The following is a 48,983-nucleotide window of genomic DNA, read 5'->3' on the forward strand; positions in this document are numbered from 1 at the left end:
GCAAAGAGGTCGATAACCACCGCCAGATACAACCATCCCTGCCAGGTCCGGATATAAGTGATGTCGGTGACCCAGACCTGATTGGCCCGAACAACGGTAAACTGCCGCTGTACGCGATTAGGAGCTACCACTGAAGGTCGGCCGGCGATACGGCGTGGCGCTTTATAGCCGCGTACAGCTTTGATCCGGTTCAGTTGCATAATACGACCCACCCGGTTTTTACCGCAGGTTTCCCCGATTTCGTTCAGATCGCCATGAACTCGCCGGTAACCGTATACGCCTCCGCTCAGTGAATATGAGTCGCGGATAAGTATCAGCAGACGCAGGTTATCTTTATCACGCGCCGAGACCGGGTTGTGCAGCCACGCATAGAACCCGGTCCGGGCGACATTCAGTACCCGGCACATAGTCATCACACCCCATACAGTGCGGTGCTCATTGATAAAGCGGTACTTCAGTCGGGCTCCCTTGCAAAGTACCGCGCGGCCTTTTTCAGGATATCCCGTTCTTCTTCGGTACGTTTTAGCTGTGCCCGTAGTTTCAGGATCTCGCTTTTGGCTTCCAGTAAATCCCGGGCATGCTGTTCGCGGTTATCAGGCTTGATAGCCCATAGCCACTTGTAGAGACTGTGCGCAGAAACGCCCAGACGGTCAGATACTTCGGCAACGGAATAACCGCGTTCCGTTATCTGACGGACGGCTTCTTCCTTAAATTCAGGTGTAAATCGTGGTGTGTCCATATGCTCCCCCTTGTATCTTGAAAGTGGATTACTATGTTCTGACTTAGATTTGGCAAAGCCCGTGTAGCCCGATTCCTCCTGGGGTTATTCAAGCCCGCAGCATAGCGACTGACGCACAGGCTGAGCCGTTCATCTGAAGCCCGAACAGTTGTCTGAACTTCACATCGTATTTGCAAGGAGGGGTATAGATGAGCGTGTCAAATCAACATTGCGCAGGCATTGATGTTTCGAAAAGCACTCTGGATATTGCAATCAGCAGTATTGCCCAGCCCTTCACTATGCCAAATGAAGATGCCGGTTTTAATCAGATACTCAAAGAGTTAAAAACTCAACTGATCCTGATGGAAGCCACCGGGGGACTTGAGTCTGGTGTGGCTGGCTATCTTCAGTCTGAAGGTTTCGATGTGGTTGTTATCAATCCCCGACAGGCGCGAGATTTTGCTCGCGCAATGGGCTATCTGGCTAAGACCGACCAAATAGATGCCAGAGTCCTGCTACAAATGGCAAAAGTTATTAACCAGCATCCTGAGCGGGAAAAATATATTCGCCCCTTACCTGATGTTCACAGGCAGTTGCTGGCAGCAATGGTGGTCAGACGCCGACAATTAACGATCATGCTTACCGCTGAGCGGAACAGATTGCATCCATCGCATCATCAGAATCATGAAAGTATCAGATTTATTATTTCGGTATTGAAAAGTGAAATAGCGCGTATAGAAGCTGAAATGTCAGCCTATATTTCGAAAAATTTCAGTGAATTATCTGCATTATTGAGCGCCGTTAAAGGTGTGGGTGCAGCGACTGTTGCCGTGCTGCTGGCTGAAGTTCCGGAACTTGGAACGTTGTCACGACGTGAAATTAGTGCGCTTATTGGAGTTGCTCCAGTAAACAGGGATTCCGGCACGATGCGCGGTCGCCGAACGGTATTCGGAGGGCGAGCCTCCGTCCGAACAGCTCTCTATATGTCAGCCCTGGTCGGGACGAGGCACACCCCAGTAATTAAAGAGTTCTATACACGCCTCGTTGCCGCAGGGAAACCCAAAAAGGTTGCACTGACCGCCTGCATCAGAAAACTACTGACCATCCTGAACGCAATGCTGAAAAATAATGAAGCATGGGATCCGTTGTATCACCAACATGCTTCGTAATCGGACTCGAAAGACAGTTGCTATGCTCAAACTATAGGGCAGGATCGTCTACCGGGGTGGGGTCAGTCCAATGCTTGCATACTTCTACAACTTGTTAGAACCGTTAAGACAACGCTATCAGAAACGTTTTTATTTTTGGAACCGAAGCCGCTTCTCATAATCATCACGACAATCGACATCACAAAAATGAGCTTCAGCTAATGGGTCAAGACAGTTGTGGCACATTCCTATGAACGAAAGTGACTCTCTGGTTCTATTCGCCAGCAAGCGATTCATTCGCTCTGTTTCGAGCTCTTGGGCAAGATCGACTTCATCAACCATAAAATTATCCTTATTTCATAAACACATTTTAATGTGAAATTAATCTTATGAATGGATGATTAATCAGTACAAGACCATTATGTGTTACAAAATGCAACATGCTAGCGGTAATCACTACCGTCTGATAAATATATCGCTGGGTATGTAAGCATCCCTACAAAACGGCTAATTCATTTTTAGAGAGCTTCCGGCACACTGATGATCCCCCCTGAGGAGAGCGCTATGCGTAAAGCTCGATTCACCGAACATCACATTATCATCGCCGTTCTGAAGTCTGTTGAAGCCAAGCCGGAAGATCGGAAGCTTCGTACTACAACTGACAAGCAAAGTATGAAAGCCTCTGATATCAAAAATATCAAAGATCTAGAAGACAAAAACCGGCGACTCAAACAGATGTTTGTCGATCCCAGCCTGAAATGTTGCACGTTAAAAGACGTCATCGAAAAAACGTTAAAACCAGCGATGATAAAGTGTGAACTCGTAGGCTCTTTGACCCCGTAATTTGCCATGAGTTTACGCCAGGCCTGCAGGACGTTATCGCTGGGCTGGGCTGGGCTGGGCTGGGCTGGGCTGGGCTGGGCTGGGCAGTGTACTGATACCGGGCGTGATAAACCAGTGATCCTGGCACTGACTAAGCTGGTATAACGTTCTCCGCGAGACGGTTTTAAGAAGCTGTTTCGGTGATCCGCAGTCAGGGACATAACTGGAATTATAAGCGAGTACACCGGATTTACTGTCTGTTGAAACTGAATTTTCGTCGCAAGGGAAAGCAGCGTTTGCCTGTCCGTAACCCGGTGCCATTAGCTACATCTGAAGCCGCTTAATCAGAGCTGGCCCAGAGATTTTATGCACGATGCCCTGCTCTGTAGCAGAGGCTTCCGGACTTTCAATGTGGTGAATAACTTTAACCGCGAAGCGCTGGCGATAAGTATCGCAGCGCATGCTACGGGTTCTGGACAGAATAGTGGCAAACCGAGGTTATCCGCTAAAGATGCGAATGGGCAACGTTCCAGAACTTATCTCACTGACACAATGGGCTGAAGAACATGGTGCCATGCTGAAGTTTATTAAGCCCGGTAAGCCGAAACAGAATGCCTTTATCGACCGCTTTAACCGGACATACCGGACGAAGATACTGAATTTTTATCTGTTCAGAACCCTGAATGGAGCTCGGAAAATTACGGAGCGCTGGCGAACTAAATATAACAGCGAGCGGTCTCATTAATCACTGAACAACCTGACGCCGGAAGAGTACCGGTTGATGGCTGAAAAACCGGAACTATCAAAAAGCGTCTGGAATTAAAACGGATGTGCTTACAACTGCACAAGCATCATCAAGGTAAATGCTTACAAAAACCGACGTTTGTACATAATGGTGGGCATGCAATATTTTTTAATTTCCATAAGGAAAACAAGCCCAAAAACATCACAATCAAAACTGACATCATCAAAATTAATTTTCTCATGTTACCCACGCCTCATAGCAAAGAGGGAAATTAGTAACAACGAGTCCCTAAACAAGCATTAAATGAAAAACGTAATATCATGCAACACTCCATCTCAAGGTCGCCCGTAGGTTAAGATCTTCAACTCCCTTGCGGGAATGCTGTTATTAGCAGCACCACGTCTCCGCCTCAAATATTCGGTTCATTCATCCACGATCTTAAGTTACCAGCCAAACTGGCACAGTCGTATAACTCAAATTCAGAGCGGGTTACAAAACTGATACTCGTTGCAGTGCCCTATCTGCTCATTAACCTGCCCTGGCGATCACTGCTGCCTGCAGATACGATGATACCGGAATATACCGGCTGAGTATTACCGGGATTGCTGTTCCTGGTCATGGTGTTCAGCGGGCGGATAGTTTTTTCCCGTCCGCCGTTGCTGCTGTCTTTCCTTATTTTCTCCCTTCCCTTGCTGTGGATGCCCCCCCGGGAGCGACACCTGGCGTGCAGTAACCCACGTGATCATGATGTGGTGTGGCAGTGTTTTTCTGCTGTGGCTTTCGGCCTGTCGGGTGTCTGAGGAACTGGCTGCATTCTCGGCATATGCCCTGATTGTCACAGGCCTTATGTAAAGAGGGTGCTCTGGCCGGCGGGCTATGCGCACTGGCTCCCCCAGCAAAGTGACATGCGTCCCTCCGACGGCTTTCGCCAGGTGGCCAGTTTCCTGCCGACGATGCTGGCACTAAGCCAGCACCGTTGGCTCTTTTCCGGGCAGAGACGTTTTCTGTCTGCTGTTGCGGTGTTTATTCTGGACCCAGTACGGTCGGGCTGCTGGGTGTGGTGCTGGTGTCCGGCCTGATAACCGTGGCTGGCTGGCGAGTAATACGCAGGCACCTGTATCTGACATATCGTGGTGCTGATGTTGACCTAGACCGCGCTGCGCGATGTCCGTGCTCCTGATGTCCCTGGCCCCATTTCTTGACCACGACAGCAGCAGAGCAGCCCGTCTGCAGATGTGGCACGTTTGCCTGAAACTCATGTGCACACATCCCTTGACTGGCATGAGGTACGGGATGTTTGAGGGGGAAAGATCTGCAGGAACTGCCCATGCCAGTGCACTCGCTTACATTAGCGCTCTTTGGTAATTACCATAGTTTGCGTCGTAAAATCACCTCTCTGCACATTTTCAGCATACCCAACTTTAAATTGTCCATCCGTTCGCATGTCAATAACCCGACCATCGAGAGAGAAGGTCCCCCTCTGATTTAAAAGCGACAGAGTAAATGCACTGGCCGAAGGCATATCAATAGCAACGCTCCCCTTGCTGGATGAAGCGAAATCAATAATCCCTTTAGGATACGCGGCTTCAGCATCACGGCTTTGTAGTGGGTCCCCTCCCACAGAGTACGCCATTATATTAAGTTGAGGGGTCCCATCAAAAATAGAAACTATCCACTGATCCTTTGTAACCATTATATTGTTTGTTGTGATGTTTACCAAGTAATTCAGTCAAACTATCGTAAGGAATAACCCTAGGAGTAAAAATATCTAACTTAGTACTGTCATAAGTGGAAAATCGACCACCCCATTCGAAAATAGAACAAGATAAGCTCAGCATCGATGTATCATACATTTCAACATCCACAGAACCATTCGAGTCTTCGTTTGATGCAGTATTTAACTTACTATCCACTGTTATTTTCATTGAACCATCACGCTGTGATGTCAGTTTGAAAGGCCGCTGCTGCCCCATAAAAACACTCATACCACTCGCGTAAGAAAACATTCCAGAGAAAATACCAAACTCTGTCACCGCATCTGCCAGTTCATTTGGATCAGTGGGGGGAAACTGGCCAAAAAACACCAACACTATCTTTCAACTTCAAAGATTTTCCAACGGCATCCATAATAAAACCAGTGCCGATATTTTTATTAAAATCAGAGTCTATTTCAGTCTTGTCACCACATTGCTGATCATAAATCTGAGTTTCATTCGCATCCCATGTAGTATATATTTTAGTCATTTACCCCTCAAATCATTACCATTAGAAATATAAACATTTACTATCAAACGGGAGTTAGATAATTGCAAATATATTCAGCTAAAACGTGACGAATGTCACAGCGCTATGCATCCCCGAAAGCAATTATAAGTTACATATACTGGGAGTAAAAATTCCGGTGGTTAGCTAGTACTCGTTATGGGACGTACTGGCCGGCGCCGATCTCCGACTTGCTGCACTTTCTCAGGACACTGGTATTGTTCGGTAGCTATCTGTTACATATAAGCCTACGCATGCACCACAGAGCCCCCCTATCCCCCTACCTACCGAGGTGCGCTCACTCGCTGGTTCCGACGTCATGGAATGCTCTGGTACTGTTGTACTTCTCCCTAACAGTACCAGAGCATAAATCAGTGTTGCAGTGCTGGGTGCCTCCCAGTGAGCCGTTGGCCAGCCACCGTGGCTCGAGATCTTTTAAGCAAATTCCCGGTTAGAAATTCTGGATTTGCCCCTGTAACTCTAGAACTCTAGACTCTTCGACTCTCTTATTTAGGTCTACCGGCGTCGCAGATATTCTCGCTGCGAACGGTAGCAGCCTAACGCACTGTGCGGATGCCATTCGTTATAATGTTCGAACGCCATCGCCAGATTCTGCACTGCAGTACGCGCATCCGGACGCGGTATAACGCTGATGTAGTCACGCTTCATCGTCTTCACGAAGCTTTCTGCCATGCTATTACTCTCCGGGCTACGCACCGCTGTTCTTTTCGGCTTCAGCCCCAGCAACCGGGCGAACCGCCGGGTATCATGCGCTCTGTAGGCTGGGCCATTGTCTGTCAGCCACTCGATTGGGTCTGGCGGCAGGTGTTGTCCGAAGCGACGTTCCACCGCACCCAGCATCACGTCCTGAACAGTGTCACTGTCGAAGCCGCCTGTGCCGGCGGCCCAGTGAAGTGCTTCGCGGTCACAACAGTCCAGGGCGAAGGTGACGCGGAGTTTTTCACCGTTATCACAGCGGAACTCGAAGCCGTCAGAACACCACCGCCGGTTACTTTCATTGACTGCCACCTTACCTGTATGCGCTCGACCTGCCGACCGCACTCTGGGTTTTCGTCCCAACAACAGTGAATGCTGGCACATGATCCGGTACACCCGTTTTGCATTGACGACGGCCAGCTCCTGTGTCTCCGATTGGCGGCGCAGTAATGCCCAGACTCGACGGTAACCGTAGGTCGGCACTTCACCGATAACGCCATTGATCCGCTCAAGCACATCGGCGTCATCGGCCTGGCGCTTTTATCTCTCGTCCTGCCAGTTATCGGGACGATGCTTCAGGGTATATAAGTGCGCACGCGAGACCTGAAGACAGCGGCTGACGAAGCTCAGTCGCCATCCCCGGGCAATAAGGGCACGTGCGCTATCCACTTTTTGGGCGACCATACTCGACAGCTTCCTTCAGCAGCTCGTTCTCCATGGTTTTTTACCCAGCAGGCACTGTAGCTCTTTGATTTGTTTCACCGCCGCCGCAAGCTCTGAGGCGGGAACAACATCTTAGCCAGCCATGATTGCGGTGAGGCTACCTTCCTGGTACTGCTTTCGCCAGGCGAAGATCTGGTTTGCATTTAACCATGAAGCCGTGCGACATGGGATACCGTCATGCCAGGCTGAAGCGTTTCCTGGACAATGGATATTTTTTCCTGTGGAGAACGGCGCCTGCGGCGTTCTGGTCCGAGCAACTCTTCGATCATGCTTATCTCCCAACTAGTCTAATGACTAGTTTTAAGACTAGTCATTAATTTAAGGTGGGTCGAAGTGTCTGGAGATTCAGGGGGCCAGTCTAAATTCCGCTGTCCCCCCCCCCCCCCCGACGCATAGTGGGATTCACTGCAACGAAAATACGCTCCGATAGGGAGACTGGAATAATCAAGTTTATTTTTTAACCAGTCACCTCCTCAGCGAAAAACTAAACAACAAATCATTGCCTCCCCCTACCATTACCAAGCATTCTGCAACAACCCAGAGGGAGTTATGAAGTTTTTTTGGGGGGGGTAAAACATATTTACGTAAAAGCTTGTTCAGGCATGACAAAAAGCCAAAACATTATAGCAAAAATGAATCTCAGTTCCGACAAACCAAATTCACTTTGCGGGAATTTTTTTGGTTCATCGCGTCTTAGCATGAACCAATAGAAAACAGCAGTCAGAACGTTTAGGTTTGTATTCGCCCCCCCCTAACTGTCACTATGAATGCTAACCTTTGCTCCTTGTTCCGGGAAGGCTTTGTCGTTAATTCCTTCTCTCATCCTTCTGCTAACACCGTGCTTATTCAGCTCCAGCCTGACTCTGCCATCCCTCCCTGTTATCGTCGCTGTGAACGACAGATTTCTGTTGTGCATGATGTCTCCTTTCGTCGAGTGCGTAAACGCCAGTTGCTCGACTGGAGAGTCTGCCTCAACGTCCCCGTCCGTCGTTTGTGTTGCCCCCACTGCGGTATCACCACCGAAAAAATCAGCTGGTTGCCTGAACGCCAGAGATATACTACGACGCTATCCGTATGGGTTGAATCACTGGCCCGTTTACTGCCGATTAAGCATGTCGCACAACTCACTGAGCTGCACTGGCATACGGTCAAGAATATTGACTACCGGCGTCTGCTGCGGGAACGGACAGAGCCGTAGCGCCATACCCTTCGCCGCCTGGTGATGGATGTTCAAAGGACATCGTTATGCCACCGTGGTGATGGATGCGGATACGCAACAGGTATTGTGGGTGGGAGAGGGGCGTAGCAGAGCGGCCCTGCGCCCCTTCTTCACATGGCTGAGGCCTGAGCTGTGCCGCTATCCAGTCTATCGCCATGGATATGAATACGGCGTTAGATCTTGAAGTCAGGCATCACTGCCCACAGGCGGAAGTGATCTATGACTTGTTCCATGTGCTGGCAAAGTATGGCCGGGAGGTTATCGACCGGGTCCGCGTCGACCAGGCCAATCAGTTTCATGATAACCCAAAATCGCGTCAGGCTGCGCAACCCGGAAAATCTCCCCGAAGGGCATGAGGTAAAACTCACAGAGTTACTGGAAGCGAATCAGCAGTTGTATGTGGTATGGCTGATGAAAACGGCGCTGAAAGAACTGTGATACACCCCGAGCGAGCAAGAGGCACAAAAGCGCTGGGCAAGCTGGTACAGACAGTCCCGGGAAAGCGGAATAAAGGCGTTGCAACACCTCGCCGAGAAGCTGAAAGGATATGCCGGTGGCATCATCGCGAGTGCCAGACACAGGTTGAATACCAGCGTGCTGGAAGGGATGTACAATAAGATAAAGGTGATGAAGCGGATGGCTTATGATACCGAGATAACGCTTACTTCTTCCTGAAAATCAAAGCGGCGTTCCCCGGTAAAGTGCGATGAACCATTTTGCCCCATTCCCCACGACATCACCGCAACGAAACAACTCCCCCTATTGACATAGCCCAACTCCCTTTTCTACTTTCCAGCTGCTTGCATAAACACAGCGCGGGATAAGTTTATGCCGTAGGCGATCTGTGTCACCCAATGGTGGCACATGGACCAAACTCAGTAATTGCGGCGGGTTATTAGCCATAGTTTCTGGTCAAGATTACTTGAGTGCCATGTGTCACCACCCGCTCAGTAGTAATACCCTGCAAATTCGGGCATAGGTGTTACTAGTTAAACTGGCCCCCTAAATTTGACCGGCTCCCCGTTGATTAATACACCCCGATGTTAGTAATGTCTTCATATTGACCCTGACCCCGAACAATCCACTGAGCTAAATGAAACTGCAGCACTTTTCACCGCTCAGCAAGGAAACCCCAAATACATTTTCACAAGCGATATCTTATACCCCTGTGCTAATGCAAATATTGGTAGAGATAATCCTTGTTCAAGTGATGGAAAAGAGGAGACTTATATGGGTGAAAAAAACGGCATTGGGCGATTAGAATTCTGGTTGGGTTTGATCGGAGTTATAGTCTCCATTGTGATTGCTGTCGCTGCCACGTCCTGGACTGTATCCAATAGAATTACTGATGAAATGTCACAAGAACGCCAAGAAATTAATGGAAGTATTCAGACCTCAGAAGACCATTTAAATGGTCGAATAGACAAACTGGATAGCAAGGTCGATACCGGGTTTAAAGATACAACTTCTCAGCTAAATGACATAAAAGTGATGATAGCCACGTCGACAAATCATTCTGGCAACAAAAATCAGTAATCGCGATACCTTGGCTGCTTATGATGAACAGCCTGGCTGCCTTTTTACAAGTTGAAGTCACTTATCCAATTGACATCATAACTCCCCCGTCCATACATTCGCGTTTGCTCTTCAAAGGAGTAACGGTGCGGCATCGGTTTCTTGTTGTCAGTCTGATGATGCGCCACCCAATCAATGGTAATTCCCTGCAAATTCTGTCACAGGTGTTAATAGCAACTTTATACTGGCGTAGGGCGTTACCACCAGACAATGGCGGTGGCGAGAGCCAGGCTTGAACTCCTTATATGGTTCTCTGTCACTGCCACCCAAAAATAACAGCCTTGGTAGCAAGGAAGCTCAAAGGATGGACTGAGGCTGTGCTGATTTCATCGTATTGTATGAATAACAACCTCTACGAACGGCACCACGGCTAGGTACCGCACACAATAAGATCGCCGCGCCAGCGCAGAACCGCAGCCACGGGTGGATGTGATTATCATCATCAACCCCTCCCCTCCTTCGGGTGTATTTTTTGCTATTCTTCACTCACGGCTCCCACCGTATCAGTTTTGCAAATAAGTAAGCACCGACTGTTTGCAGCAGTTCGGGGCTTTCGCTTTTTAGACTTAAAAACCAGCTCAGGGCTGGCGGTCGGTATCAAACCACAGCGTTAGTTATCAATTTCCTCGGCTCACTGTTCGATCCTCTGACAATGTCTTTCAGTTTTCCGGCAATAGTGGCAGGAATGATATTGGCGACTTGGTAGGGAACGCCATATTGCGGTGACCAATCGTCAGAGACGGATATTTTCGCTGGGCAAGCAACAACACCTAGTAATCACCCGACAGGTGCACGCAGCGACATATGTTTACCCTCCATCTGAATAACCAGAAGTCATCACAATCAGAATACAACTCCCCCTTACATCCCTACCGCAAGGGGGAGTTGTAATCTATTTCAGACGCTCACGTAATATGGACAGCGCCACATCCAGCATATTACTGCCTCCCAGTTGATGGGTTTCGGGAGATAAATGCTGCAATACAGCCGGAAGATGTGCACTAATCCAGTCCATAACATCCGGCCGAGAGAGTCCCATACGCTGTGCAAGCGAAGATAATTCACCTTCGCTGAACAAAGTACTAATATTCTCATGGGTAAGGTTCTCTGCCGTCAGCCCCTCCCCCTCTTCCAGAGTCTTTAAACGTGCCAACAAAGTAGGAACCCCACCCGCATCCTGCACCCAAGATAAAAAAGCGACCAGGTTCAGATGCCCTTCCCCTCCCGGAAAGAATTGCCCCACAATGCTGCTCAGAATCCCCATGACTAACCCCCTCTTAATTCAACCACTGCGCCACGCCACCATGGCGTGAGCAAGAGCCGCTGTGTTGTTGACTGTGACTGAACGAACCGTCTTTACACCTTGCTGTAGCCCCTGCTTCTGTCGCATTTGGAGCTGCTGCCGGTGTTGGCACTGACTTTGGCGCAGGGATTGGGACGGGGGTTGGATTTTGCTTTTGCGCGGGCGCGGGCGCGGGCGCGGGCGCGGGCAGGGTTTTCACCTTTTTCACAAATCGTCCACCGTTATCCCGTACAATCGCCGGGGCCGTATCTGCTGGCTGCAGCGTGATATTATCAGCCTTTGGCTTTCGTGGGTGTGAGGCCTTCTTCGGCGCAGGAATGTCTGTAGTTTGTTGTACATCAACAGACTGTTGCGCGTCTTTCTTTGCCGGAGATGCTGCCATCGTTCCAGAGCTCAGAATAAAACCGCAGACAAGAAAAGCAAGAGGTAATATACGCATAGTCAAAACTCTCCGTTACACAAATGAATAATGAATCACTAACAAGCAATAAATCTTTAACAACGGGAGGTTATTTTTAGCAATAACAACCTAAAAACCAACGCCAGGCTGGCGGTCAATTTTCTGTACGCTTACTCAGGCTTATCCGGCCACTCTGGCTTTTCTATATCAACTCGGCTCAATTCCACGCTGTAGCGCTCCCAGGCGTCCAACCTAGCCTTTTCTGCGTCCGTGGCCATGCCCGAGTTTCACGGCGCTTTCAAGTGGCCTTATCACGTCTTCCGCTTCGCTCAGTAACCGAGACTTCCTTGATACCATGCCCTGGCGGCCCCCCTCGGCCGATAGCGGCGGGATATCTGCGCCCATAGCAGCCATGCCATGAGTAATCTGGTCTTCCAGTGCAATACGCACCGATACTTTGTATGCTTCGACGTTCATATCGACACCTTAAATTGGGCAAAAAAAGAATCACCTGAATCAAGCACTCCCCCATAACCGGATAAATCCCGGTTAATAGCTTTACCCTTGCTAACTTTACAAGTAAACAACGTCGCCATAGACGGGGCTACAATGCAAGATAAAATCAATAACAAGCTGTATTTTTTCACTATTTCGCCTTCTATTTGATAGGAAATTAATCTGAAAGGTATTAACGAGGTAGGTACGATAAAAACGATCGGTTTAGTGAAATTGATCGTTACAACAGACCAATCGTGCCTAGTGGACAGTCAACACAACCCGTTACTAGCTTCTTGTCTCCACTTTTTATTGAAACAAAAGGAAAAGGTATGCGTTTAGCTTCACTTATTGTCCTGTCTCTCCTGGCTGTTCAGCCCGCTTTTGCCAAAGGCACTCACTACTATTCCCATCATCGTACCAGCGCAGCACAATCACAGAATAGTGACTTAATCGAACAAGGGGAATACAGCAACTCGGATGCCAATGAAGTCCACCATCCAGCACATACGAAATCCCACAAGGTCCCCGAAGGAGCTACAGCGAAATGCAACGATTACTCATACAGTTTCAGCCAGCACCACCGTGGGACATGCTCGCGTCATGGTGGTGTTGCTGAGTGGTTGTCTTAGCCAAAAAAGACCCGCTACTAACGGGATATAAAGTTAAATAAGCATTGAAGAGTTATCAAAATTATGGAATGGGTCATTGGTTTTATTGTTCTCGTTTTTATCGTATCTATGTTTAAACCGAGCCGATGTGACATTTGTGGTACTGATTTTAAAAAGAAGTATTTCACATGGACAATTGATAGCAAAAAGCAGCATCTATGCCCTTACTGCAGTAGTAAAATGGATCGAAGAATAAGCGACAGGCGCTTTAAAAATAAATTTGGTTAAATCTATCGCCACCTGCCTAGTCGGTGGTTTAGAGGTGAAAGTAAAAGAACACCTCCTGAGGAGGTGGCTTTACACGACGCCCCTTAAAGGGGGCCATTTTCGAGTTAATCCTGCAACAACTCCATCTGCTGTTCGGGCTCTTAACGCACTGGAGCTGCACTACTGAGGCTGGATGCACAACCCTCGGGGGCTGAACCGACAGTTGCTGGTACAACTGCTGACAGGTGCTTATGTTCACCGTCATGAAAACGTGCTAATCATCGGGCCAACGGGATGTAGCAAAACATATGTTACCTGTGCCCTGCGTATTACCGTGAAGGAGGTCGGTGAGTAACATTGATGGAGATCGGTTCGTGTCACTTTCACAGAACCATTTTTACATTAACTTCACTGATCTCCTTCGATCAACGTGGTTTGCATTTTTCGCATGGATTCTTCTTTAAGTTCTAAGCAGCTTCAACAGGTAGCATAATCTCACCATCAAGACGTTTATTTACTGGAGCTTTTTAATGAAAAAAATAGCGCTGCCTTCGATGCTGTTTTTGCTCAGTTCAACAACATTGGCTTCCGATATGTCACTAGGCAACGTGGTTCCCGCAGAACAAACCGTGAAGCAAGGCGAATCATTTCAGATAACGCTGCCCGCCAGTCCGACCACGGGTTATCAGTGGATAATCCGCTCCGTTCCACCTCAGGTAGCACTGGTGAGCATGGAATACACCACATCCAGTGACTGTGCAAAGGGAATGTCGGGGTGTAGAGGGAATACCGTACTCAGCCTGACAGGTATCACACCAGGTAAGGGGAAAATGGTTCTTCAGTATGCCCGCCCGTGGGAGCTTCAGCACGATGACCGGCATTCTGACGTGTTAATTACTGTCGTCCCGACAACAGGAGGAGCTGCTGATACATTCTGCCATTCTGACAATATTCAGGCACATCTTGATGATAAGGAGGGGGAATTTACCGGTATGTCGCAAAGCGGTACGCTCTTGGTGTTACGCAACACCGGACACATTACCTGCACGCTGGAACCGTTGCCGGCACTGAGGTTTAAGGATGCTAAACAGCAACCTCTGACCGTGGAGCGACGCATTTCCCTCGGGATGCATCCGAGGCCGGTTCTGCTGCCGCCAGGGCAACAGGTTGCCAGCCGGCTACGTTGGGTAGCCAGCGATTCGTTTGAGGCCGGCAACTGCGTTACACCGGCGTTTGTTTCGCTGGAGATTAAAGACGAAACGTTGCGCATCCCATTTGGCCACATGATGTGTGCCGCAGCCGGCGATACCGCGTATTTTGACCAGGGGCCTCTGGGTATGATGAAATAGACTTTTCACCCTGACTGAGGAAGACCGGTTCACCACAACCGCCTATCCCCCCCATCGCTGTGCTTACGTATCTGGCTTGGTGTTTACTGGTAGCGCTGTGCATCGAGGTGAATGAAGCTGGTTCAGCAACACGTGTTTATCATACGCTAGCTGGCAAACGTCCAGAAACACAAGTTGTTTCCTCGAACGGTAACCGCCGATATTCTCTAGCTTCAGGCGCCAGGAAAATTCTATGGTTTCAGGGCCAATCTGCGCGGCAAGGTGGAGCTCATATTAGCCTGAGAAGGGTACAGACAGTGATATGAGCACCTTGCCCCTAATCTCCAAACTGAACATGCGAGGCAAATTGACGCGATTTTCGAAGGTTTAGTCCCAAATCTGTCCCATGAGGAAATCGGAAAGGCGGGGCCCGATAGGATTCGATATGGAATCTCAACTTATTGTTAAAAATAACAATCTATCATATTGTCATGCTCCCAATAATGCTCCCCACATTTTGCTGAACCCCACACATTGTTGACCCTGACCCCGAATATGCTCCAGTCATAATCAGGAATAACCGGCTTAATGTTGGTATGCACCTCGGTGCCTGGGTTATTGTGTCGATGATGGTTGCAGTTTGCTGTGTCGGTTTTTTTTCTCGGATTCTTTCGCATTTGTCCCTTCTCAGAATTATCATCCCGTCAGGCGGTACAGTCGCCAGGCAAAGCAGGGTAATCAAACACGATAATGTCACTCAGCACCAGACGAAATATCATCTTCTAGCGCCTCATACCCGGGGGTGGCAAATAACGTCACCGGGCCTGCTCGTCCTGAAAGGTCATCAGCACGCAGTGAGTGTAAGCGGCGTTCTTAGCTTCCAGGCTGTCGTTAATACCCCATTCAACAGCCTGCACGCCCTCGATGTGTTCCGGGATATGCGTCTCACGCACCGGGTCGATGGCTTCGGGTGAAGCGTCAACGGCGAACGTTATCAAACAAAATGTGGCGTATCATCGAAATCCTCCCTATAGCTTTTAGCGTCATTTTCTTTCTGGACAAGTCGCAAGTTGTAATGCTTTCTATCGGCGACCTGCCAACGGTGATTAACTGGTTTGATGTCGGGTATGATGAACTGCGGGTTTCTTTGTTTTCTGTTGGCACATTAAACCGATGTGAACGACACCAATGGTTTTACAGTGAGAGCAGAAAGATTGTGACTCAATGAGCGCACGGGCTTGTCATGGTAAAATACAGTCTCATCGCCTATCCCTTTATTTTACTACAAGACAAATAATAAATTGATAATGAAACTCATTCAGTGCACGCCGAGTGCGCCTGGAACATAAGCATGGCAGGCCGTAAAACGAGAAGACTAAAAGGTTGTGCTTTACGAAGCAGAACTCACTTATTTTCATGTTCAACATCATCGTGGGGAAAACTGCCCGAAATGCTTGACCTGCCGCGCTCTCGTTCTGATGTTTAAGTGGCATTGCCGTATTTGCCTCCTCCTTGAGGTGTTCCAGCCCGTTCCCAGTAGTTTTTTTCTTGACCTGCCACACCTTTCATATTCCGGTCTATAAATCGCGTTGTGTGCATAACTTCTAGAGAAGGCTTTAACCCCTTATGGGATCCTAATTTGATTGAAGAACCTATACTGCAAGCCCCGTTTTAAACAGGGTAATAATCAACTTTTAATAAGAGAACAATTTATGAAATCCATATTTAAAGTAACCGCAATTGGCTCTCTGCTGTCTATCGGCGTTTCCTCAGCCTATGCTGCGGGTAACAACACCAGGGTGGTCATTCAGGGCGACGTAGTGCCGGTATCCTGTGACATCGACTCAACGTCAGGTGCCGCGCCAGTGGACCTGGGTAACGCCATGCCCACCGACTTCACTGCAGGCGCCGGTATTTATGCAGGCTTCAAGACCTCCATCAAGAATCAGAAAGATTTCTACATCTGTCTGGGCGTGTGCAGCGGTACGGTAGTAGCGAACAAATTCTTGGAACTGCAAATCACCGACGCCCCATCCCTGCCGGGTTACCCAACCCTGCTGGGTGGCGGCGTCGGTTCGACCACCATGAGCTTTGGTTCCCTGCTGACCGGCAAGAAAACCCAGGGAGGCGCTGACGCACTTTTACAGCAAGGCGACTCCATTCAGGCATTTAAATATACATCTACCAATGGCGCGGAAGCGGATGGTGCGACCGTGAAGTTCACCTCAACCATGGCGACTGCAATCACCGCGCAGGTGGGCCATATGGTGGCTCCGGTGACCTTTTCACTGGCGTACAACTAAGCACTGGAAAACCCCCATCCAGGCGCGTTCCCTGGGTGGGGTTTTGTTATGGGTCGAGCGCACCAGGGGTTGCAGCATGACAACAAATAAACACAAAACATTACGCACCTGCCTGGCTATGTTTGCGCTGGCTTGCGGTGTAAGCCTTTTGGGTAGCGCACCCGTGCATGCCGCGGGTATTGGTCTGGGGGCGACGCGCCTGGTGTTAAATGCCCAGTCAGGGCAGACCACCGTTGGCGTTCGCAATACCGCCGCCTTGCCATACCTGGTGACTGCGCGCCTGTCGCGTACACTAGCAGGAAAAGAGAGTACGCCGTTTTTTGTCTCGCCACCTTTGCTGCGGCCTAGAGGGCGGGAGTAGCACCTTGTTTCGTATTACCGGAAATACCGCCTCGCTGCCACAAGACCGGGAGAGCGTCTTTTTCCTGACGGTAACCGGACTGCCATCCAGTAATCCGTTGTCACGTGACGATCATGGTGGGTTTTCAGCGGGTGGTGTTTGCCGTAGGAAGCACCATCAAGCTGTTTTACCGGACGGCCGGTTTGCCATCCTCGGCCTCGGAAGTGGCAAAAACATTGCGCTTCACGCGAGCAGGCGGACAGGTGCGGGCTGAGAATCGCACGCCCTATTACGTCAGCCTGATGACACTGAATATCAATGGGGGGGCGATAAAAATCGAGACCGGGAAGTCAGACATGGTTGCGCCCTTTGGGACTGCAAGCTGGGCAGTGGGAGCGCCATACCCAATGAGTCAGGCCGGCAAGGTGTCTTGGGCAGCGATGGTGAACCTGGGTGAGGTGGTCAATGGCAGTGCAACACTGCAGTAATGGTGCCGGGCGACGCACAAGAGTGGGCGATGATATGAAAAAGGCAACAAGGTCACACATCACGCCCTGGTGGGGGGGGCTGGTACTGGCAGGGGCATTGAGCAGTGGCGAGGCCCTAGCGGCCAACAGTGATGCCGGCACCTTCAGGCAAAAATCTTGCCGGGCACCTGCTCAGTGGCCTTGGACAGCCAGAAACAAACTATTGATTTGGGGCTGGTGGGGGCCGGCAGTATCACGACCGCCTCGGCTTTACTGACGTCCGACAGCGATCAGCAATACGTCGATGTGACCTGCACCGGTTACCCCACTGCGCTTTCCAAGCCCATGCTGAAGGTGACGGGGACGGATATTGGCAGCGGCGGTAATTCGCTGTTTCGTAACGGTGGCCCCAACCCCTCCACTTCACTGGGATTTCGGGTGCAGGCGGTGCAAAACGGTGCGACGCCGAACTGGGGCTCGGCTGACTACCTGGTCAAGGATCAGGGGTTTTTAGCCCTTCCGGCGGGCAGTAACGCCAGTGATGCCAAAATCCCGGTGCGCTTTAGCATGTGGTGCGTACCGGTAAGCCCCAAGACGGTCAGTGATTGCAAGTCTGCGGGCGTGGTCTCGGCGGCATTGACTTTTTCGTTTGACTATCAGTGACCTGATTGTTTCGGCATGGGGCAATGATAACGCGCAGCCCGCAAAGAGGAAGGAACAGAATGCAATATATGACACGTCACGTTAGAAGTGCGCTGCGGTCGTTACCGGCATGGGCTGCGGGCCTGATGCTGCACCTCTCTTTGGTCTCGGCGGCCCATGCATCAAACCCCACGACAAAGGTGGATGTGCCGGTGCAGGCGCTTATCACTCCCGCGCCGTGCACCGTCGCCCTGACGGGGTTGACCGGTGGCGTGCTGGACCTGGGGTCGCAGACGTCAGAAAGCCTGAGCACGGCCGGTGCGGCCGTAGGGGGCAAGAGTTTTAACGTGAGTCTGACGCAGTGCGGTGGCGATATCGGTACCACGGTGCCCACCATTACGATGAGCGGCGAGACCATCGGGCAGCGGTGACAGGCGGCGATTTCCTGTTCCGGGATGCGGCGTCCAGCACGGCGTCAAATGTCGGCTTTATTTTCCATTTTGGCGGCACGAGCGTGAAGTGGGCAGACACGGACACAACGACGAAAAAGAATCTCAAAAACAGTAGCATCATCACGTCGACCGCCAACACCGAAGGGGCAGTGCTCCCCTCCACCTGGAAAACCGCCGCCATTCCGGTGGGGGTTGCCGTTTCAACCGGCGGGAGCGCCAGCGGGTTGGTGGCGGGGGATTTGCAAGCCAAGGTGACATGCACGTTTGACTATCAGTAAATCACCCCATGCAGCGCAGTGACGAACACCGCCAAGCAAACATGTTCGATGAAAAGAGAAGCGAAGGCGATATCCCAATGAAGAACAACCGGTCGACTATAAAACACACTCTGACAGCGCGCGCTCGGCGCGCCGTCGACGCCTCCTTAGGGGGGCCTGCCGTATGTCACCTGCGTACTCCTGCTGTGGGGAGCTGGGGTTTGCGTGGGGGCACAGGCCGCCAACCCGCCCTCAATCACCACCACCTACACCGTGACCACGCAATCGGCCACCTGCAGCATGGCCCGTGCCGATGGCGGCACGGGGACTGTTGTGCTGGGGAATATCAAGCAGAGCGTACTCAATGACGCCGCCCTTAACCCGGCCAGGACGCAGGGGAAAGCGGTGTCGATGAGGCTGGCCTGTCAGGGAGACCTAGGGGCGAAGACACCGAAAATCAGTGTGTATGACGACAGCGTAGACACGACGGACGGTCGCCTGTACGGCAACAGCACGACTGCCGTTAACGGCGGGGCTACCAATGTGTTTTTTTTGCTAACGAAGACCACCACGCTGCATTTTGAGTTTCTGTACGAATAAAAGAATAGCAACGCGCGGGCACGGACCGGACGTCCTGTGTTTGGCGCGGAGCACGACATACCACAATAACCAGATACGGAACGAGGATGCATGAACCTGAGAAGAATCACCGTCACACTGGCTCTGACGGTATCGAACGGTGCTCTCAAGCGAATGCCTGGCAACAAGTGGGGGGACGTGCAACATCAATCTATCTGCTCGGTCGTGGGCCAGAACTGTCGACTACGGAGTAGTAGGCGATTCACTGAGGCAAACTACAGGGTACGCAATGCTAGCGTGGCCGAACGCTCCGACTGGCAATACCGTGTCTCTCACTCTAACGTCCAACCTAAGTGCAAACTGCAGGCTAGGGTGGTCGGCCTCGTTCGCACAAGGCACGACCTTCCCGTTAGGCACTGTCGTGCCAGCAACGAGTATCACGAAAGGTGTTTGCTCCTATTCGTACTCAGGAATACCCGCCCACCCTCAAGACGGCTCGCCGATAAATGATTCGACTTACCCGGGAAGCGTGTCTGGCACGCTGGCGTGGGACGTCAATGTCGATATCGGTTCCACGATAACCTACCCTAACCTCAACCTGCTGGTCTATTTCGCCCCAACCATCCAACATTATACCATAATGACCATTGGGGTAGGAGGAAATGGGGGAGCAGACCCGCCCCCCTCCAGTCGCGGGTGAGCCGCCCAACTGCACAGCACTCGTGGGAGTCGGCAGCGCCCCAGTATACGACTTCAATGCCACAGCCGGCACCGCTGGCAGCACGATGACAACCAGTACTCCTGTTGCGGCGCATGCATTGACCCTAAACTGCACTGCGGGCCCATCTGGCAGTGTCAAGGGCGCCGCCGTTCTTAGCGTGCTGTCGAACAATCCAGCCTGACCCTACGAACAAATAACAGCGACTGGCTCGGCCTACGCCTTGTCATGCCGTCATCAATGTCAGGCGCAACCACAGCAGCGGGCCAGACCCTAGGCTCACCCGTCAAGTGGAATGGCGCGACTGCCACCCCGCTCTGGACCTGGGACCTGCCGGCGCAGCAGCAAGCCAATGGCAAGGTGACGGTCTCCACCATCAACCTGCAACCGCAAATCTACCAGGTCGCTGCGGTTGACTCGACGCATGACGGTACACGCACGTACACGGTGACCTATTCGGTGACGATGCAGTAGGTCGCAATTGAATGGGCTGCATTCCGCGCACTGTCCGGCATTGGGCAAACCTGAACATTTTCTTTCTATCTGCAACACCAGCGAGGCAGTGCGCCAAACGTTAACATTTGCATACATTCGCTTTGATGGGTTGATAACGTTACTGCTTGTTACTATCCGCCGCTGGGAAACACCTCCAAGTGTCTAAATTTGTCGCTATTTTAGCGCGGACACACGTGGTGCGTATTTTCATGAACGGCGATCACCCAATAACATCCATTGAGATCGGGTAATAACAAAATACGCACGTGGCCTACATTGACGTCCGCCACCTCCCGGCAACACGCTGCTGGCTCATTAAGCAATGGAGGTAGAGTTATGCGTCAATTATCAATCGGTGTGCTGGTGGCGTCGCTGCTGGGTTTTGGGATGACTGCTGCTGTAGCAGCTCCAATGCCGACGGCTAGCGCTGATACATCCGGCGCGATCGCGCCACTCGTTGCACGTGGCCCCGGCCCAGTTATCAACCCGGAAGGCTCAAAGTACATGGAGGAGAAAAAAGCGGCGATGGAAAAACAAATGCCACAACACACCAAGCAGGGTAAACACCACAGTAAGAGTGAGAAGAAACATCACGGTAAAAAGCATCACAAGAAAAAAAAGTAACTGGCGGCAGGCGCGGCACATGCTGCGCCTGCATCAGTCCGCACGGCCTAGATTCAGGTTAGCCCGCATCACGATCCAAATAATCTTTCGATCCGCACCACATCGTGCCCCTGTGTTATCAAGCCGTTACCCCCAAGTCCACTCTTGAACTCGACCCCAATGGACGGATTGTCACTGGCAAGCCAGAGTCGGCATGATTGCCATCCTCTGTCATCCATGACCGAGGGGACAGGGGCGTCACCCGCTACGGGCAGGACACAAGCGACCGCGAATATCCCCGTACGGCGACAAGCACGTCAACCTGAACCAACCGGTAGAGTTGTACTTGCCAACGACAAGTACAACAACAAAGAAATAACGGATACACCTACTCATTCACACCAAGAAATTTAAAGTTACAGTCTGCAGATTGCTCAGAATGTAGGATCCATTGTCCCATCCTAAATCCCCTTGGTGTAACGGTAAGAGTATAATCAGCGCCTTCTTGCAACTGAATCATCTGTGCGCTAGCATCGCCAAAACCAGAAGCCAGCCTCAAGGCGACTGAGTCAACAGACTCGCCTACACCCAATTGTCGAGCCGCTGCCATATTGGAATTCCAGATCCAAAGGTATGCACCGGTATAACGGTGACGGAACCAACAACGCCCCGAATCGTCGTAAAGCATGTCCCATAGTGCAAATTGATTAAAAAGATCTAAGTTATTTGCATATTTTTTGTCACTTTCAGCCCAAACGCTGTCAGATTCGCCAGGATTAATTTTCTCGCTAGTAACAGTTAGCCATAAATTAGTGCTAACATTGTTAATGTAAATAGCTTTTTTATTCATGCCTCATACTCCTTGATATTCCATATAATTCATGCGGATGGTTTTCAATGTTGATTACGTTAAGCATTATCAGTTAGCTTTGCTGATCGTTATCGTTTGAGTTGAACATAAACTTGTGTGTCATTCCATTTTGTATATATCTTAGCCACTCCATACGCCCATTAGGGAATAATGATGGTGAAATATAAAAACGGGTGCGTACCAATAGCAAAGGCATCATGTTCTTAACATGATGCTTGTCACATTACCAACCTTCAGTAAAAGCACGTAAGGTCAAATAATTATCTGGGGGGGGGTAATCCCCCTGATTACTGAGCGGTTTTATTCATGTTATATAAATCATACAACATCCGGCTGGTGAGATTAGGGGATCGTTAAGTCAATACTACAGTGACTTTCCCATTTAAGATTCCCCCTATCTCCTGGCACATTATTCTCTTTTAGCAGGTACTGCTTATTCTCAAGGCGAACGATAGCCTAACGCACTGTGCAAATGCGTCATATCCAGATTCTTTACAGCTGAGCCCAGTGCAATCATCACTATCGCTGAAATCTTAACCGTTGTTTTCCCTTCGGTCAGAACATCACCCTCCGTGGAGATAACCCACACATGGGTACCACAACGCAGGTCAGACACGGCATAAACAGACACTCGTCGGGCATCCTCTCTAACTACCCTGGTGACATGCGCCTGGGCATCATCAATACCCGCCCCCCTCAGGGCACACAACCAGACACCCAGCATCGCCAGCAAAAACGTCATCCCCACAGAGGCCAGGACAGCGCTCATGCCGATAATGCGTTCATCCTCTTCGTCACCGGCCATTACACGCCCCTCAACTTGTTCTTCACAAAAAACCGCGCCAGGGCGATACTCGCTCGCAGAGACCGCCTCCCCGTTTGGCCGGTGACTGAACCACCGCACGCAAAACGAGCCCTTTTCCTGACAACAGGTCCAGCAAGATCTCATCGCGCAAGCATTCCCATGAACACCGCCAGTGCCGACCCGCGCACCGTAAAACAAGGGGGCAACCGCCCCCCTTCAGCCCATGCCGGCGATTACCCTGGCGTGACCGGCGGCTTCAGCACCGCATGCAAAACGGCCACCGTCAGGCCCTTTCCCGACAACAGTGCCTGCAGCTGCGCCGTCGCCTGGGCGTCCCCGTGCCGGGACCGGTTTCTGAGCGTGTCCACCACCACCTGCAGTTGCCCCAGCGCCGTGGTTGCAACAACCGGGGACAGAGGTGGCGTCGGGGGAGATGACGTACGGTGCACACACCCGCCCAGTACCCCAGCCATCAGCAGGATGCTGACTGCCCGCCACGCCCTCATCGTGCGCCTCGCGGGACAGCCGCGGCGCCGCGCCCATTCGCCTGCGACAGCAAGCCATCAAACAGCGCGTTGTGAATGGACTGGCACTGTTCGGCCAGGCGCGCCTGGTATATCTTGTCCATCACCGGCGGGATGTCGCCACCCAACTGGTCACGCAGGGTCAGGTAATGCGTGGCACGTGCTACCTCCGCGTCCAGCGCCGTCGACAGTTGCGTGTAGCGCGACGCATTGACGGCGTCCAGCATGGTCAGGTCGTCCAGGCAGCTTTCCAGCCCGCCCCCGTACAACCCGTTCAATGCCGTTCCCGCCGGGACCAACGCCGATGCCGCCTGCGCGCCCGATACCCCCAATACGCAGGCCAGTACGCCCCCTGCTATCCATAATGATTTGTGCATACATTCCTCTACTGTATTGAACGCCCCCACGCCGGTGGGGGCCCCTGTTGCCCTTCCCGTCAACCGACCAGGAGGGTGGCGACGCACACCCTGTCTTGCGTCACCTTCGATACCGGCACAGCATGCACACGGGGTGCACATCGTGCCGTACTACGCCTGCGCGCCGATGCTGACGGTGTATTTCATCAGGCTGTAGCCAAACAGCCCGTCCGGCAGGCGCTCCGGCGGGTAGATATCCGACGCAAAGCAGTACACCTCCATCACCCCGCCCCGGCCCCCCAGAAGCACCGCCTGCTGCAGCATGTAAGGCAGTTGCCCGTTCAGCGTCACCGACCGACTCCGGTCATCCCGAAGAACCTTCCCATCGAGCAGACTCTCCCGCACCGACAGTTGCAGGGTCTCCCCGGTCTTGACCGCCTGCGCGCCTTTTCGTGTCTGAACAAAAAACAGCGACCCGTTGCGTTTGAGTACCGTTTTCTTCGCCGTCACCGCCTCCAGACGCTTGATGCCCGCATCAAACCGCCCCTTTTCCTTGTCGGACAGCCGCTGGATAATCGCAGCGTACTGCGCGTTCAGCACCTTCCTGTCCAGTTTCAGCGTTCCCTGCACCCCGTCCGTCACACCGGCCAGCAGCACCATCGGGTCCGATGAAACCCCCAGGTCTTTCTGGAGCGCCAGGGTGCGGCGCAGGGTACTCGCCATCACCACGCCGCTGGCGTACGTCTGCTGTGACCGGGCATCCGTCAAGCTCACGGCAGGGGTGGGCGGTGACGTTACCGGCGCGACCGGTTTCGCCTGCGCCGCCAGCAGCGTCTGATGCTCTGTCGCCTGAGACCGGGTCAGGGACGCCACCTGTATGCTGAGCGCATCACGCTGTTGTGTCGTCGCCGCAAGCTGCGTCTGCAGCGCAGCATTCTGCTCGCTGAGCGTCTTTTGTTGTGTCGACGACGCGTCCGTCAGGGATGTCATCTTCGCCTTGAGTGCTTCCTGCTGTTGGGTCGCCGCCGTCAGTTGCGCCTGCAGCGCAGCATTCTGCTCGCTGAGCGTCTTTTGTTGTGCCGACGACGCGTCCGTCAGGGATGTCATCTTCGCCTTGAGTGCTTCCTGCTGTTGGGTCGCCGCCGTCAGTTGCGCCTGCAGCGCGGCATTCTGGTCGCTGAGCGTCTTTTGTATTTGAGTCTGAACCTGCTGCGCCTTGTCACCCTGCGCGTCCTGCTGCCGGGTCAGGGCGGCCAGTTGCGCCTGGGTGTGTTGCAGCTTGCCCGCCAGGGACTGCGCGGTGGCCTGCGCCTGCGCCAACTGCACTTTTTCCCCGGCCCGCTGCCGGTTGTCCGTCGTCACCACCGCCAGCTGCCCCTGCAGGGCCACCATCGCGTGCTGCCACAGGCGCGCCGCCGACGTCTGGTCGACCACCCGCTGCTGCAGCTGCGCCTTCACGCGCACCAGCTCAGCCGTCACCTGTTGTACCTGTGCGCTCTGGGCCGCCGTTTTTGCCGCCGCATCCGGCGTCTGCTGCGATTGCAGCGCGGTGATGCGCGCCTGCAGCGTCGCCACCGTTCCTTGCAGGTCCGCTTCCCGTTTTTTCGCCGCCGTAAGTCGGGTGTCCGCCGCGGCCGCAGCGCGTTGCCCTGCGGCACGTTCTGCCATCAGCCGGGCGCGAACCTGTGACAGGGCGACCGACGACGTACAGACCTGCCGCGGCAACGGCGGGTGAGTCGACGCAGGCTGCCCGGCCGGGGACGCCGGTCGCGCCCCCTTCACGCCCCTGTTGCTGCCGCTCACCGGCGTATCTGGAACCTGAACCCCCTGGATGGCCGACAAAAAATCGGCGCCGGTCTGCGTGGCCCCGGCGGGCGAGACGAAACACAGTACCCCACCCAACAGCCCCCCCATCCCCAAGCGCAACATGCGCGGCGCGCGCATCACGGTTTACTCCGTATCGGGAGACTGTCCCGACCCGGCATGTCGACTTTTTTCAACTCGGTCAGCAGCGATTGGGAAATCGCGTTGCAGGCATCATTGACCCGGTACTGGTACAAGGGGGTGATGGTGTCCGTGGTACCGCCCGACAGCTCACCGGCAATCGCGGCGTAATATTTCGCTGCCCGCAGGTGACGATAGAGCGCGTCCACTTGCGAGCGGTACGCACTCCCCAGCCGTGCCAGTTGATGCGCCTCAAACAGGCAGGTGTTAAGCGGCCCCTGACCGCCCGCAGGCAAGGGCATCGGCACCGTCTCGTCCCCTGCCGCCGATGGCGGCACAGCCCCCGACTGTCCGGTCCGCACGGGCCGGGCCGGCGCCGACGTGGTGATGACCGGCATCGCCACGGTTGTCGGTGGGTGCCCTCGCGAAGGCAGGGCGCACCCCGCCAGCCACAGTGCCACCACGCACGCCCCGACAGGCCGCATCCACCGCTCCCCCTGGCTGGCGCAGTGATGCAACAGCCCCCACCCGGTCGTTTTCTGTGCCCGTGTTTTCATCGTTGCTTTTATTTTCATCGTCGTTTTTACTTTCATCGTCAATACCGCCACCCTGCTCACCATTACGGTGACCACCATCCGCCTGTCTGACGGCGTCACCCAAGCCACCGCAACAAACAGGCCACCCCATAACCGACTGCCATCCAAAACCCTATACACACCACTACCAGTGAACCCCACACCCGCCGCACCGACCAACCGCGCTTGCCTTCCATCCTCACTCTCCCGACATTGCTTTACCTACCCCGCCCATCCGGCAAGGCGCGCCTGGTTGCCGCCAGGGCATGGCCCCTACGACAAACGCCGAGCGTCCGGCACCGAGAGCGAGCCGTTCACAACAATGACCAGCCGTCCGACATAGCGCAGCGTCTCCACCATCGCCAGATGCGCCCGCGGTGGTGAACCAAGATAAGTCCGGTATTGCACTGTCCCATTGACCCGTGTCAGCGTCCCGGGACGCACCACACCGTTTTTCACCAGCTCGATACGCAGCCCGCCACGCCCCAGGCGATTGACTGATGTCGACCACCCACGTCGCCCACCGGACCACACAGGCAACGAAGCTGCAGGCTCAGTGACCAGACGGACACTCAGGCCGGGGACGTTCGTCGCCGCAGCCTGATACCACGATTGCAGTTGCCGCCCGTCCCAGAGGCCCGCCTGAACCGGCACCCGACACCACCCCAGCACGCGCCCCTCCGGAATGACGACTGACGCCACCACCGTGCCAACAGGGAGAGCATCATTGACCGTCACGACGGCCGGCATAAACTGCCAGGCCGTCGTCAGCGTCATCGTCTGCGTCCCCGTCAGGCAGACCGCCGGCTCACTGGCGCGCACGGCCAGACTGACCAGCAACACCAGCCCCCAGGCAACGCGCCGCGCGCCACCCCACCCACTCATGCCAGGCGACCGGCACGTGAGCCACGCAAACCGCCCCGACTCACGCAGGCCGAGCGGCGCTGACTGAGCGCAGCCCGCTGCTCGGGGCAGCGACTCAGGTCATACGCCAGCAACCAGTGCCGTTCCGCCCGGCGCCAGAGTCCGGCCGTCTCGAGCCGTTCAGCCTCCTGAATGCACTCAGCCAGCGACAGCATGACACCCTCGCGTACCGCAGCCCCGTCGCCAGACAACCCGGACCACAAGCACCCCGCCAGCGCAGGGACGCGCCGAACAATGGCGACCGATGCCACGACGCTGCCTACGGCCCATAGAGCTGCCGGGTCATCGTCGCATCCGGTTGCGTGCTGTATTTACTGACGAAGCACGCGCGCTTTTTGCTGTCGCAGTGCACCCCGCTGGTCAGGGTGTAGCGACTGAGCTCATCCACGGACAAATCTTTCACCACCGCCTGCAGCCGCTGCTGGGCCGCCTGTCCCAGATACAGCGCGGTCAACCCCATGGAAATCCCCTGCTCATCCGCACAGAAATTCGCCCGGCGGTCGCACACCACGTGCTGACTACCCTTCGGAAAATAGACTGACGAGTCCGGGTGGTGCTTGCGCACACCGCCTGGCGCGGCAGAAGCCAATGTGATAAGCGAGGTACCTAACAGGACTGCCACGCTCAGTGACAGCAGAACCCACACCATCCGCCGTGATAGCGGGTACCCCACCGGGTGCGTTGCTTGTTTGTTTCTCATATTCCTCTCCCTTGCTCTTGACCGGGCACGGTGACACCGCCCCCCTTTTTTTTCGTCCCGCCCCCCCCTTCACCCATGACGGGACAGGAACCACAACACCGCAACAATCATCACCGCCGGCACCGCCAGCGGATACGCATGCAGCACATCGTCATAGGCTGCCACGCACACATCCACCCACGCCGCTATTGTCTCCATGGTTAACCTCGACGCTCCTGTATCCGTGCCAGCGCACGCAAGCACGCAGCCTGACGCGCCTCGCACCAATCCCGATTCGTGGCGGTCACGGCCAGGTCGCCGGCCCGCAGCCATTGCACGGCCGCGTCCCCGTACTCCCCCGACCGCTCAAGGGCTGCGGCTCGCCTGGCCACCACCTTATGACGCAGGCGGGTGGTGGGAAACTCCCCACGCCCCTCGCCCCTTAATATTGAACTCTCTGCCACTCCCGCGCCCCCCATCTCGCCAGCCGCAGCGCGGACAGCACCCCAAACTTTTTCATGGCGGACTGCCGCTGCGAATAGCAGGTTTTGGGACTGACACCCGACAGGTGGGCCTGCGCCTGTATCGAAACGCCATACACCAAAAAACCCACCAAGATCCGCACCTCGGTACGGCACAACCCCGACAGCAAACACCGGCCCCCCGGCGCCGTCAGCAAGGCTGACGGAATACGCCCGGCCAGCGCACGAGCGATGCTGCTGGGTTGGCTACACGCAGGCAACACCAAAATCCCCTCCAGCGAACTCTCCTGCTTGACCAGACGCCGAAGGGTGTCATACAACCAGGATTTCGGGACATCGGTCAGCAACAGGATGCCCCTCAACGAACGCCGCCCCTCCTGTGATTGCCGACGCAGGTACATCCGCAAAAACTCCAGCGCCTCCAAGAGCGGCCCTAGTCGCTCGGGCAATCGCAGCAGCAGCCGGGCGTCCAGCGACACCCGCTGCCCAGTGACGCACGCAGCGTCCTGCAACCAGGCTGCCACCGAGGGCCACATCCTGACCGTTGGCGCGGGCGTCATCGCTGCCATCAGCGCAGACAACCCCGCCCGCATATAGGAACACGGCGCAATGATGGCCACATGCTGCCACGCCCCCCCCCCCACCATTCGCTGCATCATGCCTCTCCCCGGGTCAGCCCGACCGGTGCTGCCAACAGCCCCCGATAAAACACGCCTCCCAACACACCGCCGACGATCGGCGCCACCCAGAATGCCCACAGCTGCGACATCCACGCCCCTCCGGCCAGCGCCGCAACGGCCGTGCTGCGCGCCGGGTTCACCGACGTATTGTCAACCGGAATACTGATGAGGTGAATGAGGGTCAGACACAGCCCAATGGCAAGCGGCGCAACTCCGGCGGGCGCTCGGCTGTCCGTTACCCCCATGATGACCAGCACAAAGACCGCGGTCAGCACCCCTTCTGCCAGCAACACCGACCCCACCCCGTACCCGGCCGGCGACAGCGCGCCGTAGCCGTTACAGGCAAAGGCGGTGTGCACATCAAACCCCGCCCCTCCCTGCGCAATCAGAAACAGAACGCAGGCTCCCAGCAGCCCACCGGCCACCTGCACCACGATATAAGGCATGACCAGGTGGCTTTTGATTCGCCCGCCGGCATACAATCCCAACGTAACGGCCGGGTTGAAGTGCCCGCCGGATATCGGCCCCAGCGCATACGCCATCGTGACCACCGTCAATCCGAATGCCAGCGCAACACCGACAGCCCCGTTGCCTCCCGACACCCCGCTGGTCGCCAGCACAGCGCTGCCGCAGCCCCCCAGCACCAGCCAAAAGGTCCCCACCGCTTCTGCCACTAATTTTTTCACCATCAATGAATACTTCATTCACCTCACTCCTTTTTTGCCCTGACCGCGCACTACTCACGACCGAACCCATGCCCCACTTCCGCCCACAACACACTGCGTCATCCCGGAGGGCGACAGAACCACATCACCCCTCCCCCCCATGCACCAACAACCCACAGCAGGCCAATCATCAGGCTGATACCCAGACAGCAGATCCCCCGAAGTTGGGACTTACGCGCCGCATTCATCGCCGCAACCGCCCAGATTCCGCACCACACCATCCCGCCATACCCCAGCCAGACCGCCGGCGGCGCATACCCCATGGCGCTGACCCACCACACGGCAAAGGCGCAGACAGGTCCGCCCTGCCACACCGTCGCCCACACCGACAGCTCCCCCCGAACAAACCGACAGAACCACACCGGTTTACGGCCGAACAGGACTCGGCGGCGCACGCCCGGCACCCCGCGAACCACACCAATCATGCATATCGTCACAACCCCCAGGGAGCAGGCCATCAGCCACCATAGGCGAGCGTCAGTGAGGCACGTCATGAACCACGACTCGCAACACCCCCGCCAGACGTTGCCAGGCCTCTCCCGGCAACAGCGGCACGCCGCTCCCGAGTAGTGACGGCGGAATGGGGACAAAGGTGTCATTCCCCAGGAATACCTGCAGCTCATACATCCACCGCCGCACTGCCCAGTCCGCCGAGTCCAGGACCACAGCCAGCCAGTCGCCACCAGACACCACCAGGAGCACACCGGCCGCAATGAACGCACACGGCAACAGCCACGCCTGCAGCCACTGCCACAACACCACACGAAGCACAGCGCCCTTGCGCACGTTATGCATAAAGATGCCCCCCCAGGCCAGCGCCAGTACGCCCCCCACCCCAACCATGACAGGCCAGAGCCAGTGATCCACCTCCAGAAATGAGTGGGCAGAGAGCACCGACCAGAACGACAACTGTGTAGCCATACGTCACCCCGACGTCCTCATTCACTCTCCGTCCTCGAACCAACTGGTGACAGCAGCGGCCGGGCCAGGAAAGTGGCGCGCATGTTGTGCAGCGCCTGCGATTTTTTTTGCCTCTCTCCCCGTGAGGCCTTATCCGGCGCGCGCCGACGCGACCTGGGCACGGACGCAGACTGTGGCGTCTCCGCCACCCCGGTCACTTGCAGGGTCAGGCACCGTATCCCGGCCGGGTTCACCTGCAGGTGGCGAACGCAGGTAATGACATCGCCATGCTCGCGCTGGATATAAGTCATCACGTCTGCCGCCCGACGAGGCGTGATCCGAAAGGCCTGGGATATATCGTCGCGCGAAAAGGGCGTCTTTTTTAATAATCCCCAATGCGCCACGGCAATATAGAGTGGTGGATTGACCAAATGGCTCAGGCACCGCGGTAATGTAAAATCCCCGTGATTGGATTGCCTGCCCAGGACACGCGCCGAGGATTTTGGAACACACTCACCGAACTCACCCAAAACCTCTTTTTCAGAAAGAATTGACTTGCGATCTTCAACATTTTTCATGATTAAAACCTCAAAAAACAGAATCGTCGGCGACACACAACAACCATTCCGCAAGTGGATATATTGAAACAACGATAAAAACACCGCGTTACTAACAACCCTGGTGAAGCAGTAAAAATAAAACAAAGCAGAAAAAAGAAGTCAGCTAGATCTATAAATAACAATCACTGCATAAAAAGGAAAGACATCCATGTCGAGTCATAACGGAATACTACACTACGCAGAACAATAATCCTCGTATGGAACATGGCAAAACGTTCCACTTCAGCGAAAACAGCCCTGGCACATACAATGACAATGCAAATTTCAGCAAGAGACTAGTGAACACAATCATGCCATTATAAAAAACAGGCAAATGCCAGCCCCCCAATAAACAGGATGCAGAATAAACAAGACCAGACAATCAAAGCTTACCTAAGAGAATCTTTACAAAAATGCTCCCAAACATAGCCACCCACTACCATCTATTACTGTATAACAACATTAACTTTTGCGTCGGACATCACATTGCCTGAGATCAGGGTTTTGTTTATATCATGACACAATGAAAAATAGATATTTTTGCTCTCAGCATTGTTTCCTGTCTGCAATGCAGAATCATTCATCTTAAAGTTAGGATGGGCCAAACCATCAAATCTCAAATCAGGACTTGAACACGACGCATCGGATGCAGTTGCACCACCGGTTATATAAATCCCGTCGATAGAAGTCCCAAGATATCCGATATATCCGTTGTAAAGCCCATACGACCCAGCCTCAAAAGTCAAATACATATTCTGTCCTGTGACAGAGGCATTATCGAAAACATTACAACTTGCCGATATATTGGTACTGGCAGATGCGAGTAAGGGGGGCGCACTGGGCGTCGTCACCACATCACCAAAACTTACCGCCGATGGTGGTGTTAAAGAACAAGTGGCAAGGGGCGGTAAAATCGTCACATTGTAAGTCCATGTCTTACTGTTCCCCCCGACACTCACCGTGACCGTTCCGGTATATTGGCCTGTATTATTAAAATCAGAATAACTGCCAGCTCCCGCCCAAGCGCCAACCTGTGCGCCCGTTAACGAACCTCCGGTGAGACCCGTGTACATTTTGGATGAGTCAACACCTTCTGGCCGTGCCGGGGCCAGCCAGTTGAGTGTTGGTGGTGAATACGTGAACGTATCAGGCACGCCATCATACAAGGTCTTAGCGATTATCCCCACTTTGCCTGACGGTTTTATGGAAAGGCCTGAGATGGCATAATTACTTTTCGGATCGGCATCATTTACATACCCAAGCAGTGCAAATACCGGAGGCGGGTTGACGAAAACCCCCCCCTGGCAGACTTTATCAGTACTTGTTACGCCTGTTTTTGAAATGCAGATCAACGGCAGCGTATCACCTGATGCTGCCACCACATTCCCATCTGAGGTGGAATACTTAACAGATATAAGTGATCCGGGAGAATAATTCTGCCCGACCGCCGCATTGTCGACTGGCCCAAGCGTTTGCATGTCAATGAGGCCTTGCTGTGACCATCTGCCGTTCAGTGTGATAGTATCAGCCATCACAGGAAAAGACTCGACAGCCATTAACATCAGTCCCAGACTACCAAAAAAATATTTTCTTTTTTTAGGTTTGAATAACCATTCGGATAAACACATAAGATCAACCTCAAAAGATAAATCGTCTTCATTCTCTGTCAGCTGTCGTGCTACGCATAACAATCTGACTGTACGTATTTTCAGATTGATGACGTTACGGGTGTAGACCGATCACCATTTTCATCAATAATTTGCCATATCACACTGCTCCCAACCGATGGCAAACTGTATACCACCTCACCAAAAGGTGGCACCATGCGTTTAAGGACATTTTCGGATAAAGCATGACCGCCAACCTGGAGAGAATAAAAGGTTATCCAGTAAGGGGTCGGATTACTCACTTTCAATGCGTCGCCTGTCCGGAAAAATCTTAATTCCTTTGAAGCGCTGGCAACCTTGCCATTCTTGAGTGCTTCCGGTCGATAAAACAGTTTCACGTTATACGTCATAACGACATTCGCACGAGACGTTGACACACCGGTTTCTTTTTCTGCCGGGATAAGCTTAAAAGAAAGCAAATAGACACTTTCGCGATCTTTCACCGGCACGGGCTTAACTTTTATGACCTGAAAACCATAACGACCATCCGGCATGGCTTTAACCAACGGTTGTTTCAGGAAAAACGGCGTCGACTCATTTAGCACCGTGCCAGTGACCGGATCTAATCCTCTGACCCAGGCTTGTACTAGATAATTTTCACCTGCATCCTGTCTTAGCGTTACACCAACCTGACGTGCTCCCTCAGGATAAATGTAACGCGTCCGATCCGTCCCAATACCGCCCCTGCTCCGATCCTGCTGGTTGGCATGTGCCATGTCGATACCGCTCACCATGGCGACAAATAACAACGATGTAAACAACCACATTCTGCATTGCATAGGCCATATCCTTGTCTATTACTGACAAACCGCAGTAACGCTGACCGGAACATTATCCGTCCGCTCAGACGTCAGGTGGTATGGAACACCACAACGCTCATCCGCACCACTCCCCCATTGCAGGTTAAGTCGTCCTTCATCCGGCAATCCTGTCATGAATAGCTGTCCGTCGTCTCCCACGATCCCGTTTGCCGCCTTCTGACCCTCATCAAGATTATGAGTGTCCAGAACGGCCATGGCCCCAAACGGTACAGGCTTCCCTTGATATGTCAGGTTCAACATCGCCTGACGCCCTACCTGAGTCCGATAATCAGCCATGACCACGGCCCCTCGCGTCGGGATCACACGTGCAGATGTCAGATCCATCGCCACATCGTTACCCAGATTGGACGGATCGAGCCCGACCTCCGTGCTTCGATAAGGCGTGAGATACGGCACAATCGCATAACCACGCCAGTCAGTTGCCACACCGTTCTGGTTAGTCACCTTCACTCCAGATGCCCCCGGAGCACGGACAATGGCAATGGTTTCACCTGGCTCCTGACCCAACGTAATCCCATGTGGATGAGCCACAATGCCACCGCTGAGGCCATAGGTAAGCTGTTGTTGATTTTTGCTGTAGTTATAGCCACCCGATACCGACCCCGCACTGCCGTTATAAACAGCGCTCAGACTACCACCATACCCTTGCCCCTGGTTGCCCACACTCTGATCAACGTTATAACTCAGTTGGTTATCGCTGAGCGCAGTGCCATTAAGCCCCGCATGCTGAACCACTTTATGATCTTGATCTGAATTCACGCTATAACTCAGGTTCATATTACGAGCGAGAGAGGTATTATCTCCGGCCAGGAAACGATTCAACGGTACTGACACGTTAAAACCCACGCGCCGATCTGTTCGCTTGTCACTGCCTGCGTCACTATTTTTGGCCTGGCTCAACGATAAGCCATAGCTGATGCCAGATATTGTCGTGTTATAACCTGCGTTATATGTACGTTCGCTCCCCTCACGCTCCCAATAATCACGCTGCGTGCCCGAAAGATAAAGAGAACCGAAATCCCCCAGTGCCTGATTGAGAGTGACGTTAAATTCGCTGCGAGGACGATAAGAAGCCCCATTAGTGTTATCATCCCGCTCATCACGGTATGTATTCGCATCCTGAAAGCTGTAATACCCTTTGGTGGAATAACGATAGGCAGCCATCGTCAGTGTCGTGCCTGTTTCCAGCATGCTTTTGGAATAGCGGATACGATAAGACTGCCCCTGGGACTTATCACGCGACACCGGGGTCGCATTTGCCTGCGTGGCATCCGCAGAAATGCCCCCCCATTCCCCCAGACTGACACCAAGACCGACAACAGCAGCCCGATAATACTGAGCGGCTAACACGCCAAGATACGGGGTCATATCATGCGGCATGCCATATATCAGAGTGCCTTGTACAAACTTGGCTTCACGCAGACTATTATTACCGCTGTTACGTAGTTCACCGGTCGTTACCGAATACTTAACCTGACCTTCCCGCTGCATGATCGCAACCGACGAATAGGCCTGGGTAAAATGCCGCTCCGTCCCATCTTTCTCTTTCACGGAGACAACCAAATCCCCACTGTCAGAAGAGGGATATAAATCCTTTATCGTAAAGGGCCCAGGAGGGACATACGTCTGATAAACGACGTTACCGTTCTGCCTCACCGTCACTTGGGCATTGGTGTTCGCCACGCCTCGTATGATCGGTGCAAAGCCGCGCAGGCTGTCAGGCAACATGCCCTGGTCAGAAGCAAGCTGAGCGCCACGAAACGGGATACTGTCGAACACATCACCCGGGGTGGTATACTCACCGGCAACAAACTCGCCCTGCAAAGGTTTCACATCATGCGCAAGAAACGTGTTGATGTTGTTGAAATGCGTCTGCGAACCCTGCCCTCCCCAGCCGCTATTGCGTGTCCAGGTCGAATAGTTTCGCAGGCGCCAGCCCTGAAAGTTAAGCCCGCTGCGCAAGTTGGCAAATTGCTCATCAGAATCGCCCATCAAGGTGTTATCACCACGGTTGCTGGTATGATTACCGGTGATGTTGTAATCCAGCAGTGCCGCAGGTACCCCTTCATCCCAACTGTCAGGATCAACATATCCCTGCGCCTGCGTCATCATCAGGGCCTGTGGGATACTGATGTTCAACCGCTGTTGCGAAAAATCAAAGTGCGCAGTGGCCGACGGCACATATTTGTCTAGAGGCAACAACATCGTCGTCCGCGCTACGCCATTCAGTGCCGGGATCGCCGCTGCATTGAGCCCATAATTGGAATAATCTTTTAACGATAAAGATGGGAGCAATTCAGTATCTGAACCCGCCACAAATGCAATATTTCGCGAGGTCATATATTGACCGTTCACATAAACGTCCACGCGATAGGTGCCGGGTAATTGCCCACCGGCCTCAAAGCGTGACAAATCGACATTGGAAGACGTGGGGTTTGCAGGGCCATTATTTCCCAAAAGGGCTGGGTTGAAATACTCCCGCGCTTCCACAGCCATCCCATTTAATGACAATGAAATGCACAAGAATATTCTGAATGACAGGATGGACAAACGAAAATGCCCGCTGCAACATTCAACATGTTTCAGTCTGCTCATGAGAAAAAAAGTCCCCACTAAAAAGAATAAAATGTTAATTGAGAATTCAGCTACTAAAGCGAAACTTTTATTCTCGGTGTCACCCCACCAAACTCATCAATTGTCTGATAATCAATGCTTCCAGATGTCCCAGAAGGCAATGGATACGCATGACTCCCAAACGGAGGTACCATATCCCGAATATTGTCAAGTTCACGACCACCAACAGAAATTTTACTAAACGTGATATAATACGCTGTGGGATTCTTGACCGTTAACGTACTTCCGGTACGGGAAAACGTGAGTTGCTTATAGGCTTCCGTTGAAACACCTGGCAAGCCATTAGGTCGGTAAAACAGCTTGATCATGTTTGTATAAGAAAATGATACCGTGTTGCTGTTTTTATCTTTCTCTGCAGAAGCGGGGATCGCCTTGGCATTGAAAAAAAAGACAGACTCTTTATCTTTAGGAAACGCATTCCCGGTAGGAATGACCTTCACATAATTATCACCCGTCCCTTGGCGATATAAGGGAGGCGTCACCACAAAAGGCGGTTTACCTCCATATAATGATGCATCATCTTTATTATAAAAGGACACCCAGGACTGAATCAATAACGGAACGTCGGATGAATTTTGAATTTTTATCCTAGCGTCCTTACCTTCAGTAACCACCAGGCGTGTCTTGGATAATGAATACCCCCCAGAGGCATATGTGAAAAATGAGAACATGGACAACACAAAGGCCACAACAATAAAATGTGATCGAGACTTAATCATAATTCACCTGTAGATCCTCCTCCACTACGGATAAATCAGTGGTGGAGGAGAAAGATAAAAATAATATTATGGTGAAACAACCGTTACGTTCATTACTGACGCGATAGTGCCCACACCAACAGCCGCAGCAGCTTTATAGAGATTCGCTTCTGCATCGATGGTAGCCTTACCCGCAGTAATAGCAGCAGAAATCAAACCAGCCGGGGCAATACGTGTGACCTTGCCTTTTTCGTTAATACCAACCAATACCCCCGTGGAGGTCCCGGTGTTCGTCAGATAATCCGTGGTAGTTGCCTGAGGAGTGTAATCAAAACGGATTGACGCATTACCCGTACCTGGGCAATCGGTAACATCAAACGTCAACGGCTGAGTCGAACCCGGAATTTTATCGTTTACTGCCGCCGAAGTGAGTGTCGACGCATCCACATCAGCAAATGTGATTGTCTTAGTCAGCTCACTTTGCGTAACCGTACAAGTTGTAGTAACCAAGGACCCTTCAACAGTCAGTTGCCCCGAATCACTCGCAGCCTCTGCCCCTGCGCAAACCACAAAGTTCGCAGCTAACAACATCACTTGTATGAGTTGTTTTTTAGTATTAGCAAGTTTCATTTGATTTAACCTTTAACCTTTAACTTTTAAATTAAAAAAAACGATACGTAATTAAATATACTCTACCGTTAAGTTAACTGGGAAAGACAGGGTTCCTGTTGACGCAGTTCCAAGCCCCTTAAATTGGATTCCTTTTAGATTAACCGTGCCCTCTCCATTAACTATATTAGTGTCCCATTTCGCACCAGTTCTAACAACTGCATACCCTACAGTATTAGGGGCTGTAGCGTCATGCCCGAGGGACATGACGACAGTATCGCCAACAGTTCCGGTGTTGCGAACGAATCCATAGTGAGGATTTCCCCAACCAGATTCAGTAAAGGTTACTGTAGTTGTTAATTTCGTCAGTGATGCTGGGCAGTGTGTAAATAAGAAATCCTTGGACCATGGACGAAAAGGACTGGTAATCTCATTAAGGCCAACAGTTCCAAGCTCAACTTTCGCAGAGGCGAAATCCGTTGGCGCAACGCAGGTGCTACTATTAACCAAGCCGTTAAAAGTAATAGTGCCACTTGCACCATCACCCGCATAAGCCCCTGCGGATAAGCAACTAGTAGCCGCTAGGGCCAGTGCAAAAAAATTTTTTTTCATTTCAGTTTTCCTAATACTATTGGATAGACACCTACCGACCACAGCAAACAGTTGGTAGCTTATTGCTGGTCCTCCCCCACATCCTCTTACGGTCAAATGGTTGTCATTTAGGACCATTTTGACAACCTTGGTTACTGATTGGGGTTTTGTGCTGAAAAATGGGAGGTGACGGGGGCTATCGCCAACAGAATGATTAACGGCAATATTTTATACTTTCGAAAAGAAAACTCAGGAGTAGGGAGGGAGAATGAAGCGTGAAATGAGCACAATGCAAAACAGGGAAGTGATTAGCAATTGCAACTATTTCATGATGTTATCGATTTTCTTTGCGAGTATTTTTTCTTTTTTTACAAATGGATGCATTTTGTTTGGGAATTTATTATCTTTTCTCTGTGCAAAAATGGCGATGGTGACTAAGCTAGTTGACAGTTTGGTCCTAAATGTAACTTTTTGTGTTTATTTTTTAATCGCCAAACGTCTTTAAATCGCTCCGCATTACTGGCCGTATACCGCACCGTATGGCGGATATTGCGGTGACCCAGGTAGTCCTGTATCAGCCGCGTGTCCACTCCCCGGTCCGCCAGCGCAAAACCGCACGCATGGCGCAACATGTGCGGATGCGAAACTACAGCAAGATTGGCCTTTTTACCCAACCCGCTAATCAACTGATAAACGCGCTGACGCGTCAACGGCCCTCCCTGCCTCGACAAAAACAGCCAGTCGCTTTCCGCGCCTTCCCATTGCTTTCGTATCTTCACCCAGGCTTTTATCGCCCGGATTTCATTGCTCAGTAACGGGTGGTTGGTACTAAATCCGTTTTTCATGCGCCGTATGTACAAACTGCCGTGCTTCAGATCCAAATCGGACACCCGCAACCGACACGCCTCACTGACACGAAAACCGTGGATAAAACTCATGTATAAAAAGCAATAATCCCGTTCGGGATTACCGCTCTGTTTTGCCATGTCCAGCATGCTTTCCACCTCCGTTTGCGTTAAGTGCTTGCGCTTCGTCATTATACCTCTCCAGAAATATTGATTTATATTGCAGTTTTTTTCGTCCCAGACCTAAGACAGGTGATTATCCATTGAATGACGCCAGGCAACAACCCTCCAAACAATAAGGCATGCCACTCAAATTTGGCCCTCATAAATATCGCAACGCGTCAATACACGTAGCCAAATGACACGTCTTCACCTTCACCATCGGCCCCGTGCACCATGAACAGCGTTCTCCTCAGGACAAAATCCCTCTTGCGCCGGAGACACTGCGGTCTGCCATAACCGCTTCTCCTGCTACAACATCCTGATGTTAACATCTCTGAACGTGGCAGGCGGAAATACGTGATTATTTCTCATTAAGCAAAACAGGCTTTTCGGCTGGTGCATTAAATCATTTGACAAGATAACACCACCGTGATTACGGTGCTAAAGATTAAAAACTCAATACCACCGAGTTCAATTTAAAAAATAGAAATATTCTTTTTTTTAATTTCGCAATCAAACTCATTACATAATCTACTGTGACATATGAACAGTAGGCAGTACTCATGTCATACTTAAACTAACTGATGAGGATAATATCATGACAACGCCATTCGCATGGGACCCAAATGCCAATCAAACATACATGTCTAATTATGGTTCGCAAACCCTGCAAGGAGAAGGTCGCACGTTTGACAAACTCTACAACAGAAGTTTCACGATGTCTGCCCCCGGCTGTACGTTGACGCTAAAGGGAGACCGGAATATTCCGGACAACGAAGTGGCGTGGCCACGCGCCGTCTCTAGCGGAGACGACATTACACACATCCTGGTGCAACAAGGGACACTAAAGCTGATGGATATCGGCAAAGCTAATTTAGGCTATCTCGACAACGCCGGCGATACCATAGTTCGACATTTAGACCTTGAGGTAGCCAGTCAGTTGACAGTTGACGCGAGTTTAGTTTATTTCGGCCAAATGCAAGTAACGGAGGTCGGAAAACCCCAACCTCAAATCAGCATTTATAACAATGGTATATTTAATGTAAATGCCGAAGCCGAAATATGGTTTACTTCAGGCACGATGCTTGCCAGAGACAACGCCTCGGTCACGATGTCATCGATTATCGTATCGGCCCAGCGCAATGAAAATCTTTGGGGGTGTAAAGATGTCCCACCTGTATTTAGGTTGTCTTCCGGGACTCCCTCGTTCACGTTTAAACGCGCAAAAAGCGATGTTCTGGTGTTTGATTTTCTCACGCGAACATATGAAAAGGGATTATTCTATTTTGATACCCAACAAGGCATCAACCGTGGGAAATTTATTATTGAGGGCATAGGAAACACGTTTCAATACAACGCCCTTGTAAACAAGGGGCTTGTTTCGATTGATGGCAATACCGACCTCAATTATGTGGATAGTCGCCTCAAGCAATCTAATTACGTTAATGGTAATTTAGTGCTTGAGCTAAAATGATATCAACTTACCCGCACTATCCATTCTGTTGACCATAAAAGGGCCTGGGAGTTCTTCCCTGCCCCTTCCATTATTACGGCGGTGAAAGCGTAACACAAGCCCCCCCCCCCCCGCCAGGCTATTTATTTCTCAGAAAGGCACTCCAGCTTCACCATCGACAGTAAATCCCCCACCACGTTGCCGAAACCAGTCACACGGAACCGGCTTTCGCAACTCTAACAGCACATACACTGAATTGAGAAATACCAAACGCACTCTCAATTCTCAGATGGGTGCATAAAAGAGCCCACAAGAGGCATTTGTGGGCTAAAGGCTTCTCTGGAAGAACATTTTTGTAGTTATACACACAACGCGATTAAAGACTGAAAATGGAAGATGTGGCGAGTCAAGAAAAAAAGCCCGAACTGGGAACGGGCTGGAACACCTCAAGGAGAAGTTAAATACAGCAATGCAACCTAAACATCGGAACGAGAGAGCCTGTACATAAGATTGTTTACAGGCTAACGCGGGTGCATGGGCCTGTAATTGTCGTAAGTAATCCACAATATGACAATAAACCACGTGTACCACTGTGAGTTAAAAAATTAACTGAACGCGCTTACATTAGCGCTCTTTGGTAATTATCATAGTTTGCGTCGTAAAATCACCTCTCTGCACATTTTGAGCATACCCAACTTTAAATTGTCCATCCGTTCGCATGTCAATAACCCGACCATCGAGAGAGAAGGTCCCCCTCTGATTTAAAAGCGACAGAGTAAATGCACTGGCCGAAGGCATATCAATAGCAACGGTCCCCTTGCTGGATGAAGCGAAATCAATAATCCCTTTAGGATACGTGGCTTCAGCATCACGGCTTTGTAGTGGGTCCCCTCCCACAGAGTACGCCATTATATTAAGCTGAGGGGCCCCATCAAAAATAGAAACTCTCCATTGATCCCTTGTAACCATTATATTGTTTGTTGTGAGGTTTAATACAGATCCGCCATGTAATTCACTCAAGCTATCGTGAGGAACAACCGTAGGAGTAAAAATATCTAACTTAGCACTGTCATAAGTGGAAAATCGACCACCCCACTCGAAAATCCCACTGGATAAGCTGAGCATCGATGTATCATTCATTTCAACACCCACAGAACCACTCGTGCCTTCGTTGGATACAGTACTTATCACGCTATTCACCGTTATCTTCATTGAACCATCACGCTGTAATGTCAGTTTGAAAGGCCGCTGCTGCCCTATGAAAACACTCATATTACTCGTGTAAGAAAACATTCCGGAGAAAATGTCAAACTCAGTCACCGTATCTGCCAGTTCATTTGGATCATTGGGGGCAACTGGCCAAAAAACACCAACACTATCTTTCAACTTCAAAGATTTTCCAACGGCATCCATAATAAAGCCGGCACCGATATTTTTATTAAAATCGGAGTCGGTTTCAGTCTTGTCACCACATTGTTGCTCATAAACCTGAGTTTCATTTGCATCCCATGTAGTATATATTTTAGCCATTTAACTCTCCAGATATTACCCTTAGAAATAGGAATATTAACTATCAAAACGGGTGTTAAATAATTGCAAATATATTCAGCTAAAACATGACAAATGTCACAGTGTCATGCCCCCCCGAAAGCAACTATAAGTTACGTATACTGGGAGTAAAAATTCCGGTGGTTAGCTAGTGCTCGTTATGGGAGGAGCTGGCCGGCGCCGATCTCCGGCTTGCTGCACTTTCTCAGGACACTGGTATTGTTCGGTAGCTATCCGTTACATATAAGCCGGTAGAGTCTTAGGGCGTGGTGCAAATTAGCCAGGTTTTTGAGAAAGATAACCAGCGTTTTGCTAAATTCTCTGCCACTTTTGATGGCCAGATATTAGTTAATTACTCTAAAAACCGTATTACTGAAGTGACATTGGAAAAAGAGACACAATTGCAACAGGCCATTAATGCGATGTTTTCAGGCAAAGAAGATTAATCACACTTAGTATAGAGCTGTGTTACACGTTGCTTTGCGTAATCGCAGCAATATGCCAATTTTTGTTGATAACCAGAATGTGATTACTCTATACTTAGGGTTAACATCACTATTAACAGAATATCCCAATGAAAAACAGAGCAATTTTTATCGTAATTTTCTTAGGATTAATGATCATTAATCCTATCTTTGGCTTAGCTGCTGCGCCTAGTGCTGTGAAAACAGGCAATACCACAGCAAGCAAAGGGGCTGAACCGCCGCCGTTGAATTTATCGGAAGACTACAGTCTAGTATTTTTGTAAGCGATGAGATGGTCTTCCCTCTCCTTCACGGCAGCACCCATTTGCGCCATGATGGATAAACTTTAATCAGGAAAAAGTAAGAGGGATACCATGTCTCAAGTGAAAATCACCGGCATCGTTCTGGCTAAAACAAACTTTTATCTTTTCAGTATCAATGCCTATGGGAAACCAGTTGGAAAGATGAAACTTTCACGTAGCAACTTACTCAACTGGCTGGTTCAGCAACCACCGATGACTGTTGCCATGGAAGCATGTGGAGCATCGCATCACTGGGCCCGGGAGATACAAAAACTCGGTCATACAGCGATATTGCTTCCGGCTCAGTATGTCAGAGCCTATCAACGACGCCAGAAAAATGATTATAACGATGCACAGGCAATTGCTGAGGCTTGCCAGCATGGAACTATCCGACCCGTACCTATAAAAACGCTTGATCAGCAGGATATTCAGACGTTTTTAAAAATGCGTCAGCTGATTTCAATGGAAAGGACACAACTGATAAATCACGTACGTGGGCTTCTTGCTGAATATGGCATTGTGCTGAATAAAGGCGCAACAGAACTACGCCGAACGTTACCCGCGCTACTTGAGGATGCTGAAAATGAACTCACTGACGCTATGAGAGCATTGTTGCATCGACAGTATACCCGGCTGATTACATTGGATGATGAACTGGAATGGTGTAACACCGAGCAGAAGAAATACGTTCACCAGGACCCTGTGTGCCAAAGGCTGTTGGCTATTCCAGGATTCGGCCCTTTGGTCAGCCAGGTGATAAAAAGCTGGATGGGTGATGGTAAACAATTTAAACGAGGAAGAGATGCCTCTGCTGCTCTGGGGTTGGTCCCCCGACAATTCACAACCGGTGGTAAGCAGGTTTTGTTGGGGATAACAAAATGCGGTAATCAGTACGTGAGATCCATGCTGATACATGGTGCAAGGGCTTGTTCAGGTCTGCTGAAAAAACTGACCTGCTTAGTGTGTGGGTTCACCGTATTCGGGAAAAACGTGGGTTTAACCGAGCAGTTGTCGCCCTTGCAAATAAACTACTACTGATCTCCTGGGTAATTATCGCCCGTAATGAATTATATTTACCAGCAACACTGAAAAATCAGTAAGTTATGCTATGTAGTACAATAAACGCTAACCTGAAATTGTGAAGAATGCAGAAATGATGAAAAACAGGTCAGACCGGCGTTCCAAAAACCTGCAATATGTGACAGCCCACTCAGGCCGTATAAGCGATAAGGACGGAATGCGCGAATGTCTCATCGAGGCCAGAAGCCAAAGCGTCATCAACAGGCCGGATATACGAAAGCAAACCTGTCACTTTCATTATAACTGTGCTCTTGCAATCCATATACGTCACATTTGAACCGTATTGACGCTTAGGATGAGGTGAGTTCGACTTTCCAGGGCAACAGATCTCATACACGATTCGCCGGCCAGTTATCGGGACGATGCTTCAGGGTATATAAGTGCGCACGCGAGACCTGAAGACAGCGGCTGACGAAGCTCAGTCGCCATCCCCGGGCAATAAGGGCGCGTGCGCTATCCACTTTTTGGGCGACCATACTCGACAGCTTCCTTCAGCAGCTCGTTCTCCATGGTTTTTACCCAGCAGGCGCTGTAGCTCTTTGATTTGTTTAACCGCCGCAGCAAGTTCTGAGGCGGGAACAACATCTTAGCCAGCCATGATTGCGGTGAAGCTACCTTCCTGGTACTGCTTTCGCCAGGCGAAGATCTGGTTTGCATTTAACCATGAAGCCGTGCGACATGGGATACCGTCATGCCAGGCTGAAGCGTTTCCTGGACAATGGATATTTTTTCCTGTGGAGAACGGCGCCTGCGGCGTTCTGGTCCGAGCAACTCTTCGATCATGCTTATCACCTAATTATCGAATGACTAGTTTAAGACTAGTCACTAATTTAAGGTGGGTCGAAGTGTCTGGAGACTCAGGGGGCCAGTCTAGTTTTTGCATAACTGTGAAATTGTAAACTGCCTACATCTGCAAGGATTCAGCATAACGGATTTACGATTAGTTACCATTAATTAGTATTTTTGAGATTGTTCTTGATATGTTGCTTCCTGTGTATTTTTAATTTTATAGATGATAATGCAATGCTTTTTAGTTGACTGGCCACAGTTAGCACAAGTCACCACGTCGATATCATTCACGTTATAGATACTAATGCTGCAGTTACGATAAGATCTTTTTTGCAGCCAGAACATTTTAAATCTAACATGTACATGGTCACCGCTCCTTTTTGTGGATAACATTATTGATTTAGTGAGACCACATCGTAATCAGATCTGATTTTTCTCACAGGGGGAAAGATCCGTAACTCACTCTCAATAATCGTGGAAGGGATGTTTTTAATTGTCGTAACGAAAAGAGCAGGAGGTCAAGAAGTGTTTGCTAACAGCACCGTAAGGATAATCGAAAATGTGTAAGATAATGCTGCCAAGCTCAGGTTTTTCGTTATTACAATCATGTTCAATTGTATTCAATACATGGGGATGAGACTGAAGCATTGATAATTCCCACTACCACCTCAACAGCCTTTTTCTAAAGTTATCGTGAGTATGTAAAGATTTTGTAAACTCATCAAGCTCAACATTTCTTATTACTTTCGAATGAAATTGAAAACGAATTACATGCGTATTCAGATCAGCGATTCCGACCGCTTTTACAGTGTTGCTGATATTGATATTAAAACTCATGGATTCTTGCGTCCTTCTGAGAATGGATTCCGACCGTGCTCCGTCTGTGGGCGGCTGATCTCAATGGAGGGCTCGGAAACGGACTTTATGGGCTTTCTTGTTTTTTGGGGGGGAGGGGCTTTTTTAGTCTTCGTTATAGGTTTCGTGGGATGCTTAACCACGATATATTTGTATGCACTTGGGGCTGGGGGAAGTTCGGTTGTAGGGGCGGCTTGTATATAGCCACTCAGTATAAAAGATACAACCAAGAGTGAAAGTCGAAGAATATACATGGTGTTCCTTACAAATATTTTTATGCTCGGCACGTGAGAGTTGGGCTGTCAACGGACCAGTGTGCAAGCCACTACTCGTTTCGCAGAGTTGCTGGTTGGTGTGGGGAGCGTTGTGCTGAAAAAGTTGATGAAGCATATTCCGTCTCAAATCGACCGGACTGAGTCTGTATCAGATTCTGATGGGATCGCCATTAGTGTGTCAAAATGGCAGGGTGTTAAACTCGACCACTTGAAAACGGGAGCGTCCGTCATGAAGATTACAACGGTTGGTATCGATCAGATAAAAAGTGTCTTTCAACTCCACGGCGTCGATCCTCAGGGTAAGGCTATGCTTAAAAAACAGTTGCCGGGCTTAAAAATGTTGGCGTATTTTGCCAATCTTCCACCCTGTTTTGTTGGTATACAAGCGTGAGTTATTCTCCTAAAAAATTCTCTATGTATAATCAGAAGGTCGTGGGTTCAGTCGGTTCAACTGCACTCAAGATGAGGGCGAGCTGAATGCATGACAAAGGTAATTTATTGATTATAATTTTAAGCGTCGGGTATTCAGAATTTTCAAGGAAAAGTAATACAGATTTTTGTTGAGGTAAGGAGGGAGCTACATGATGAGGACTAATAGGTATCTTCACGAGATGGGCTAACCTGAATTCAGACCGTGCGGTGCAGGCGCAGCACAAGAGTGAACCACTATACTGCTGCGCCCGCTGTCAATTACTGTTTTTTCTTGTGATACTTTTTACCGTGGTGCTTTTTCTTACTGTGGTGTTTAACCTGCTTGGCCTGATGTTGCTGAACCTGTTTTATGGACACCGCCCTTTCTTCTGGTGCTTTTTGCAGCCCGTTCAGCGTGCTGTTAGCAACCGGGGCAATTGCTGCTGATGTATCAGCACTAGCTTTCGGCATTGGGGCCGCCACAGCCATCCCAAAACCCAACAGCGACGCCACCAACATACCAATTGATAATTGACGCATATCTTAACTCCCTTGTTAAATGTGAGATTACAGCCTGTTGCTGGGAGGTTATGGTCGTCAAGATGTCTTCTGCCCCCCTGCCATATAGATGGACTATCATTTAGATCTGAAGGAGACCGAAATTACTATGTTGGTACTCTGGTAATTGAAAATCCAGCCTATTTTGATAAACAACATGTGAGAGTTTAAAACATTTGTTGGTCCACTATTGGTAAGCGTACACCGAGGGCCGTATTGATGGGGATGTGTTATTCAGTTGGCGGTGTGATGCGCCAGGGTAGTAGTTCGTTGACCCGGTTGACCGGTCAGTCGGCGATGACGTCAAGCACATAGCGGAGGTAGCCTTCTGGATCCACGCTGTTCAGTTTGCACGTTCCGACCAGGCTGTACAGCAGTGCTCCCCGCTCACCATCATGGTCAGAACCGAAGAACAGGAAGTTTTTGCGACCCAGACAGACCGTCCGCAGGACATTTTCAGCGATGTTGTTGTCTGCTTAGGCCCAGCCATCGTCCGCATAGTACGTTAGTGCCTGCCACTGGTTAAGTGCGTACGCGAACGCCTTCGCCAGCTCGAGTGTCGCGACAGGGTTTTCATCTTTTCACGCAGCCAGCTTTCCAGGGATTTCAACAGCGGTTTCGTTCTTAGCTTACGTTCCGCAAGCCGCTGCTCTGCCGGCATTCCCCTTATATACGCCTCTATGGCGTACAACTGACCGATCTGCTTCAGGGCTTCTTCCGTCAGGGGTGGCGGGGTGCGGACATGCACATCGTGGATCTTTCGGCGGGCATGAGCCCAGCAGGCGGCTTCCGTTATTTGTCCATTGCGGTACAGCTTGTTGAACCCGGCGTTCGCATCTGCCTGCAGAACACCGCTGAAGCCCGCAAGATGGCTCTGCGGGTGGATGCCTTTTCTGTCCGGGCTGTAAGCGAACCACACCGCCGGCGCCAGCGCTGACCCGGCGTTTCGGGCGTCACGAACGTACGTCCATAAGCGCCTGGTCCTCGTTTTTTATTACCTGGCAACAGCACCGGAACAGGCGTGTCATCAGCATGGAGCTTGCCGTTAGTCAGCACATAGTTCTGAAGCGCTTCTTCCAGCGGTGACAGTACCCGGCAGTATGCATCGACCCAGCCCGACAGTAGTGAGCGGCTTAGTTCCACACCCTGGCGGCTATATATTTCGGACTGACGGTACAGTGGCGTGTGCTCTGCATACTTAGAGGTCAGTACGCGGGCCAGCAACCCCGGTCCTGCTATACCACGCTCGATGGGCAGCGAAGGCGCGGGAGCCTGCACGATGGCATCGCACTGAGTACAGGCGTATTTTCGCGTACAGTCCGGATAACCCGGAAGGCACTGCGCATCAGCTCCAGCTGTTCGACTGCATCCTCACCCAGATAATTCAGCAAGCCACCACATTTCGGGCAGCAGAGTTCTGCGGGTAATAACCGTTTTTCATCGCGGGGGAGTGATTCGGGGAACGGTCTGCGGGTGCGGGTCTGACGCAGCGGGCGCTGCACTGCCGGATCATCCCCCCGCCCCGTCAGCGTATCGCTTTCTTTCTGAAGCCGATTCAGGTTAGCTTCCATCTGCGCGATACGGCGGGATACCTTTTCGGAACGACTGCCGAAGTTCATCCGGCGGAGTTTATCCAGCAGTGCCTGCAGATGGTCTATTTCACGCACCCGGTTGCTCAGTTTTTCCTGCAGGGCGTGGATCAACGCTTCCTGTTCGGCCAGGCGCTGTTTCAGCAGAAGGATGTCGTCAGAAGAGGTGTCATTCATAAGTGGAGTGACCACGCTCCGGTAGACAGTTCCTGTCCTCACGGTGAGGCCTTTTCGAAGGCCTCCGGGCTGACGCCACCGAGGTGGCTGTGACGCAGGGCCCGGTTGTAGAACACTTCAATGTAATCGAAGATATCTGCCCGAGCCAGATCCCGAGTTTTGTATATTCGCTTCCTGATGCGTTCTTTTTTTAGTGAACTGA

At 51.5% G+C, this 48,983-nt stretch carries 47 protein-coding genes and 12 pseudogenes; 23 read left to right on the top strand and 36 right to left on the bottom strand.

What is annotated here, in order from left to right; genetic code table 11:
* Positions 1-739 (bottom strand): annotated as a pseudogene (locus ACJ8PN_RS24665) (IS3 family transposase); the annotation flags it as partial.
* Between the two features lie 188 nt (positions 740-927).
* Here ACJ8PN_RS24665 and ACJ8PN_RS24670 point away from each other — a divergent pair.
* Entirely contained in the window at positions 928-1,887 is a 960-nt protein-coding gene (locus ACJ8PN_RS24670) for an IS110 family transposase (protein ID WP_442535324.1), read from the top strand.
* 129 nt (positions 1,888-2,016) lie between these two features.
* Here ACJ8PN_RS24670 and ACJ8PN_RS24675 read toward each other — a convergent pair whose 3' ends face one another.
* Positions 2,017-2,208 carry a hypothetical protein gene (locus ACJ8PN_RS24675; protein ID WP_420277200.1) on the bottom strand — a complete coding sequence of 64 codons (192 nt, stop codon included), beginning with the start codon at positions 2,206-2,208 and terminating at the stop codon, positions 2,017-2,019.
* A gap of 222 nt (positions 2,209-2,430) precedes the next feature.
* On the opposite strand from ACJ8PN_RS24675, the pseudogene ACJ8PN_RS24680 reads away from it, so the two are divergent.
* Positions 2,431-3,511, top strand: a pseudogene (locus tag ACJ8PN_RS24680) (integrase core domain-containing protein).
* Between the two features lie 1,270 nt (positions 3,512-4,781).
* Here ACJ8PN_RS24680 and ACJ8PN_RS24685 read toward each other — a convergent pair.
* From ACJ8PN_RS24685 to ACJ8PN_RS24700, 4 genes and pseudogenes are all read right to left on the bottom strand, one after another.
* Positions 4,782-5,054: a hypothetical protein gene (locus tag ACJ8PN_RS24685; RefSeq protein ID WP_420277201.1), complete on the bottom strand. Its 273-nt coding sequence runs from the start codon at positions 5,052-5,054 to the stop codon at positions 4,782-4,784.
* 34 nt (positions 5,055-5,088) lie between these two features.
* A complete protein-coding gene (locus ACJ8PN_RS24690; RefSeq protein ID WP_442535325.1) occupies positions 5,089-5,523 on the bottom strand; it encodes a hypothetical protein in 435 nt (144 codons plus the stop codon).
* A complete protein-coding gene (locus ACJ8PN_RS24695) occupies positions 5,489-5,677 on the bottom strand; it encodes a hypothetical protein (protein WP_420277203.1) in 189 nt (62 codons plus the stop codon). The genes ACJ8PN_RS24690 and ACJ8PN_RS24695 overlap by 35 nt, the downstream gene beginning before the upstream one ends.
* Positions 5,678-6,211: 534 nt before the next feature.
* Positions 6,212-7,404: pseudogene (locus tag ACJ8PN_RS24700) on the bottom strand (IS3 family transposase).
* 494 nt (positions 7,405-7,898) lie between these two features.
* On the opposite strand from ACJ8PN_RS24700, the pseudogene ACJ8PN_RS24705 reads away from it, so the two are divergent.
* A pseudogene (locus tag ACJ8PN_RS24705) lies at positions 7,899-9,064 on the top strand (ISL3 family transposase).
* A gap of 520 nt (positions 9,065-9,584) precedes the next feature.
* Positions 9,585-9,890, top strand: a complete 306-nt coding sequence (locus tag ACJ8PN_RS24710; RefSeq protein WP_420277204.1) for a hypothetical protein — start codon at positions 9,585-9,587, stop codon at positions 9,888-9,890.
* 931 nt (positions 9,891-10,821) lie between these two features.
* Here the strand turns inward: ACJ8PN_RS24710 and ACJ8PN_RS24715 are convergent.
* The 3 genes and pseudogenes from ACJ8PN_RS24715 to ACJ8PN_RS24725 all read right to left on the bottom strand — a co-directional run.
* Positions 10,822-11,193: a YidB family protein gene (locus ACJ8PN_RS24715; RefSeq protein WP_420277205.1), complete on the bottom strand. Its 372-nt coding sequence runs from the start codon at positions 11,191-11,193 to the stop codon at positions 10,822-10,824.
* Between the two features lie 13 nt (positions 11,194-11,206).
* Positions 11,207-11,671 (bottom strand): DUF3761 domain-containing protein, encoded by a 465-nt coding sequence (locus ACJ8PN_RS24720; protein WP_442535326.1) that lies wholly within the window; start codon positions 11,669-11,671, stop codon positions 11,207-11,209.
* 131 nt (positions 11,672-11,802) lie between these two features.
* A pseudogene (locus ACJ8PN_RS24725) lies at positions 11,803-11,977 on the bottom strand (tail fiber assembly protein); the annotation flags it as partial.
* A 482-nt stretch (positions 11,978-12,459) separates the two neighbouring features.
* On the opposite strand from ACJ8PN_RS24725, the gene ACJ8PN_RS24730 reads away from it, so the two are divergent.
* From ACJ8PN_RS24730 to ACJ8PN_RS24745, 4 genes and pseudogenes are all read left to right on the top strand, one after another.
* Complete coding sequence (locus ACJ8PN_RS24730) at positions 12,460-12,759, top strand: DUF3761 domain-containing protein (protein ID WP_442535327.1); 300 nt, start codon at positions 12,460-12,462, stop codon at positions 12,757-12,759.
* A 439-nt stretch (positions 12,760-13,198) separates the two neighbouring features.
* The gene (locus ACJ8PN_RS24735) at positions 13,199-13,360 is read left to right on the top strand and encodes an ATP-binding protein (RefSeq protein WP_420277208.1); all 162 of its coding nucleotides are present in this window, start codon (positions 13,199-13,201) and stop codon (positions 13,358-13,360) included.
* Between the two features lie 175 nt (positions 13,361-13,535).
* Positions 13,536-14,354 (top strand): protease inhibitor I42 family protein, encoded by an 819-nt coding sequence (locus tag ACJ8PN_RS24740; protein ID WP_442535328.1) that lies wholly within the window; start codon positions 13,536-13,538, stop codon positions 14,352-14,354.
* Between the two features lie 300 nt (positions 14,355-14,654).
* Positions 14,655-14,801: pseudogene (locus ACJ8PN_RS24745) on the top strand (hypothetical protein); the annotation flags it as partial.
* A 347-nt stretch (positions 14,802-15,148) separates the two neighbouring features.
* Here the strand turns inward: ACJ8PN_RS24745 and ACJ8PN_RS24750 are convergent.
* Positions 15,149-15,331 carry a Dabb family protein gene (locus ACJ8PN_RS24750; protein ID WP_420277210.1) on the bottom strand — a complete coding sequence of 61 codons (183 nt, stop codon included), beginning with the start codon at positions 15,329-15,331 and terminating at the stop codon, positions 15,149-15,151.
* Positions 15,332-16,045: 714 nt separating this feature from the next.
* Between ACJ8PN_RS24750 and ACJ8PN_RS24755 the strand changes: the two genes are divergently transcribed.
* The 10 genes and pseudogenes from ACJ8PN_RS24755 (at position 16,046) to ACJ8PN_RS24800 (ending at position 21,210) form a co-directional block, all read left to right on the top strand.
* The gene (locus ACJ8PN_RS24755; RefSeq protein WP_442535329.1) at positions 16,046-16,636 is read left to right on the top strand and encodes a hypothetical protein; all 591 of its coding nucleotides are present in this window, start codon (positions 16,046-16,048) and stop codon (positions 16,634-16,636) included.
* 118 nt (positions 16,637-16,754) lie between these two features.
* Positions 16,755-16,997 (top strand): fimbrial biogenesis chaperone, encoded by a 243-nt coding sequence (locus ACJ8PN_RS24760; protein ID WP_420277480.1) that lies wholly within the window; start codon positions 16,755-16,757, stop codon positions 16,995-16,997.
* A pseudogene (locus ACJ8PN_RS24765) lies at positions 16,957-17,082 on the top strand (hypothetical protein); the annotation flags it as partial. The gene ACJ8PN_RS24760 and the pseudogene ACJ8PN_RS24765, both read left to right, overlap by 41 nt.
* A gap of 28 nt (positions 17,083-17,110) precedes the next feature.
* Complete coding sequence (locus ACJ8PN_RS24770) at positions 17,111-17,464, top strand: fimbrial biogenesis chaperone (protein ID WP_420277212.1); 354 nt, start codon at positions 17,111-17,113, stop codon at positions 17,462-17,464.
* A 150-nt stretch (positions 17,465-17,614) separates the two neighbouring features.
* Positions 17,615-18,106, top strand: a pseudogene (locus ACJ8PN_RS24775) (fimbrial protein); the annotation flags it as partial.
* A 59-nt stretch (positions 18,107-18,165) separates the two neighbouring features.
* Positions 18,166-18,516 carry a fimbrial protein gene (locus tag ACJ8PN_RS24780; RefSeq protein WP_442535330.1) on the top strand — a complete coding sequence of 117 codons (351 nt, stop codon included), beginning with the start codon at positions 18,166-18,168 and terminating at the stop codon, positions 18,514-18,516.
* Positions 18,513-18,815: a hypothetical protein gene (locus ACJ8PN_RS24785; protein ID WP_420277214.1), complete on the top strand. Its 303-nt coding sequence runs from the start codon at positions 18,513-18,515 to the stop codon at positions 18,813-18,815. Before ACJ8PN_RS24780 ends, ACJ8PN_RS24785 begins: the two co-directional genes overlap by 4 nt.
* Positions 18,816-19,019: 204 nt before the next feature.
* The gene (locus tag ACJ8PN_RS24790) at positions 19,020-19,394 is read left to right on the top strand and encodes a hypothetical protein (protein WP_442535331.1); all 375 of its coding nucleotides are present in this window, start codon (positions 19,020-19,022) and stop codon (positions 19,392-19,394) included.
* A 937-nt stretch (positions 19,395-20,331) separates the two neighbouring features.
* The gene (locus tag ACJ8PN_RS24795) at positions 20,332-20,565 is read left to right on the top strand and encodes a hypothetical protein (protein WP_420277216.1); all 234 of its coding nucleotides are present in this window, start codon (positions 20,332-20,334) and stop codon (positions 20,563-20,565) included.
* A 357-nt stretch (positions 20,566-20,922) separates the two neighbouring features.
* The gene (locus ACJ8PN_RS24800; RefSeq protein WP_420277217.1) at positions 20,923-21,210 is read left to right on the top strand and encodes a hypothetical protein; all 288 of its coding nucleotides are present in this window, start codon (positions 20,923-20,925) and stop codon (positions 21,208-21,210) included.
* A 367-nt stretch (positions 21,211-21,577) separates the two neighbouring features.
* Here the strand turns inward: ACJ8PN_RS24800 and ACJ8PN_RS24805 are convergent, their stop codons facing one another.
* The 21 genes from ACJ8PN_RS24805 to ACJ8PN_RS24905 form a co-directional block, all read right to left on the bottom strand.
* The gene (locus ACJ8PN_RS24805; RefSeq protein WP_420277218.1) at positions 21,578-22,039 is read right to left on the bottom strand and encodes a hypothetical protein; all 462 of its coding nucleotides are present in this window, start codon (positions 22,037-22,039) and stop codon (positions 21,578-21,580) included.
* Between the two features lie 460 nt (positions 22,040-22,499).
* On the bottom strand, positions 22,500-22,865 hold the full coding sequence (locus tag ACJ8PN_RS24810) for a hypothetical protein (RefSeq protein WP_442535332.1): 366 nt from the start codon (positions 22,863-22,865) through the stop codon (positions 22,500-22,502).
* Positions 22,866-23,367: 502 nt separating this feature from the next.
* The gene (locus ACJ8PN_RS24815) at positions 23,368-23,766 is read right to left on the bottom strand and encodes a hypothetical protein (RefSeq protein ID WP_420277220.1); all 399 of its coding nucleotides are present in this window, start codon (positions 23,764-23,766) and stop codon (positions 23,368-23,370) included.
* Positions 23,767-23,916: 150 nt separating this feature from the next.
* A complete protein-coding gene (locus tag ACJ8PN_RS24820) occupies positions 23,917-25,692 on the bottom strand; it encodes a hypothetical protein (RefSeq protein WP_442535333.1) in 1,776 nt (591 codons plus the stop codon).
* Positions 25,689-26,324, bottom strand: coding sequence for a hypothetical protein (locus ACJ8PN_RS24825; RefSeq protein WP_442535334.1), 636 nt, complete (start codon positions 26,322-26,324; stop codon positions 25,689-25,691). Before ACJ8PN_RS24825 ends, ACJ8PN_RS24820 begins: the two co-directional genes overlap by 4 nt.
* Positions 26,325-26,537: 213 nt before the next feature.
* Positions 26,538-27,104 carry a hypothetical protein gene (locus ACJ8PN_RS24830; protein ID WP_442535335.1) on the bottom strand — a complete coding sequence of 189 codons (567 nt, stop codon included), beginning with the start codon at positions 27,102-27,104 and terminating at the stop codon, positions 26,538-26,540.
* A gap of 41 nt (positions 27,105-27,145) precedes the next feature.
* The gene (locus ACJ8PN_RS24835; protein WP_420277224.1) at positions 27,146-27,343 is read right to left on the bottom strand and encodes a PerC family transcriptional regulator; all 198 of its coding nucleotides are present in this window, start codon (positions 27,341-27,343) and stop codon (positions 27,146-27,148) included.
* A 104-nt stretch (positions 27,344-27,447) separates the two neighbouring features.
* The gene (locus tag ACJ8PN_RS24840; protein ID WP_420277225.1) at positions 27,448-27,753 is read right to left on the bottom strand and encodes a YcgJ family protein; all 306 of its coding nucleotides are present in this window, start codon (positions 27,751-27,753) and stop codon (positions 27,448-27,450) included.
* Positions 27,754-27,957: 204 nt separating this feature from the next.
* Positions 27,958-28,086, bottom strand: a complete 129-nt coding sequence (locus ACJ8PN_RS24845) for a hypothetical protein (protein ID WP_442535336.1) — start codon at positions 28,084-28,086, stop codon at positions 27,958-27,960.
* Positions 28,087-28,088: 2 nt separating this feature from the next.
* The gene (locus ACJ8PN_RS24850) at positions 28,089-28,346 is read right to left on the bottom strand and encodes an ANR family transcriptional regulator (protein WP_442535337.1); all 258 of its coding nucleotides are present in this window, start codon (positions 28,344-28,346) and stop codon (positions 28,089-28,091) included.
* On the bottom strand, positions 28,310-29,008 hold the full coding sequence (locus ACJ8PN_RS24855) for a hypothetical protein (RefSeq protein WP_442535338.1): 699 nt from the start codon (positions 29,006-29,008) through the stop codon (positions 28,310-28,312). The genes ACJ8PN_RS24850 and ACJ8PN_RS24855 overlap by 37 nt, the downstream gene beginning before the upstream one ends.
* Positions 29,005-29,715, bottom strand: coding sequence for an aquaporin Z (aqpZ, locus tag ACJ8PN_RS24860; RefSeq protein WP_442535347.1), 711 nt, complete (start codon positions 29,713-29,715; stop codon positions 29,005-29,007). The genes ACJ8PN_RS24855 and aqpZ overlap by 4 nt, the downstream gene beginning before the upstream one ends.
* Before the next feature lie 516 nt (positions 29,716-30,231).
* Positions 30,232-30,675: a hypothetical protein gene (locus ACJ8PN_RS24865; protein WP_420277230.1), complete on the bottom strand. Its 444-nt coding sequence runs from the start codon at positions 30,673-30,675 to the stop codon at positions 30,232-30,234.
* A 17-nt stretch (positions 30,676-30,692) separates the two neighbouring features.
* Positions 30,693-31,268: a CaiF/GrlA family transcriptional regulator gene (locus ACJ8PN_RS24870; RefSeq protein ID WP_420277231.1), complete on the bottom strand. Its 576-nt coding sequence runs from the start codon at positions 31,266-31,268 to the stop codon at positions 30,693-30,695.
* Between the two features lie 431 nt (positions 31,269-31,699).
* Positions 31,700-32,881, bottom strand: coding sequence for a hypothetical protein (locus tag ACJ8PN_RS24875; RefSeq protein ID WP_442535339.1), 1,182 nt, complete (start codon positions 32,879-32,881; stop codon positions 31,700-31,702).
* 80 nt (positions 32,882-32,961) lie between these two features.
* Complete coding sequence (locus tag ACJ8PN_RS24880) at positions 32,962-33,699, bottom strand: fimbrial biogenesis chaperone (RefSeq protein ID WP_442535340.1); 738 nt, start codon at positions 33,697-33,699, stop codon at positions 32,962-32,964.
* An 18-nt stretch (positions 33,700-33,717) separates the two neighbouring features.
* Entirely contained in the window at positions 33,718-36,336 is a 2,619-nt protein-coding gene (locus ACJ8PN_RS24885; RefSeq protein ID WP_442535341.1) for a fimbria/pilus outer membrane usher protein, read from the bottom strand.
* Between the two features lie 53 nt (positions 36,337-36,389).
* Entirely contained in the window at positions 36,390-37,094 is a 705-nt protein-coding gene (locus ACJ8PN_RS24890) for a fimbrial biogenesis chaperone (protein WP_442535342.1), read from the bottom strand.
* Positions 37,095-37,160: 66 nt separating this feature from the next.
* A complete protein-coding gene (locus tag ACJ8PN_RS24895) occupies positions 37,161-37,703 on the bottom strand; it encodes a fimbrial protein (RefSeq protein WP_442535343.1) in 543 nt (180 codons plus the stop codon).
* A gap of 51 nt (positions 37,704-37,754) precedes the next feature.
* Entirely contained in the window at positions 37,755-38,294 is a 540-nt protein-coding gene (locus ACJ8PN_RS24900; RefSeq protein WP_442535344.1) for a fimbrial protein, read from the bottom strand.
* Positions 38,295-38,707: 413 nt separating this feature from the next.
* A complete protein-coding gene (locus ACJ8PN_RS24905; RefSeq protein WP_420277238.1) occupies positions 38,708-39,310 on the bottom strand; it encodes a tyrosine-type DNA invertase in 603 nt (200 codons plus the stop codon).
* Positions 39,311-39,878: 568 nt separating this feature from the next.
* Here ACJ8PN_RS24905 and ACJ8PN_RS24910 point away from each other — a divergent pair.
* Positions 39,879-40,754 carry a hypothetical protein gene (locus tag ACJ8PN_RS24910; RefSeq protein ID WP_442535345.1) on the top strand — a complete coding sequence of 292 codons (876 nt, stop codon included), beginning with the start codon at positions 39,879-39,881 and terminating at the stop codon, positions 40,752-40,754.
* Positions 40,755-41,357: 603 nt separating this feature from the next.
* Here the strand turns inward: ACJ8PN_RS24910 and ACJ8PN_RS24915 are convergent.
* Positions 41,358-42,263: a hypothetical protein gene (locus tag ACJ8PN_RS24915; RefSeq protein ID WP_420277240.1), complete on the bottom strand. Its 906-nt coding sequence runs from the start codon at positions 42,261-42,263 to the stop codon at positions 41,358-41,360.
* Positions 42,264-42,550: 287 nt separating this feature from the next.
* Between ACJ8PN_RS24915 and pgi the strand changes: the two are divergent.
* From pgi to ACJ8PN_RS24930, 3 genes and pseudogenes are all read left to right on the top strand, one after another.
* Positions 42,551-42,812 (top strand): annotated as a pseudogene (gene pgi, locus ACJ8PN_RS24920) (glucose-6-phosphate isomerase); the annotation flags it as partial.
* Between the two features lie 43 nt (positions 42,813-42,855).
* Positions 42,856-43,029 (top strand): hypothetical protein, encoded by a 174-nt coding sequence (locus tag ACJ8PN_RS24925; RefSeq protein ID WP_420277493.1) that lies wholly within the window; start codon positions 42,856-42,858, stop codon positions 43,027-43,029.
* A gap of 90 nt (positions 43,030-43,119) precedes the next feature.
* On the top strand, positions 43,120-44,085 hold the full coding sequence (locus tag ACJ8PN_RS24930; protein WP_442535346.1) for an IS110 family transposase: 966 nt from the start codon (positions 43,120-43,122) through the stop codon (positions 44,083-44,085).
* A 377-nt stretch (positions 44,086-44,462) separates the two neighbouring features.
* Here ACJ8PN_RS24930 and ACJ8PN_RS24935 read toward each other — a convergent pair.
* Positions 44,463-44,910 (bottom strand): annotated as a pseudogene (locus ACJ8PN_RS24935) (transposase); the annotation flags it as partial.
* A gap of 1,365 nt (positions 44,911-46,275) precedes the next feature.
* On the opposite strand from ACJ8PN_RS24935, the pseudogene ACJ8PN_RS24940 reads away from it, so the two are divergent.
* Positions 46,276-46,434, top strand: a pseudogene (locus tag ACJ8PN_RS24940) (IS110 family transposase); the annotation flags it as partial.
* A 302-nt stretch (positions 46,435-46,736) separates the two neighbouring features.
* On the opposite strand, the gene ACJ8PN_RS24945 reads toward ACJ8PN_RS24940, so the two are convergent.
* From ACJ8PN_RS24945 to ACJ8PN_RS24955, 3 genes and pseudogenes are all read right to left on the bottom strand, one after another.
* Entirely contained in the window at positions 46,737-46,997 is a 261-nt protein-coding gene (locus ACJ8PN_RS24945; RefSeq protein WP_420277242.1) for a hypothetical protein, read from the bottom strand.
* A 305-nt stretch (positions 46,998-47,302) separates the two neighbouring features.
* Positions 47,303-48,781: pseudogene (gene tnpC, locus ACJ8PN_RS24950) on the bottom strand (IS66 family transposase).
* 38 nt (positions 48,782-48,819) lie between these two features.
* Positions 48,820-48,983 (bottom strand): IS3 family transposase (locus ACJ8PN_RS24955; RefSeq protein ID WP_442535348.1); only part of this gene is annotated, 164 nt, incomplete at its 5' end.

The organism is Serratia sp. CY76391, assembly GCF_052166695.1.
GTDB classification, from domain to species: Bacteria; Pseudomonadota; Gammaproteobacteria; order Enterobacterales; family Enterobacteriaceae; genus Serratia; species Serratia nematodiphila.

Coding starts and splice junctions, on each gene's coding strand:
- ACJ8PN_RS24670 (WP_442535324.1), top strand. CDS start 928: ATGAGCGTGTCAAATCAACATTGCGCAGGCATTGATGTTTCGAAAAGC.
- ACJ8PN_RS24675 (WP_420277200.1), bottom strand. CDS start 2,208: ATGGTTGATGAAGTCGATCTTGCCCAAGAGCTCGAAACAGAGCGAATG.
- ACJ8PN_RS24695 (WP_420277203.1), bottom strand. CDS start 5,677: ATGACTAAAATATATACTACATGGGATGCGAATGAAACTCAGATTTAT.
- ACJ8PN_RS24710 (WP_420277204.1), top strand. CDS start 9,585: ATGGGTGAAAAAAACGGCATTGGGCGATTAGAATTCTGGTTGGGTTTG.
- ACJ8PN_RS24715 (WP_420277205.1), bottom strand. CDS start 11,193: ATGGGGATTCTGAGCAGCATTGTGGGGCAATTCTTTCCGGGAGGGGAA.
- ACJ8PN_RS24720 (WP_442535326.1), bottom strand. CDS start 11,671: ATGCGTATATTACCTCTTGCTTTTCTTGTCTGCGGTTTTATTCTGAGC.
- ACJ8PN_RS24730 (WP_442535327.1), top strand. CDS start 12,460: ATGCGTTTAGCTTCACTTATTGTCCTGTCTCTCCTGGCTGTTCAGCCC.
- ACJ8PN_RS24735 (WP_420277208.1), top strand. CDS start 13,199: ATGCACAACCCTCGGGGGCTGAACCGACAGTTGCTGGTACAACTGCTG.
- ACJ8PN_RS24740 (WP_442535328.1), top strand. CDS start 13,536: ATGAAAAAAATAGCGCTGCCTTCGATGCTGTTTTTGCTCAGTTCAACA.
- ACJ8PN_RS24755 (WP_442535329.1), top strand. CDS start 16,046: ATGAAATCCATATTTAAAGTAACCGCAATTGGCTCTCTGCTGTCTATC.
- ACJ8PN_RS24760 (WP_420277480.1), top strand. CDS start 16,755: ATGTTTGCGCTGGCTTGCGGTGTAAGCCTTTTGGGTAGCGCACCCGTG.
- ACJ8PN_RS24770 (WP_420277212.1), top strand. CDS start 17,111: ATGGTGGGTTTTCAGCGGGTGGTGTTTGCCGTAGGAAGCACCATCAAG.
- ACJ8PN_RS24780 (WP_442535330.1), top strand. CDS start 18,166: ATGCAATATATGACACGTCACGTTAGAAGTGCGCTGCGGTCGTTACCG.
- ACJ8PN_RS24795 (WP_420277216.1), top strand. CDS start 20,332: ATGTCAGGCGCAACCACAGCAGCGGGCCAGACCCTAGGCTCACCCGTC.
- ACJ8PN_RS24800 (WP_420277217.1), top strand. CDS start 20,923: ATGCGTCAATTATCAATCGGTGTGCTGGTGGCGTCGCTGCTGGGTTTT.
- ACJ8PN_RS24805 (WP_420277218.1), bottom strand. CDS start 22,039: ATGAATAAAAAAGCTATTTACATTAACAATGTTAGCACTAATTTATGG.
- ACJ8PN_RS24810 (WP_442535332.1), bottom strand. CDS start 22,865: ATGGCCGGTGACGAAGAGGATGAACGCATTATCGGCATGAGCGCTGTC.
- ACJ8PN_RS24815 (WP_420277220.1), bottom strand. CDS start 23,766: ATGCACAAATCATTATGGATAGCAGGGGGCGTACTGGCCTGCGTATTG.
- ACJ8PN_RS24825 (WP_442535334.1), bottom strand. CDS start 26,324: ATGGTGGTCACCGTAATGGTGAGCAGGGTGGCGGTATTGACGATGAAA.
- ACJ8PN_RS24835 (WP_420277224.1), bottom strand. CDS start 27,343: ATGCTGTCGCTGGCTGAGTGCATTCAGGAGGCTGAACGGCTCGAGACG.
- ACJ8PN_RS24845 (WP_442535336.1), bottom strand. CDS start 28,086: ATGGAGACAATAGCGGCGTGGGTGGATGTGTGCGTGGCAGCCTATGAC.
- ACJ8PN_RS24850 (WP_442535337.1), bottom strand. CDS start 28,346: ATGGGGGGCGCGGGAGTGGCAGAGAGTTCAATATTAAGGGGCGAGGGG.
- ACJ8PN_RS24855 (WP_442535338.1), bottom strand. CDS start 29,008: ATGATGCAGCGAATGGTGGGGGGGGGGGCGTGGCAGCATGTGGCCATC.
- ACJ8PN_RS24865 (WP_420277230.1), bottom strand. CDS start 30,675: ATGGCTACACAGTTGTCGTTCTGGTCGGTGCTCTCTGCCCACTCATTT.
- ACJ8PN_RS24875 (WP_442535339.1), bottom strand. CDS start 32,881: ATGTGTTTATCCGAATGGTTATTCAAACCTAAAAAAAGAAAATATTTT.
- ACJ8PN_RS24880 (WP_442535340.1), bottom strand. CDS start 33,699: ATGCAATGCAGAATGTGGTTGTTTACATCGTTGTTATTTGTCGCCATG.
- ACJ8PN_RS24885 (WP_442535341.1), bottom strand. CDS start 36,336: ATGAGCAGACTGAAACATGTTGAATGTTGCAGCGGGCATTTTCGTTTG.
- ACJ8PN_RS24890 (WP_442535342.1), bottom strand. CDS start 37,094: ATGATTAAGTCTCGATCACATTTTATTGTTGTGGCCTTTGTGTTGTCC.
- ACJ8PN_RS24895 (WP_442535343.1), bottom strand. CDS start 37,703: ATGAAACTTGCTAATACTAAAAAACAACTCATACAAGTGATGTTGTTA.
- ACJ8PN_RS24900 (WP_442535344.1), bottom strand. CDS start 38,294: ATGAAAAAAAATTTTTTTGCACTGGCCCTAGCGGCTACTAGTTGCTTA.
- ACJ8PN_RS24905 (WP_420277238.1), bottom strand. CDS start 39,310: ATGACGAAGCGCAAGCACTTAACGCAAACGGAGGTGGAAAGCATGCTG.
- ACJ8PN_RS24910 (WP_442535345.1), top strand. CDS start 39,879: ATGACAACGCCATTCGCATGGGACCCAAATGCCAATCAAACATACATG.
- ACJ8PN_RS24915 (WP_420277240.1), bottom strand. CDS start 42,263: ATGGCTAAAATATATACTACATGGGATGCAAATGAAACTCAGGTTTAT.
- ACJ8PN_RS24925 (WP_420277493.1), top strand. CDS start 42,856: ATGAAAAACAGAGCAATTTTTATCGTAATTTTCTTAGGATTAATGATC.
- ACJ8PN_RS24930 (WP_442535346.1), top strand. CDS start 43,120: ATGTCTCAAGTGAAAATCACCGGCATCGTTCTGGCTAAAACAAACTTT.
- ACJ8PN_RS24945 (WP_420277242.1), bottom strand. CDS start 46,997: ATGCGTCAATTATCAATTGGTATGTTGGTGGCGTCGCTGTTGGGTTTT.